41 protein-coding genes (2 of these 41 running past the window's edge) are annotated in these 57,671 nt (G+C 73.6%); 22 read left to right on the top strand and 19 right to left on the bottom strand.

Features of this window, described 5'->3' with window-relative positions:
* The 5 genes in view from ACFPM7_RS23880 to ACFPM7_RS23860 are tightly spaced (at most 32 nt apart) and all read left to right on the top strand, a layout consistent with a single transcriptional unit that may run on beyond the window.
* Positions 1-201, top strand: partial view of an SDR family NAD(P)-dependent oxidoreductase gene (locus ACFPM7_RS23880; RefSeq protein ID WP_378249976.1) — the 3' portion only. It extends 555 nt beyond the left edge of the window; only the last 201 of its 756 coding nucleotides appear in the window; the start codon falls outside the window, past its left edge; it ends in the stop codon at positions 199-201.
* Positions 198-1,418, top strand: coding sequence for a pyridoxal phosphate-dependent aminotransferase (locus ACFPM7_RS23875; protein WP_378249975.1), 1,221 nt, complete (start codon positions 198-200; stop codon positions 1,416-1,418). The genes ACFPM7_RS23880 and ACFPM7_RS23875 overlap by 4 nt, the downstream gene beginning before the upstream one ends.
* The gene (locus tag ACFPM7_RS23870; RefSeq protein WP_378249974.1) at positions 1,415-2,122 is read left to right on the top strand and encodes a tryptophan 2,3-dioxygenase family protein; all 708 of its coding nucleotides are present in this window, start codon (positions 1,415-1,417) and stop codon (positions 2,120-2,122) included. The genes ACFPM7_RS23875 and ACFPM7_RS23870 overlap by 4 nt, the downstream gene beginning before the upstream one ends.
* Before the next feature lie 7 nt (positions 2,123-2,129).
* Positions 2,130-3,035: an SDR family NAD(P)-dependent oxidoreductase gene (locus ACFPM7_RS23865; RefSeq protein ID WP_378249973.1), complete on the top strand. Its 906-nt coding sequence runs from the start codon at positions 2,130-2,132 to the stop codon at positions 3,033-3,035.
* A 32-nt stretch (positions 3,036-3,067) separates the two neighbouring features.
* Positions 3,068-4,159: a flavin-containing monooxygenase gene (locus ACFPM7_RS23860; protein ID WP_378249972.1), complete on the top strand. Its 1,092-nt coding sequence runs from the start codon at positions 3,068-3,070 to the stop codon at positions 4,157-4,159.
* Here the strand turns inward: ACFPM7_RS23860 and ACFPM7_RS23855 are convergent.
* The 11 genes from ACFPM7_RS23855 to ACFPM7_RS23805 all read right to left on the bottom strand — a co-directional run bounded on the left by ACFPM7_RS23855 (position 4,137) and on the right by ACFPM7_RS23805 (position 29,224).
* Positions 4,137-5,222 (bottom strand): NAD/NADP-dependent octopine/nopaline dehydrogenase family protein, encoded by a 1,086-nt coding sequence (locus tag ACFPM7_RS23855; RefSeq protein WP_378249971.1) that lies wholly within the window; start codon positions 5,220-5,222, stop codon positions 4,137-4,139. The two genes, ACFPM7_RS23860 and ACFPM7_RS23855, sit on opposite strands and share 23 nt — an antisense overlap.
* Positions 5,219-5,863, bottom strand: a complete 645-nt coding sequence (locus tag ACFPM7_RS23850; protein ID WP_378249970.1) for a class I SAM-dependent methyltransferase — start codon at positions 5,861-5,863, stop codon at positions 5,219-5,221. The genes ACFPM7_RS23855 and ACFPM7_RS23850 overlap by 4 nt, the downstream gene beginning before the upstream one ends.
* Complete coding sequence (locus tag ACFPM7_RS23845) at positions 5,860-7,038, bottom strand: acyl-CoA dehydrogenase family protein (RefSeq protein ID WP_378249969.1); 1,179 nt, start codon at positions 7,036-7,038, stop codon at positions 5,860-5,862. The genes ACFPM7_RS23850 and ACFPM7_RS23845 overlap by 4 nt, the downstream gene beginning before the upstream one ends.
* Entirely contained in the window at positions 7,035-8,252 is a 1,218-nt protein-coding gene (locus ACFPM7_RS23840; protein WP_378249968.1) for a cytochrome P450, read from the bottom strand. Before ACFPM7_RS23840 ends, ACFPM7_RS23845 begins: the two co-directional genes overlap by 4 nt.
* 4 nt (positions 8,253-8,256) lie before the next feature.
* Entirely contained in the window at positions 8,257-9,441 is a 1,185-nt protein-coding gene (locus tag ACFPM7_RS23835) for an FAD-dependent oxidoreductase (RefSeq protein WP_378249967.1), read from the bottom strand.
* A complete protein-coding gene (locus tag ACFPM7_RS23830) occupies positions 9,411-13,796 on the bottom strand; it encodes an amino acid adenylation domain-containing protein (RefSeq protein ID WP_378249966.1) in 4,386 nt (1,461 codons plus the stop codon). The genes ACFPM7_RS23835 and ACFPM7_RS23830 overlap by 31 nt, the downstream gene beginning before the upstream one ends.
* The gene (locus ACFPM7_RS23825) at positions 13,793-14,539 is read right to left on the bottom strand and encodes a thioesterase II family protein (protein ID WP_378249965.1); all 747 of its coding nucleotides are present in this window, start codon (positions 14,537-14,539) and stop codon (positions 13,793-13,795) included. The genes ACFPM7_RS23830 and ACFPM7_RS23825 overlap by 4 nt, the downstream gene beginning before the upstream one ends.
* Entirely contained in the window at positions 14,536-21,867 is a 7,332-nt protein-coding gene (locus tag ACFPM7_RS23820) for a hybrid non-ribosomal peptide synthetase/type I polyketide synthase (RefSeq protein WP_378249964.1), read from the bottom strand. The genes ACFPM7_RS23825 and ACFPM7_RS23820 overlap by 4 nt, the downstream gene beginning before the upstream one ends.
* Positions 21,864-27,743: an amino acid adenylation domain-containing protein gene (locus tag ACFPM7_RS23815; RefSeq protein WP_378249963.1), complete on the bottom strand. Its 5,880-nt coding sequence runs from the start codon at positions 27,741-27,743 to the stop codon at positions 21,864-21,866. Before ACFPM7_RS23815 ends, ACFPM7_RS23820 begins: the two co-directional genes overlap by 4 nt.
* 186 nt (positions 27,744-27,929) lie before the next feature.
* Positions 27,930-28,625, bottom strand: a complete 696-nt coding sequence (locus tag ACFPM7_RS23810; protein WP_378249962.1) for a response regulator transcription factor — start codon at positions 28,623-28,625, stop codon at positions 27,930-27,932.
* Positions 28,626-28,810: 185 nt separating this feature from the next.
* Complete coding sequence (locus ACFPM7_RS23805) at positions 28,811-29,224, bottom strand: hypothetical protein (RefSeq protein WP_378249961.1); 414 nt, start codon at positions 29,222-29,224, stop codon at positions 28,811-28,813.
* Positions 29,225-29,282: 58 nt separating this feature from the next.
* On the opposite strand from ACFPM7_RS23805, the gene ACFPM7_RS23800 reads away from it, so the two are divergent.
* The 14 genes from ACFPM7_RS23800 (at position 29,283) to ACFPM7_RS23735 (ending at position 44,772) form a co-directional block, all read left to right on the top strand.
* Positions 29,283-29,819: a TetR/AcrR family transcriptional regulator gene (locus tag ACFPM7_RS23800; protein WP_378249960.1), complete on the top strand. Its 537-nt coding sequence runs from the start codon at positions 29,283-29,285 to the stop codon at positions 29,817-29,819.
* Between the two features lie 170 nt (positions 29,820-29,989).
* Positions 29,990-30,178, top strand: a complete 189-nt coding sequence (locus ACFPM7_RS23795) for a thiomuracin/GE37468 family thiazolyl RiPP peptide (protein ID WP_378249959.1) — start codon at positions 29,990-29,992, stop codon at positions 30,176-30,178.
* A 58-nt stretch (positions 30,179-30,236) separates the two neighbouring features.
* Positions 30,237-32,675 carry a hypothetical protein gene (locus ACFPM7_RS23790; protein WP_378249958.1) on the top strand — a complete coding sequence of 813 codons (2,439 nt, stop codon included), beginning with the start codon at positions 30,237-30,239 and terminating at the stop codon, positions 32,673-32,675.
* The gene (locus tag ACFPM7_RS23785) at positions 32,672-33,508 is read left to right on the top strand and encodes a lantibiotic dehydratase C-terminal domain-containing protein (protein WP_378249957.1); all 837 of its coding nucleotides are present in this window, start codon (positions 32,672-32,674) and stop codon (positions 33,506-33,508) included. Before ACFPM7_RS23790 ends, ACFPM7_RS23785 begins: the two co-directional genes overlap by 4 nt.
* Positions 33,468-34,490 (top strand): lantibiotic dehydratase C-terminal domain-containing protein, encoded by a 1,023-nt coding sequence (locus ACFPM7_RS23780; RefSeq protein WP_378249956.1) that lies wholly within the window; start codon positions 33,468-33,470, stop codon positions 34,488-34,490. Before ACFPM7_RS23785 ends, ACFPM7_RS23780 begins: the two co-directional genes overlap by 41 nt.
* Positions 34,487-35,800 carry a SagB family peptide dehydrogenase gene (locus tag ACFPM7_RS23775; RefSeq protein ID WP_378249955.1) on the top strand — a complete coding sequence of 438 codons (1,314 nt, stop codon included), beginning with the start codon at positions 34,487-34,489 and terminating at the stop codon, positions 35,798-35,800. The genes ACFPM7_RS23780 and ACFPM7_RS23775 overlap by 4 nt, the downstream gene beginning before the upstream one ends.
* Positions 35,788-37,194 carry a hypothetical protein gene (locus ACFPM7_RS23770; RefSeq protein ID WP_378249954.1) on the top strand — a complete coding sequence of 469 codons (1,407 nt, stop codon included), beginning with the start codon at positions 35,788-35,790 and terminating at the stop codon, positions 37,192-37,194. Before ACFPM7_RS23775 ends, ACFPM7_RS23770 begins: the two co-directional genes overlap by 13 nt.
* Positions 37,187-39,040, top strand: coding sequence for a TOMM precursor leader peptide-binding protein (locus ACFPM7_RS23765; protein WP_378249953.1), 1,854 nt, complete (start codon positions 37,187-37,189; stop codon positions 39,038-39,040). Before ACFPM7_RS23770 ends, ACFPM7_RS23765 begins: the two co-directional genes overlap by 8 nt.
* A 102-nt stretch (positions 39,041-39,142) precedes the next feature.
* Positions 39,143-40,201 carry a PucR family transcriptional regulator gene (locus tag ACFPM7_RS23760; protein ID WP_378249952.1) on the top strand — a complete coding sequence of 353 codons (1,059 nt, stop codon included), beginning with the start codon at positions 39,143-39,145 and terminating at the stop codon, positions 40,199-40,201.
* Positions 40,198-41,316, top strand: a complete 1,119-nt coding sequence (locus ACFPM7_RS23755) for a helix-turn-helix domain-containing protein (protein ID WP_378249951.1) — start codon at positions 40,198-40,200, stop codon at positions 41,314-41,316. The genes ACFPM7_RS23760 and ACFPM7_RS23755 overlap by 4 nt, the downstream gene beginning before the upstream one ends.
* Entirely contained in the window at positions 41,310-42,356 is a 1,047-nt protein-coding gene (locus ACFPM7_RS23750; protein WP_378249950.1) for a LacI family DNA-binding transcriptional regulator, read from the top strand. Before ACFPM7_RS23755 ends, ACFPM7_RS23750 begins: the two co-directional genes overlap by 7 nt.
* Before the next feature lie 180 nt (positions 42,357-42,536).
* Positions 42,537-43,208, top strand: coding sequence for a hypothetical protein (locus tag ACFPM7_RS23745; protein ID WP_378249949.1), 672 nt, complete (start codon positions 42,537-42,539; stop codon positions 43,206-43,208).
* Positions 43,205-44,053, top strand: a complete 849-nt coding sequence (locus ACFPM7_RS23740; protein ID WP_378249948.1) for a helix-turn-helix transcriptional regulator — start codon at positions 43,205-43,207, stop codon at positions 44,051-44,053. Before ACFPM7_RS23745 ends, ACFPM7_RS23740 begins: the two co-directional genes overlap by 4 nt.
* A complete protein-coding gene (locus tag ACFPM7_RS23735; RefSeq protein ID WP_378249947.1) occupies positions 44,050-44,772 on the top strand; it encodes a helix-turn-helix transcriptional regulator in 723 nt (240 codons plus the stop codon). The genes ACFPM7_RS23740 and ACFPM7_RS23735 overlap by 4 nt, the downstream gene beginning before the upstream one ends.
* Before the next feature lie 11 nt (positions 44,773-44,783).
* Here the strand turns inward: ACFPM7_RS23735 and ACFPM7_RS23730 are convergent, their stop codons facing one another.
* Complete coding sequence (locus ACFPM7_RS23730) at positions 44,784-45,683, bottom strand: JmjC domain-containing protein (protein ID WP_378249946.1); 900 nt, start codon at positions 45,681-45,683, stop codon at positions 44,784-44,786.
* A 306-nt stretch (positions 45,684-45,989) separates the two neighbouring features.
* Here ACFPM7_RS23730 and ACFPM7_RS23725 point away from each other — a divergent pair, with 306 nt between their 5' ends.
* Positions 45,990-49,043, top strand: coding sequence for a helix-turn-helix transcriptional regulator (locus ACFPM7_RS23725; RefSeq protein WP_378249945.1), 3,054 nt, complete (start codon positions 45,990-45,992; stop codon positions 49,041-49,043).
* On the opposite strand, the gene ACFPM7_RS23720 is transcribed toward ACFPM7_RS23725, so the two are convergent.
* Positions 49,030-50,274 (bottom strand): beta-ketoacyl-[acyl-carrier-protein] synthase family protein, encoded by a 1,245-nt coding sequence (locus ACFPM7_RS23720; RefSeq protein WP_378249944.1) that lies wholly within the window; start codon positions 50,272-50,274, stop codon positions 49,030-49,032. The two genes, ACFPM7_RS23725 and ACFPM7_RS23720, sit on opposite strands and share 14 nt — an antisense overlap.
* Before the next feature lie 306 nt (positions 50,275-50,580).
* On the opposite strand from ACFPM7_RS23720, the gene ACFPM7_RS23715 reads away from it, so the two are divergent.
* The gene (locus ACFPM7_RS23715) at positions 50,581-51,657 is read left to right on the top strand and encodes a branched-chain amino acid aminotransferase (protein WP_378249943.1); all 1,077 of its coding nucleotides are present in this window, start codon (positions 50,581-50,583) and stop codon (positions 51,655-51,657) included.
* A gap of 8 nt (positions 51,658-51,665) precedes the next feature.
* Positions 51,666-52,868, top strand: a complete 1,203-nt coding sequence (locus ACFPM7_RS23710; protein ID WP_378249942.1) for a cytochrome P450 — start codon at positions 51,666-51,668, stop codon at positions 52,866-52,868.
* 6 nt (positions 52,869-52,874) lie between these two features.
* Here ACFPM7_RS23710 and ACFPM7_RS23705 read toward each other — a convergent pair whose 3' ends face one another.
* From ACFPM7_RS23705 to ACFPM7_RS23680, 6 genes are all read right to left on the bottom strand, one after another.
* The gene (locus ACFPM7_RS23705; RefSeq protein WP_378249941.1) at positions 52,875-54,275 is read right to left on the bottom strand and encodes a glutamate-cysteine ligase family protein; all 1,401 of its coding nucleotides are present in this window, start codon (positions 54,273-54,275) and stop codon (positions 52,875-52,877) included.
* Positions 54,272-55,993 carry an AMP-binding protein gene (locus ACFPM7_RS23700; protein ID WP_378249940.1) on the bottom strand — a complete coding sequence of 574 codons (1,722 nt, stop codon included), beginning with the start codon at positions 55,991-55,993 and terminating at the stop codon, positions 54,272-54,274. The genes ACFPM7_RS23705 and ACFPM7_RS23700 overlap by 4 nt, the downstream gene beginning before the upstream one ends.
* Positions 55,980-56,231 (bottom strand): hypothetical protein, encoded by a 252-nt coding sequence (locus tag ACFPM7_RS23695; protein ID WP_378249939.1) that lies wholly within the window; start codon positions 56,229-56,231, stop codon positions 55,980-55,982. The genes ACFPM7_RS23700 and ACFPM7_RS23695 overlap by 14 nt, the downstream gene beginning before the upstream one ends.
* Positions 56,228-56,440, bottom strand: a complete 213-nt coding sequence (locus tag ACFPM7_RS23690) for an MbtH family protein (protein WP_378249938.1) — start codon at positions 56,438-56,440, stop codon at positions 56,228-56,230. The genes ACFPM7_RS23695 and ACFPM7_RS23690 overlap by 4 nt, the downstream gene beginning before the upstream one ends.
* Positions 56,437-57,162: a thioesterase II family protein gene (locus ACFPM7_RS23685; RefSeq protein WP_378249937.1), complete on the bottom strand. Its 726-nt coding sequence runs from the start codon at positions 57,160-57,162 to the stop codon at positions 56,437-56,439. The genes ACFPM7_RS23690 and ACFPM7_RS23685 overlap by 4 nt, the downstream gene beginning before the upstream one ends.
* Before the next feature lie 65 nt (positions 57,163-57,227).
* Positions 57,228-57,671, bottom strand: partial view of an amino acid adenylation domain-containing protein gene (locus ACFPM7_RS23680; RefSeq protein ID WP_378249936.1) — the final stretch only. It continues 7,464 nt past the right edge of the window; the window shows 444 of its 7,908 coding nt (coding positions 7,465-7,908); its start codon lies beyond the right edge, outside the window — the gene reads right to left on this strand; it ends in the stop codon at positions 57,228-57,230.

Below are 57,671 nucleotides of genomic sequence, written 5' to 3'. Positions count from 1 at the left end.
GTGGACACCCCCATCTACGACCAGCTGCCGCTGTCCGCGGACGGTCTGGCCGACTTCCGCGCGGCGTTGGTGGCCGCGACACCCGCGGGCCGCTTCGGCACACCCGAGGAGGTGGCGCCGTGGATCTGCGCGCTGCTGGACACCTCCGCCGCGTGGATGACCGGCGTCCTGCTGCCGGTGGACGGCGGGCGGTGCGCATGACCTCGACAGCGACCCCGGGTCCCGCGCGCGCGGGCGCCATCCCGCCGTCGGCGGTCCACGCGATCTACCGCTCCGTCAACGCCTGGCAGGACCGCACAGGCCGGCGGGTGGCCCGCTTGGACGTCGGAGAGCCGTTCTTCTCCCCGCCGGTCGAGGCGGTGGAGGCGATCGTCGAGGCGGTCCGGTCCGGGCGGACGGGCTACACCAGCGCCGAGGGCATGCTCACCCTGCGCGAGGCGCTGGCGGACAAGCTCACGAGCCGAGGTCAGGACACCGACGCCAACCGCGTCCTGGTGTGCACGGGCGCGGCTCAGGGGCTCACCGCGCTGATGACCTCGCTCGCCGACCCCGGCGAGGAGATCCTGCTGCCGGCGCTGCACTGGCCGATCTCCCTGCAGCAGAGCTTGCTGGCCGGGCTCACCCCGGTCTGCTACGGCCTGGGCAGCGACGGCGCGCCGGACCCCGAGGCCGTGCTCGCCGCGGCGAGCCCGCGCACCCGGATCCTGCTGCTGAACTCCCCCGCCAACCCGACGGGCGCGGTGCACGATCCGGCGCTCACCGCGACGCTGCTGGCCCTGGCCAGGGAGCGGGGCTGGCAAGTGGTCAGCGACGAGGCGTACGAGGACTTCGTCTACGCGGGCGCGCACGTCAGCGCCGCGTCCCTGGAAGCCGACGTCCCGCCCGCGGAGCGCGTGGTGTCGGCGGTGTACAGCTTCTCCAAGTCGTACGCCATGACCGGCTACCGGCTGGGTTACGTCGCGCTGCCCGACGCTGATCGCGCCGCGACGTTCCGCGTGGTGCAGGAGGCATCCATCCTCAGCTCACCGACGCCCGTGCAGCACGCGGGGTTGGCGGCGCTGGGTTCGGGGGCAGTCGCCGCCGCCCGGGGGCTGGTGGCCACCAACCGGGCGTCCCTCGCGCCACTGGTGGGCGCGGGCCTGCTCGACCGGCTCCCGGCGGGCGGCTGGTTCGCCGTGCTGGACCTCGCCGCGATCGGCGGTGGCGACGCCGACCGCTTCGCCGCCGACCTGTTGGAAGCCGAGGCGATCGCGCTGGCGCCCGCGAGCGGCTTCGCCCTGCGTCCGGGCCCGGGCGGTGCGCTGAGCCCCGACCCGTCCGCGACCAGCAAGTTGCGGCTGGCCTTCTGCGGTGACCCAGCGGTGGTCGCGCGGGCGGCGGAGCGGGTGGCCGACTTCGCCGGGCGGTGGCGCCCATGAGCGGTGTCACCTACTCGGGCTACTTGCGGCTGCCGGAGCTCTTGGGCGCGATCCGCCCGTTGACCCCGTCGCACGACCGGCGCACCCACTCGGCGGAGCACTTCTTCATCGTCGCCCACCAGACGTCCGAGCTCTGGCTGCGGCAGGTGTTGGTCGACCTCGACGTCGCCGTGCACGCCATCGGTGTCGACCGGCCCGCCGTCGCCGCGGACGCGGTGACTCGCGCGGCGAACGCGGTGCGGCTGCTCGCCGACCAGGTGATGCTGCTGCGCGCGCTCGCACCGAGGGACTTCGCCGCCTTCCGGGACAGGCTCGGCAACGCCAGCGGCGCGCACTCGGCGCAGTTCCGCTCGTTGAGGAGCGTCCTCGGCGTCAACCGCCCGGAGGATGAGGGCGCGCTCTGGACCGGGCTCGCGGCCGCGGCGGGCCGCCGGGCCACGACGGTGGCCGACATCTACGCAGAGGGCGGCGAGGACAACCCTTTGCTGCGCGTCGCCGAGGCCATGGCCGATCTGAGCCAGGCCTACTGGGCGTGGCAGGTCGGGCACGTCGAGGTCGTCCGCCGCGCCATCGGCGACGCGCGCGGCACCGGCCGCACCAGCGGCGCGCAGTACCTGGCGGGCCGCCTGGGCGCGCCGTTCCCCCAGCTGTGGGAAGCCCGCACCCGGCTGCACGACGGCTCCTCGATCCCCCTCCCCAGATAGGATCCCCATGCCCCGTCTCACCGGCCCCGTGCTGATCACGGGCTGCTCCTCCGGCATCGGCCGCGCCACAGCGGAACACCTGCTCGCCCGTGGTTACGCCGTCTGCGCGACCGCGCGCGACATCGGCACGCTGTCGGCGCTGGCCGACGCGGGCGCGGAGATCGCTCGTCTCGACGTCACCGACGCCGACTCCTGCGCGGCGGTCGTCGCGGGCCTGGAGGACCGGCATGGCAGCGTCGCGGCTCTGGTCAACAACGCAGGCTACGGCGAATACGGTCCGGTGGAGACCGTGCCGCTGGACCGGGCGCGCCTGCAGTTCGAGACCAACGTGCTGGGCATGGCGCGGATGTGCCAGCTGGTGTTGCCGGGGATGCGCAGGGCCGGTGGCGGCCGCATCGTCACCATGTCCTCGGTCGGCGGCCGCATGACGTTCCCCGGCGGGGGCTTCTACAACGCGTCCAAGTACGCGGTGGAGGCCGTTTCCGACGCCCTGCGGTTCGAGGTGGCCCCGTTCGGGGTGGCGGTCAGCGTCGTCGAGCCGAACCTCATCCGGGGCACGCGTTTCGAGGAGCACGTCGGGTCGTCCCTGGCGGGCAACACCGACCGGCGGGGGCCGTACGCCGGTCTCGGGGCGGCGATCCGCGACCAGATGGACCGCTGCTTCGAGAACCCCAGGATGAGCACCCCGACCGTCGCGGTCGCCCGAAAGGTGGAACGCGCGCTGAGCGCGCGTTCCCCGCGGGCGCGCTATGTCGTTTCCGTGAGCGGGAAGCTGATCCTGCTTTCCGGAGTGGTGTTTCCCGCCAAGTCGATGGACTCCATCCTGCGCAGGCAGTTCGGCTTGTCCAAGGACGGCGCGTACAACGGGAAGTACTCCGGGCTGCGGGCCCGGGAGGAGGCGGATAGCATCTAGTTATTGACCAATAACCCACGGAAACGGCGGTCATGACGCAGCGAACTGATGTCCTGGTCATCGGCGCGGGGCAAGCGGGCCTGTCCGTCGGGCAGTTCCTGGCGCGGACGGAGCTGAGCCTGCGCATCGTCGACGCAGGACCCCGGATCGGGTGGGTGTGGCGGCGGCGTTGGGACTCGTTGCGGCTGTTCACGGCCGCCAAGCACAACGACCTCCCCGGTATGGCTTTCCCGGGCGATCGGGACGCTTTGCCCGGCAAAGACCACGTCGCCGACTACTTGCTGTCCTACGCGCAGCGATTCGATCTGCCGGTCGAGTGCGGCGCCCCGGTCGAGCGCCTCACCGCCGAGCGCGGCGGACCGGCCCGCTACCGGGCGGTGACCGGTGACCGCGACCTGTGGGCGGAGCAGGTGGTGGTGGCCACCGGTCCAACCGGCACCCCGCGAATCCCCGACCTGGCAGGCAGCATCGATCCGGCGGTCGCGCAGGTGCACGCGGCCGAGTACCGCAACCCCAACCAGTTGCCCGACGGTCCGGTTCTGGTCGTCGGCGCGGGGAACTCCGGCGCCGAGATCGCCGTCGAGCTGGCCCGGACCCGCGAGGTGTGGCTGGCCGGGCGCGAGGTGGGAACCCTGCCGGTCAAGCTGGCCGGACTCCCCTACCGCCTGCTGAACCGCTACGTCACCTCCGACACCCGGTGGGGCCGGTCGTTGGCGCGCGGCAACTCCGGGAAGGGGACGCCGCTGGTCCGGCTCACCGAGGACGACCTCACCCGCGCGGGTGTCCGCAGACTGCCGAGGGTCGACACCGTCGACAAGGGGATGCCGGTCGCGGGCGGCAGGCTGGTCCAGCCCGCCGCCATCGTCTGGTCCACCGGGTACGTCCGCGACTTCTCCTGGATCGAGCTGCCCGTGCTGAACGACTCCGGCGACCCCGACCACCACCGCGGGGTGGTCCGCGGAGAGCCTGGCCTGTACGTCCTCGGACTCCCGTTCCTGCACTCCTTCGCCTCGTCACTGCTCATGGGGATGGAGCGCGACGCCCGCCACATCGCCGAGACGGTGCTGCGCAGGCACCGCTCGGCGGGGTGGCGGACGCCGCTCACCGCTGGAGGCGGTCCATGATCTCGGCCGCGGTGAGGTTCGCCCAGCCCAGCCGGTCGAGCGTGCGACCCTCGCGGCGGTAGTCCTTTCCCGCCAGCACGGATGCGAAGGTCACCACCGCCTCGACCATCGGCACGGGCACGCCCGCGCGCTCAGCTAGCCCGATCAGCGGCACCAGCGTGCACGAGACATCCTCGTGCAGGAAGCGGTGGTCCAGCGAAGCGGGAGAGCGGATGTCCTGGTAGGGAACGACTCCGCTCATCGCCCGCAGCACGTCCGTGGAGTCCTCGCAGCCGTAGTAGAGCTCGAGCAGCCGCGCGGGGGCAGGCACCCGCGCCCCGTAGGCGGAGGCGACGTCGGCGAACTCCCGCCCCACCTGTTCCAGCAGCACCACCGTCCGCTCGCTCAACCCTTCCCGGTAGAAGAGGACCCGCTCACCGCGGTCGATGCCTGCCAGGTTCGCCAGCGCGATCGGCGCGTGGGCCACTGCTCCGAAGTCGACCAGGCCGCGTTCCACCATGTGGCGAGCCGGTTCGACGCCGGGGAAGAGCCGCCGCATGAGCTCGGCGTGGCGGGCGGTGGCGCTCTGGCTGAGCCCGGAGAACAACGTCCACCGCTTGCGCCCCAGAACCCGCACTCCGTGGTCGCCGTCCGGGCGGGCGGCGAACAGCGCGTCGGTCTCGACGACGTCCGGCAAGCCAGTGCCCGCCGCGGCGGCCAGCGCCGCGGTGAAGGCGGCGCTGCCGCACAGCTTGGAGGAGAAGAGCACCACGATGTGCTCGGGTGTGAGCGTGGGGGCCAACCGGGCCGCCACCTCGGCGTAGGCCGTGGTCACCGTGGCGATGAACACCAGCCGTGCGCCTGTCACGGTCTCGTGGGCGTCCGCAGTGACCGCGGACAGCGCGAACTCGCCGTCGATCGCTCCGCGGGCCCGGATGCGCCGGGTGTCCCGGATGGCGGCGATGCGGTCGGGGTGGCGGGTGCACAGCGACACCGGGTGCCCGGCCGCGGACAGGTGCGCGGCCAGCGCGAGCCCTTCACCCCCGGCGCCGACCACCACCGCGGGTTCACCGTTGCCGCTCACGCGCCCTGCTTGCGCCGGAGCAGGTAGCGCCAGGGGTCGAACCACCCCTTCTCGAAGGCCGTGCGGAGCAGCTTCGACCCTGTTCCGTAGCGCAGCATCTCGCGCCCGGCCAGGCTTTGCGCCGACACCACCTCCCAGCCTTGGAACCGGGCGCGGATCTCGTCCTCGCGCACGCCCTTGAGCACCGGGTGCTGGGCGAGCGCCAGCATCAGCAGCAGCGCTCCGGGCTTGGCACGCGAGGTGACCCCGGGGACGTAGCGGTCACGCATGCGGGCGGGCAGGCCGTGGAAGCAGCCCGCGTCGATGATCAGGTCTTGTCCGCCGGGGACGGCCAGGTCGTCCAGCTCGGTCACGTCGCCCTGCACCAGTCGTGCCGTGGCGCCCGCGGCGGCGACCCGGTCCCTCGCGGTGTCGACCGCGTCGCGGACCAGGTCGACGCCGGTGACGTCCCACCCGTGGCGGGCGAGGTAGAGCGCGTGCCTGCCGTGGCCGCACCCGAGGTCGAGCGCCCGGCCCGGGCCCAGGGCCCGCGGGCCCTCGACGAGGTCGCGCACCGCGTCGTCCGGCCCGTCGCTGGACTTGGGGTTGAACGGCGACTTGTACAGCAGGTTCACGATCGCTCGGGTCGCCAGTGAAGTCATGTCCCGACCAGTCCTTCCTCGTCTCGGCCGCCCGCCTCCGGGACGGCCAGCAGTGTCGCCGCGACGGTGCGCAGCTGGATGTTCGTGGTGCCCTCGTAGATCGAGCCGACCTTGGCGTCGCGGTGCAGCCGGGCCACGGCGGAGTCAGCGGTGCAGCCGAGCCCGCCGTGCACGTCGACGGCCAGCGTGGCCGTGCGCTCGGCCACTTCGGCGGCGAACAGCTTCGCGCCCGCGCAGGAGCGCATGCGGGTGGCGGCGTCCGCGCCTGACTCGACGGCCGCGGTGGCGGCGCTCAGCAACGCGCGGGCGGCATCGATCTCGACCGCGGCCCGCGCCAGCGCGAAGCGCACCCCCTGGAAGGCGCCGACCGGCCTGCCGAACTGCTTGCGGTCCTGGGCGTGCCGCACGGCCAGGTCGAGGGCCCCGCGGGCCAAGCCCACTTGCTGGGCGGCGATGCCGAGCTTGCCGATGTCGAGGACGGACACGACGACCTCCGCCCCCCGTCCCAGGCCGCCCAGCACGTCGTGCTCGGGGACCCGCACCGCCTCCAGCACCACCGGGCAGGTCGAACTGGCACGCACACCGGTGGTGTCGACCCGCTCCCCCACGCGCAGCCCGGGGGCGTCGGCCGGGACCAGGAAGAGGGTGAGGCCGCTCTCCGCACGGGCGCACACCAGGAACAACGACGCTTCCGCGGCGTTGGTGATCCAGGCCTTGGCGCCATCGATGCGGTGACCACCGGGCGTGGGCGAGGCCGTCGTGGTCATGGCGAAGGCGTCGCTGCCCGCACCGTCTTCGGACAGCGCGAAGGCCGCCACGGCGCCCCCGGCCAAGCGGGGCAGCCAGCGCCGCTGCTGATCACCCGAGCCGTGCCGCAGCAGCGCGGCGGCGACCAAGGCGTTCTGGACGTCGACCAGCACCGCCACGGCTGGGTCGACCACGGCCAGTTCCTCGATCGCGGCGAGCACGTGGCGCAGCCCTCCGCCAAGGCCGCCGTAGCGCTCGGGCACCTCGATGCCGAGCAACCCGGCCTCGCGCAGCTCGTCCAGCAACGCCGGGTCATAGGCCGCGGCCCGGTCCATCGCGGTGGAGCGTGGCGCGACTCTGGTGCGGGCGAACGCGGACACCGCCGTGGCGAACTCATCGGGAGCGCTGTCTCCGAGCGGTGTCGTCACGCCGCCACCCCCGCGGGCCGCAGCGCGACGGGGAGGCTGCGCAGGCCGCGCAGGACCGGCGACGGGACCCGGTGGACGGGCCCGGTCACCTCGACCCGGTCGACCCGGCGGACCAGGTCGCCGAACAGGGCGCGCAGTTCCATCCTGGCCAGGTTCGCACCGAGGCAGAAGTGGGGACCGTGACCGAGGGCGATGTGGCGGTTGGGGGTCCGATCGACCAGGAAGCGCTCGGGCTCGGGAAAGGCCCTCGGGTCGCGGTTGGCCGCGGCGTTCCAGACCACGACCCGGTCCCCCGCCGCGACCGGCGTGCCCGCGATCGCGGTGTTCGCGGTAGCGGTGCGCAGCACATGCATGCCCGGGGTGGTCCACCGCAGGACTTCCTCCACTGCCGGGGGGAGCAGGTCGGGTCGTTCGCGCAGTGCGCGCCACTGGTCGGGATTGGCGGAGAGGGCGAGCACGCCGCCGGACGCGGCGTGCCGAGTGGTCTCGTTGCCGCCGATGATGAGGTTCGTGCAGTTGAGCAGGACCTCCTCCACGTCCAGAGGTGAACCGTGCACCTCGCCGTGCACCAAGACGCTGACGAGGTCGTCGCCTGGGCGTGAGCGCCGTTCGCGGGCCAACCGGGCGTAGTAGTCGAAGATCTCGCCGTAGGCGTCGGCGCGGTCGGCGGCGCTCACCGCGCCCGCGTCGAGCCCGGGGTCGCCGCCGCCGAACGCGGTGCTGGTGAGGTGGTACATCCAGTCGTGGTCGGCGGCGGGCAGGCCGAGCAGCTCGCACACGACGGCCACGGGGAGCCGGGCCGCGACCGCGTCGACGAACTCCACCTCGCCCTCGGCCACGGCCCGGACGAGCAGGTCGCCGACGAGCTCCCGGACCCGGCCCTCCAGCTCGCGCAGGACCCGTGGGGTGAAGGCGCCTGCGAGCACGGCGCGCAGCGCGGTGTGGCGCGGCGGGTCGGTGACCACCAGCATCCGGCCCGCCGCCGGATCGGCGGAGACCCCGAGCACCATGCCGCGCTCGGAGGTGAAGAGGGCGGTGTCCCGGTAGACGGCGAGAGCGTCGGCGTACCGGGTCACCGACCAGAAGGACGACCCGTCGGCCCGTGTGGTGCGGTGCACCGGGTCGCTCTCGCGGAGTTCGGCCCACACGGCGTCGGGGTCGCCGTGGGCGTAGAGGTCGGGATCGGCCAGGTCCACCGCGGCGCCGGTCGACACCGCGTCACCCGGCCGGGGTGAGGTCGAAGGTCATCATGGCCCGCCACGCCTGGACGGACTTGTCCTGCGGGGCCTTGCGGGTGAAGGTGTCGCGGACCTTGCACAGCAGTCGGTTCTCCACCTTCTGCAGGCGGTCCATGGTGAACACCCGTTTGCGCAGCCAGGCGACCCGGCCCTCGCGGCGCCGCTCGTAGGCCCGCAGCGCGGAGACGGGGTCGGCGGCCGCGGCGAGCTCCTCGCCGAGGACGACCGCGTCCTCCAGCGCCTGGCAGGCGCCCTGGGCGAAGACCGTGGGCATGGCGTGCGCGGCGTCACCGAGCAGGGTGACCGGGCCCGCGCCCCGGCGACCGGCCTCCGGGTGCACCAGCACGGGGCTGGTGACGATGGCGTCGTCCGGGGTCGAGCGCACCAAGGCGGCGAACTGCTCGGGGAAGTCTTCCAGGAACTCCAGGACCGCCTGCTTGATCGGGGTTCCGCCCGCGAGCCGGTCGCGCAGAGCGGTGGTCGTGCCCACCGTCCAGGACACGGCCTGGTCATCGAGGGGCCAGCAGCCCGCACCGCCGCCGCGCGGCCCCCACGCCATGCGCACGGTGTTGGGCTCCACTCCCGCCACCGCGCGCCCGATGCCGCGGATGGGGTGGCTGCTCTCGACCGGGTCACCGTCGTCGAGCAGGGCGCGGCGCACCGCCGATCGGGCGCCGTCCGCTCCGACGAGCACATCACCGCGCTCGACCGAGCGGTCGGACAGCCCGACCACGACGCCGCCGCCCGGAGGCTCTTCGTGGTGCGTGAGGGCCGCGCCGAGACGCACGGGAATCCCGGCTTCCTGGCACGCCGCCACCAGCAACCGGATGAGGTCCGAGCGCCGGATGTTGACCGACGCGGTGCCCAGGGTCGCGCCGATGTCGCCGATCGGCGTCTCACCGATCGGCCTGCCGCGGTGGTCGGTCAGCCGCATGCGATCGATCCGGTCTCCCGCGGCGAGGACCTGCTCGCGCAGCCCCAGCCGCTCCAGCGCGGTGACGGCGTTGCCCCACAGGTTGAAGGCGGTGCCCGCCGAGCGGGTCGGGTCGGTGGCGCGTTCGAAGACGGCGACCTGGGCGCCTGCCCGGTGCGCGGCCAGCGCGGCGGCCAGACCGCCGACGCCGCCTCCCGCGATCAGGACCCGGCCACGGGGGTGGTTGGCCATGCCTGTGCTCCTTCCTCGGTCGCGGTCTGCCGCGGCTCCACGAGGAAGCCGATGCGGCGCAGGTGGTCGAGGTAGCGGGCGAGGACTTCGGCGTCGACGAGGGGGCAGCGCACGTCGTCGCCGAGGAACTCCCTGGTCCGGCCGGACTCGAAGCGCGGGTCGCGCATGCGGTGGCTCGCGTGCTGGGTCCACTCGCTCATCAGCGCCGTCGCCACGGACCAGTCGGTGCGGCGGTCGTCGGCGGCCATCTCCAGCAGCCGGGCGTACCAGCGGGTCATCGGCAGTGTCTCGGTGGACCTGCCCGCGAGCGCGAAGCCCGCGATCAGGTCGTCCAAGACGAGCGGGCTCGGGTTCACCAGGTGGAAGACCCGGCCGTGGGCGTCGGGCCTGCGCGCGATCGCCGCCATGGCCGTGCCGACGTAGTCCACCGGGACCATGTCGAGCACGCCGTCGAAGGCAGGGAGGGCTTCCAGCGCGACGGAGGCGCGCAGCAGCTCGGCGAGCGCGTCGTGGCCTGCCTTCCACGCACCCGTGCGGCTGTCGCCGCTGACCCTGCCGAGCCGGTGCACCACGACGGGCAGGCCCCGATCCCGGGCCTGGGCGGCCAGCCGCTCGGCGACCCACTTGGTCTCGGTGTAGCCGTTGGGCAGCATCGGCGCCGCCGGGTCGAGGTCGACCTCCACTCCCCGGTAGAGGCCCTCGGCGGCGGCACGGGCCGGGAAGACGCCCACCCCGGAGACGTGGTGCAGCACCGAGGCGCGGCCCGTCATGGCGAGCCTGATGACCTCTGCGGTGCCTGCCACGTTGCTGGCGCGCAGCCTCCGATAGGGGTGCAGGAAGTTGACCTGCGCGCCGAAGTGGTAGATCTCGTCCACCTCGGAGATCGCGGCGAAGCGTTCCTCGCCGAGTCCCAGGGCAGGCCGGGCGAGGTCGCCCGCGAGGCCGTGCACCCTGCCTGCGAAGCCGTCCTCCCACCAACCGAGGCCGCGAAGGTGCTCTTCCAGCCTTCGCAGAGCCTGGTCGTCGTCCTGGGCTCGCACCAGGCAGTGCACGTGGGCGTCGGTTCGGCGGAGCGTCTCGGCCACCAGCCGCGCGCCGGGGAAGCCGGTGGCACCGGTGACGAGGACCGAGGCCGGGTCCTCGGGCCAGCGGCGTCCGCGAGCGGCGATCAGCGTGGGCGCCAGTCGGGCTTCTCGGGCCAGGTCGGGCGCTCCGGGGCGGTCGGGCCCCGTCGCGGGGACCCCGCCGCCGTCGACGAGGGCGGCGAGGGAGGCGACGGTCGGCGATTCGAAGAGGGTGCGCAGCGGCAGCGACACGCGCCACCGCGACCGCACCGCGCTGACCACCCGGGTGGCGATCAACGAGTGCAGGCCGAGATCCTGCAGGTCGTCCTCGACGCCGATCTCGGGGACCGCGAGCAGCTCGCTGAGGAGTGCCGCCAAGTGCGCCTCGGTCGGGGTGCGCGGCGCCATCGCGGACCCGGCCGGACCGCCGGGTGCGGGCAGGGCAGCCCGGTCGACCTTTCCGTTGCCCCGCAGGGGCAGGCGGTCCAGGGTGATCACGGTGCCCGGCACCAGGTAGTCCGGCAGTGCCGCCGCGCAGTGCGCCCGCACCGCGGCGGGAAGCGCGCCGCGGTCGGCGCCCGCCTCGGGCACCACGTAGGCCGCCAGCACCCCGCCGGTCCCCGGATCGCGGACCGCCGCGACGGCGGCGCGCACCCCGGGGACCGCGGCCAGGTGGTGCTCCACCTCGCCCAGCTCGACGCGGTGGCCGCGCACCTTCACCTGGTCGTCGGCGCGGCCGAGGAACTCCAGTTCCCCGTCCTGGGTCCACCGGGCCAGGTCGCCGCTGCGGTAAGCGCGCAGGTGGGCCAGTTCGGGCAGCGGCGCGGTCCCGAAGCGCCGCTCGGGGTCGCCCTCGGTGTAGCCGAGTGCCACGCCAGGCCCGCACAGCCACATCTCGCCGGGCGCGCCCAGCGGGGCGGGCAGGCCCGACAGGTCGGTGAGCACGACCGCTGTGTCCGGCAGGGGGACACCGATGCGCGACCGCGGCCGTGCCGCGACCGTCTCGGCCAGGTCGAGCCGGTGGCTGCACACCCACACGGTGGCCTCGGTGGGTCCGTAGGCGTTGACGACGGCGACATCGACCTCGGCGGTGAGCCACGGGGCCAGCGCGGCGGGTTCCACCTTCTCGCCGCCGAGGACCACGGTGCGCAGGGCGAGGCGCGGGCCCTCGACGGGCAGCTGGGCGAGCGCGGAGGGCGACAGGGTGCAGACGGAGACCTGTTCCCGGGCCAGCAGCGCGCGCAGTTCCTCGGGGTCACGAGCGGTGTCGGCGGGCACGACGACGAGGCGCGATCCCGTGATCAGCGCACCCCAGGTCTCCCACGCGGCACCGTCGAAGGCGGGTGAGAAGAACTGCGACCACACGTCGGCACCCGAGAGGTCCAACCGCTCTTCGGCACAGGCGACGAGTCTCAGCACGTTGCGGTGCGTCACGGCCACGCCCTTGGGCGCACCGGTGGAGCCGGAGGTGTGCAGGACGTACGCGACCGCCTCGGGGTCATCGGGAGCCGGGGGCGCGGGGTCGGGCAGGACGGCGGTGAGGTCGACCGCGGGGAGGCCGACGTCGCCGCCGATGCCGTCCTCAGCGACCACGGCGACCGCTCCGGCGGCCTCGGCCACAGCTCGGTGGCGGGCGGCCGGGTGGTCGGGGTCGAGGGGCACGTAGGCCGCGCCCGCCCAGAGCACGCCCAGCGCGGCCGCGGGCAGGCGCACCCCGCGCCGAGCCGCGACCAGGACGCGGTCCCCGGGTCGCACGTCGACCGCGCGCAGCGCCGCCCCGACCCTGCCCGCGAGGTCGACGAGCGCCCCGTAGGTCAGCTCTCCGCCGGGCCCGGCCACGGCGACGCGGTCCGGGTCCGCCTCCGCGATGGCCCGGACCGCCGCGGTGATCGAGGACGACCCGGCGGCGACCTCGCGGACCGGGCCCGCCAGTTCGAGCACCCGGGCGCGCTCGTCCACGCCGATGACGTCGATCTCGCCCAGTGGTGCGTCCGGGTTGTCCACGAGGGCCCGCAGCGCGGTGACGAGCCGATCGAGCATCCGCCGCGCGCCGGGCTCGCCGAACCGCGTCCGGTCGAAGATCACGCGCAGCGGCAGGTCGCGACCGGGCAGCGCGATCAGGCTCATCGGGTACTGCGGTCTGCCGTCCACCTGGTAGCCCGCCAGCTCAAGCCCTTCTTCGGCGAAGGAGATGTCGGGGATCGGCACGTTCTCGTAGGAGACGATGGTCTCGAAGAGCACGTCGGGTGAGCGCACCCCGCTCCAGCCGCGGATGTCGGGCAGCGTCGCGCCCGCGTGCTCGCGGGCCGCCAGGATGCGGCCCTGCAGGTCCGCCAGCCACACCGCGGCGGGCATCGCGGGGTCGAGCCGGGCGCGCACCGGCAGGGTGACGATGAGCGGTCCGACGACGGACTCGCAGCCGTCGACCTCCGCGGGCCGGTGGGACATGGTCGCTCCGACGACGATGTCGTCCGCGCGGTACGACCGTGCCAGGACGAGTGTCCAAGCGCCTTGCACCAGGGTGTTCAGGGTGAGGCCGCGCGCGCGGCCCACCTCCTCGACGCGCGGCGCGAGCGGACCGAGGATCGACTCCACGTAGCCGTGGCGCACCGTGTCCCCGCCCGCGTCGGGGTCCTCGCCGGTGTCCAGTGGAGGCGGGGACTCGTACCCGGCGAGGTGGTCTGTCCAGAACCCGCGCAGTCGCTCCGGGTCCTGCTCGCGCCACCAGCGCACGTAACCCCGGGGGGACCGGGCGGGGCCGAGCACGGGCTCGTGCCCGTGGTGCAGCGCCTTGTACAGCTCGACGAAGTCACCCATGATCAGCCCGAAGGACCAGCCGTCCATCACCAGGTGGGAGAACCGCCACGCCAACCGGTACTCGCGGTCACGGGTGCGGAACACGGTGAGCCTCAGCAGCGGCGCGGATTCCAGGTCGAACCCGCGCCTGCGCTCGTCGAGCAGGTGGGCGGCGAGGGCGTCTTCCTGGGCGCACGGGTCGAGGTGGCGCAAGTCGATCTCGTCCAGCGGCAGCGCCGCGGACCTGTGCACGACCTGCACGGGCCGGTTGATGTCCTCCCAGGAGAACGACGTGCGCAGGCCCGGGTGCCGGGCCACGATCACCTCCCACGCCCGGCGCACGACCCCGGCGTCGAGGGCGCCGCGCAGCGTGAAGGTCATCTGCTCGAGGTAGAACCCGGCGTTCGGGGCGCGCAGGCAGTGCACCAGGAGGCCGTGCTGGACCGGGGTGAGCTCCAGGACGTCCTCGACGTCCGGGGTGCGCGGGGTGGTCATGGGCGCGCGGTCCTTTCAACCGGGTCCCTGCGGGACGTGGTCGCGTGGGCGGAGACGAGCGCGGCGGCGACCCGGCTCAGGAGGGTCTCGCGGTCGGTGTCGGGGAAGAAGTGCCCGCCGGGCAGCACGTGCGCGGCGAAGCCCGCGGGCGCGTAGCGCGCCCACGCGGTCGCGTCCTCGACGGGCGCCTCCAGGTCGTCGGCTCCGGCGAAGACGGTGATCGGGCAGGACAGCGGCGTTCCCGTGCGGGGTTCGTAGGACTCCGCGACGCGCAGATCGGCCCGCAGCACCGGGAGCAGCAGCCGCATCATCTCGTCGCTGGCGAGCACTTCCGGCGGCGTGCCGCCGAGGCGGGCCAGGTGCGCGCGCAGGGTGGCATCGTCCATCGATCCGGTCCGGCTGCGCGCGGGCAGGTGGGGTGCCCCCGCACCCGCGGGCAGCAGGCACAGCGGCGGGATTCCCTCGTCCTGCATGTCCACGGCGAGTTCGTAGCCGACCAACGCGCCGAGGCTGTGCCCGAACACCGCGTACGGCCCGTCAGCGGCCGCGGCGCGGAAGGCGGGGCGCACCGCGTCCAGCAGCTCGTGCAGGACCGCGCGCGGCGGCTCGGCGAAGCGCGAGCCGCGGCCGGGCAACTCGACCGGGACGATCTCGACCCAGTCGGGCAGGTCCCACCTCAGGAAAGCCCGCGCCGCGGCGCCCGCGGGCGGCAGGCACAGCAGGCGCGTCAGCGGGGGCTTCACGCGGCACCGTCGGACAGGTTGGCCATGACCTCCGCGAGTTCGCCGTCGCTCAGGCCGGCTAACGGGAAGTCCGCGGCGTCGGCGGTGGCCCACCCCGCGGTGGCGCAGTGCTCGGCGATGGACCGCAGTGCCACGAGTGTCGCCTCGGTCAGTCGCGCGGCGTCGCGCCCGTCGTGCGGGCCGTTCCACGCGATGCTGAGCGCCCCGTCCACCACCGCCGTGGTCAGGGTGGGGCCGGTGCGCTCGATCGGCAAGGGGGCCACGCCCGCGAAGTGGAAGCCCAGTGAGACCTCATTGGGCCCGTCCGCCTCATTGACGAGGGACCGCAAAGCGGACTTGGCGTGGTGCAACGCCTCTGGCCCCGCCACGCTGTGGGCGGGAACGGTGAGCGAACCCGCGAGCGTGAACGGTCCGATGTGGTCTACCGCCTCGACGCCCGGCAGCGCGGACCGCGCCTCGACGCGGATCTGGCACGCGGCGGGGTGTTCGAGGACCACGCTGAGCGCCGCGAGGCAGATCTCCGCCATCCCGGCCCGATGGGCTGAGGCGGCCAGCGCGGCCAGTCGGGAGGTCTCCTCGACGCCGAGCGCGGCGACGACGGGTTCCCCGGGCGGCGCGGGCGGGGCGGGCGGGGCCGGGGCGCGATCGGCGGCCGCGCGCAGCCAGTCCACCGCCGCGGTGGACGGCAGCGGCGGCGGGCCGCCCGCGAGCAGCGCGGCGGTGCGCTGGGCCAGAAGTGGCAATGACGCGGCGTCGGCGGCGAACTCGTGCGCCAGCCAGTACACGGCTTGTGCGTCGCCCAGTTCGAAGAGGACGGCTTGGGCGACGGCCGCCCCGGGGTCGAGCTCGTCAGCCATCTCGGCCAACATCGCCGCGAGCGCGCGGTCACGCGCGGCGACCGGCAGCGCGGACAGGTCGATGACGGGGACGTAGGCAGGGGTGGGCTCGGCGATCACCTGATCCTCGCCGCGGCGGCGCAATCGCAGGGCCGGTGTGCCCGCGAGCAGCGCCGTGGCCGCGGCGGTGACGGCGTCGGCGGTGACGGCGCCCTCCAGCGGCACGCACACCCACCGCGCCCGGTCGGCACCGCGCTGGTGCGCGGTCAGCGGGAAGCCCGCCGCGGACTCCTCCGCGCTCTCGGCGCGGCGTCCCGCGACCCCCGCCGCGGCGCGCAGGCTCGGCTGCTCGAACAGGTCCTGCAGGCTGAGCGCGAGCCCCTCGGCGGTGGCGCGGGCGGCGACCTGCACGGCGCGGATCGAGTCGCCGCCGACGGTCAGGAAGCCCAGGTCGAGGTCGACGGCGTCAACACCGAGGACCTCCCCGACGATGCGGGCGAGCGCCTCGGCCACGGCGGGGTCGGCAGTCGCGCCGCCTGCCCCGGCGGGGGACGCCGCCGGGTCGGGCAGCGCCGCGCGGTCCACCTTGCCGTTGGCCGTGAGCGGAAGGGCGTCGATGACGACCAGTGCCTGCGGGAGCAGGTAGGCGGGCAGGTGCTCGCGCAGTTGGTCGGCCACGGATCCGATCAGGTCCTCGTCGCCGCCCCAGCCGGGTTCGGCGACCACGTAGCCGAGGAGCCTGCGGTGGTGGCGGTCGCCGGGCGCCGCGGCGACCGCGGCCGCCACGCCGGGATGCCGGACCATCGCGGCCTCGACCTCGCCGAGCTCGATCCGGTATCCGCCGACCTTGACCTGACCGTCCTCACGGCCCAGGAACTCGATGAACCCCTCCGGCCGCCACCGCCCCAGGTCACCGGTCCGGTACAGCCTCGTCCCCCACCGCGGGTGCACCACGAACCGCTCCGCTGTCCGCCCGGTGTCACCCAGGTAGCCCTCGGCCACCCCGACACCGCCGATGTACAGCTCACCCGTCACGTGCACGGCGCATTCGTCCATGGCGTCGTCCAGGACGTGCAGGGTCTGGTTGCGCATCGCGGTTCCGTAAGGGATCGAATCCCAGCCCGGGTCGACGTCGCCCACCTCGTGCGCGACCGACCAGATGGCGGCCTCGGTCGCGCCGCCCATCGACACCACCCGCACCCCCGGCGCCGCGGCGCGCCACCGCTCGGGCAGTTCGACGGGGATCCAGTCGCCGGACATCATCGCCACCCGGATCGGCACGGGACCGGCGTCGGGCGCGCCCAGCACGTGCTCGGTGAACATGGCGGCCAGGGCGGGCACCGTGTTCCACACTGTGACCCGGTGCTCGCGCACCAGTTCCAGCCAGCGCTGCGGCGCGCGGTTGTCCCCAGGCCCGGGGAGGACCAGCGCGGCCCCCGCTCCCAGCGCACCGAAGACGTCCCACACCGACAGGTCGAAGCTCAGCGACGACAGTCCGAGGACGGCGTCATCGGGCCCCACGCCGTAGCGCTCGCAGACGTCGACGCAGGTGTTCAGCGCCGCCGTGTGCGAGACGACGACCCCCTTGGGCTCGCCGGTCGACCCCGAGGTGAAGATCACGTACGCCGGGTCGTCCGCGCGCAGGAGGGAGTGCGGGGGTTCTTGGCGCGGTGGGGTGTTCGCCAAGTCGACTTCGACCACACGCACGCCGTCGGGCCAGCGTGTCCCCGCCGCGGCGGTGGTGATCGCGACCCGGCAGTCGGCGCGGTCGAGCAGGTGGGCCAGCCGCTCGGGCGGTAGGTCCGGGTCGAGCGGCAGGTAGGCGCCGCCGCCTGCGTGCGCGCCGAGCACGGCCGCGATCTGCGCCGCGCCCTTGGGGCACGCCACGGCGACGTACTGCCCCGGCCCGACGCCCAGCTCGCGCAGCCGGTGGCCCAGGTCGGCGGCGTGCGCCCCGAGGTCTGCGAAGCTCAGGCCGCTCGGCGCGTCCTCGGCGACCACGGCGACCCGGTCCGGGTGCTCGCGGATCTGGCGCCACACCCGGTCACCCAACAGGCCGTCCGGCACCGGTCCCGAGGTGTCGTTGGCCGCGTCGACCAGAGCCCGGTCGGCCTGCGGCAGGGGCAGGACCGGCGGCTCGTCCCACCCGTCCCCGTCGGCGAGCCGGTGCACCAGGCCCACGAAGCGGCGCAGCATCGCGTCGAGGAGACCCTCCGGGAACAGCTCGTCGATGCCCAACCAGCTGAGGTACACCCCGCCTGCGACCTGGATGACCGCCCCGTCGAGCCACACCTGCGGTGTCTGCGCGGCCTCGTGGACGATGTCGCCCAGCCAACCCAGCAGCGCTTCACCCGGTCCTTCGGCCTGCTGGACGAGGGTGGAGGTGAACACCACGGGCATCCCGCCCTGCACGCCGCCGCGGGCCAGCTCGCGCAGCACCTCCACCCCGTCGACGTGGCGGTGCTCCAAGTCGGCCCAGCTCTGGTCGCGCAGTGCGCGGGCCAGTTCGGTGAAGCTCCCGCAGCCGAGGTCGACGGGCAGCAGGTCGAAGGAGGCGAACTCGCCGACCAAGTCCTCCACGTCGGGGTGCACGGGGTGGCGGTTGGTGACGGTCACGTTGACGGTGAACCGGCGTTCCCGGGTCCAGCGGCCCAGGGCGGTGCCGTAGGCGGCGAGCAGAACCGACGACGGGGTGAGGCCGCGCCGGGTCCCCTGCTCGACCAGACGCGCCCACACGTCCTGGGGCAGCAGCTCGCTGTGGGTGCCGAAGCGCGGCGCGCGGATGTCGGCGGGCCGCGCGGCCAGCGGCAGGCCGGGCGGGCCGGGGAGCTGGCCCACCCGCTCCCGCCAGTAGGCGAGTGAGGTGTCGTGCTGAGGGGAGTGGCGCTGCGCGTCGACGGCGAGCACGTAGTCGCGGTAGCTGATCCCGAGCGGTCGCAGCACCTCCGGGCCCCCGGTGTAGGCGCGCCCCCAGTCGCGCAAGAGCAGCCGGATCGATCCGATGTCGGCGATGAGCAGGTCGAAAGACAGGAAGACCCGGGCTTCGTCGTCGGGAAGCAGCGCGACGACGATCTCGTACAGCGGCCACGTGTGGATGTCGCGCATCTCGTGGGAGAGCCGGCCACGCTGGGAAGCCAGCTCCGCCTCGCGATCGGCTTCCGGGTGGGCGCGCAGGTCGACCACGGTGATCTCGTAGGGCCCCGCGTCCTGCGTGATGCGCTGCTCGCCGTCGCGGGTGATCACCGCGTCCAGCATGGGGTGCCTGCGCTCGACGGCGCGCCACGCGGTGCGCAGGCGGTCAAGGTCCACATCCCGAGCACCGACCTCGAAGTAGACATGCGCGGCGACGTTGCCCAGCGCGAAGTCGCCCTGCCTGCCGATCCACTGGGCCTGCTGGATGCCCGTGAGCGGAAAGGGGTCGTGGGCCCGCAGCACCTCGCCGGGCGCCGCCACCGCGGGATCGGACACCGCGGTGGCGGGCTGGACCGGCGCGGCGCCCGTTTCGCCCGCGACCCGAGCGCCGAGTTCGGCGGCGAGGGCGGCGACCTCGGCGACGGTGCCCGCGTGCACGAGTTCGCGCAGCGGGATGGCCGCGCCGAGGTCGGCCTCGATCCGCTGGACCACCTTGATCGCCAGCAGCGAGTGCCCTCCCAGTTCGAGGAAGGGGTCGTCGGCTCCGATGACCCCGATTCCCAGCAGGTCCGACCAGATGGACGCGACAGCGCGCTCCAAGCCGCCGGACGGCTCGCGGTAGGCGACCTCCAGTTCAGGCCGGTCGCCGTCCGGGGTCGGCGTGGCCGGGGCGTGCTCGGCGGGCACGTCGTGCGCGGGGACCGCGGCGGTCGCCGGGTCGGCGTCGATCCAGTGGCGGTCCCGACGCAGGCGGTGGCCGGGGACGGGGACTCTGCGGCGGGCGGCGTGGCCGTCCACAGCGGACCAGTCGAGATCGATTCCGGCGAGCCAGATCCTCCCCGCCGCGGTGGCCGCGGCGCGGGTGGCATCGATCGGGTCGTCCGCGGGACCCAGCACCGGCACGAGCGCCGCGCCGCGCGCTGCCGGGTGCGTGCGGACCAGTGCGGTGAGCGCGGTGCCGGGCCCGGCCTCGATCCAGGCCGCGCCGGGGAACCGCTCGACGACCCGGGCCACGGCGTCGGCGAAGCGAACCGGCGCCAGCACCTGGCGGGCCCAGTACCGCGGGTCGGCGGCCTCGTCGTCGGTGAGCCACGTCCCGGTGAGGTTCGACAGGACCGGTGTGTGCGGCGCGCTGAGGCGAACACCGGCGAAGGCGTCCGCGAGCCGCTCCGCCGCCGGGGCCATCATCGGCGAGTGGAACGCGTGCGAGGTGCGCAGCGGGCGGGTGGAGACGCCGTCGGCCCGCAGCTCGGCGGCCAGTGCGTCGACCGCGTCCACCGGGCCGCTGACCACACTCAGCTCGGGGCCGTTGACCGCGGCGACGGCGAGGTCCGGCGTGAGGCGATCGGTGAGCGCGTCGGCGGGGAGCCCGACCGCCGCCATCGCCCCGGGCGCACAGGCGTGCATGAGCCTGCCGCGCACAGCGGCGATCCGAGCGGCGTCGGCCAGCGGGATGACGCCCGCCAGGTGGGCGGCGGCCAACTCGCCCACGCTGTGGCCGAGCAGAGCGGCTGGAGCCACCCCCCAAGAGCGCAGCAGCGCGGCGAGCGCGACCTCGACGGTGAAGAGGGCGGGCTGGGCGTGCCGGGTCTCGGTCAAGACGCCGGCATCGGCGTGCTCGGCGATGAGCGCGCGCAGGTCGGTCTCGCCGAGTTCGCCGCGCACCGCGTCGGCGCAGACGTCGACCACGTCGCGGAACACCGGTTCGGTGCGGTACAGGCCCGCTCCCATCCCCGGGTGCTGGGAACCTTGGCCGGGCAGCAGCCAGCACGCAGGCGGCGCGGCGTCGGGGGCGCGGCGGGACAGCAGGCGAGCCGGGTCGCCCCCGGTGAGCACGTGCGCGGCGTCGGCGGCGTCGCCGACGACGGCGATCCTGCGGTGCGGGAAGGATGTGCGTCCGGTTTGCAGAGTGCGTGCGGTGTCGTCGAGCCCGGGCGCGGTCGGGACGGCGACGGCGGTGGCGAGCTCCTCGGTGGCGGCGTCGAGGGCGGTGGCGTCCCGCGCGGAGAGGACGAGCACGCGCACGTCCCGGTCGGGACCGGTCGGCGCGGGAGCGGGTCCCTGCTGGAGGACGACGTGGGCGTTGGTGCCGCCGAAGCCGAAGGAGCTGACCCCGGCTCGCCGCGGACCACCCGCGGGCCACGCGACGGCCTCGGTGGGGACGGTGAAGACGTCGCCGAAGTCGATCTCGGGGTTGGGTTCGGTGAAGTTCAGGCTCGGGGCGATCTCGCCCGCGCGCAGTTCGAGCACGGCTTTGGCGAACGAGGTGATGCCCGCCGCGGAGTCGAGGTGGCCGAAGTTCGACTTCACCGACCCGACCAGGCACGGTGCGGAGCGCCCGGCGCCGGAGCCGAAGACGCGGCGCAGCGCGGCGATCTCGATGGGGTCGCCGAGCGGGGTGCCGGTGCCGTGCGCCTCGACGAGGTGGATGTCGTCCGGGGTCACGTCGGCGACCGCGAGAGCGGCGGCGATCGTGCGCGCCTGGCCGAGCACGCCGGGTGCGGTGTACCCCGCTTTGGCGGAGCCGTCGTTGGCCAGTGCGCTGCCGAGGACCACCGCGTCGACGCGGTCGCCGTCGGCCAGGGCGTCGGCCAACCGCTTGAGCACCACCACGCCCGCGCCGCTGCCGATCGTGGTGCCGGTGGCGCGGGCGTCGAAGGGCCTGCAGTGGCCGTCGGAGGAGAAGATCGAACCCTCTTGGTAGAGGTAGCCGCCGCCGTGCGGCACGCGCACCGTCACCCCTCCAGCCAGCGCGACGTCGCATTCGTGGCCGATCAGCGCTTGGACGGCGAGGTGCACGGCTGCCAGCGACGACGAGCACGCCGTCTGCACGGAGATCGCGGGTCCGTCCAACCCGAGGGTGTAGGCGACGCGGGTGGCGAGGTAGTCCTTGTCGTTGGCGAGCAGGTACCGGAAGCTGTCCGGCGAGGCGTCGTACACCCGCCCGCGCAGCAGGTTGCCGATCAGGTAGCCGGACAGGGACGCGGAGGCGTAGACGCCGATGGACGCGTCGCCGTCTCCGGGCACGCAGGCGGCGTCCTCCAGCGCCCGCCAGCAGCACTCCAGGAACAGCCGGTGCTGCGGGTCGAGGATGGCGGCGTCGCCAGGGCTCATGCCGAAGAACCCGGCGTCGAAGCGGTCCACGTCGGCCAGTTCGACGACCGTGCGCACGAAGCGGGGATCGCTCAACCAGGACGGGTCGGCGCCGCGGGCCAGCAGCGCCTCGTCGTCCAGCGCGGTCACCGACTCCACCCCCGAGCGCAGGTTGTCCCAGAACGCCGCGGTGTCGGCGGCGCCGGGGACGCGGGTCGCCAAGCCGACGACGGCGACGGCCTGCTCCGGGTGCTGGATGTCCGTCATGGTCGGATCACTCCTTCCGGGGTGGCGGCTGGTGCGCGAACTCCCCCGCGAGCCGCTCGCCGGGCGGCGGCTCTGCGGTTCTCCCGAGCCAGTTCGGCGTCCGGCGCCGCGGACAGGGCCGTGGTCAGGCGTGCGGAGAGGTAGTGGGCCAGGTCGCGCACGGTGCCGTGCTCGAAGACCGCCACGAGGGGGAACTCGACGCCGATGCCCGCCTTGGCGGCGCGGTAGAACCGCACGAGCACGGCGGAGTCCGCGCCGAGGTCGAGGAATCGGGCCGTGGCGGGCGCGGGCCTGCCGAGCTCGGCGGCCAGCGCGGCGGCGAGCACCTCTTCGACCGGGCCCTCGGCGGGCTCGTGGTGGGGGGCGGGAACGGCGGCGGCGGAGCGGGAGGCGACCGCGGCGCGGTCCACCTTCCCGGTCGGGGTCAGCGGCAGCGCGGGGACGACCTCCACGGTGGACGGGACCATGTAGGCGGGGAGCGCGCGGGACAGTGCGGCCCTGACCTGCGCGGTGAAGCGCTCGTCGGTTTCCGGCGCTCGGCTCGACACCCCGTCCGGCAGCAGTGCGCCGCCGACCACGGCGTGCACGATCTCGTGGTCGTCACCGAGTCCCAAGGCCGCGCGCAGCGCTCCCCGGGGGTCGTGGACGCCGGACTGGCACAGGCCGATGCCGTGGCGTGGTGCGGCGTCTTCGAGGAGCTGGGTCATCAGGCCGGCCTCGATGAGGCAGAAGTCGCGGGCACGGGAACCGTAGAGCGGGCGGATCGCGGCGTGGTCGGCGACCAGGAACGCGGTGAACGCCGCGGCGGACGCGGTCACCGCCGGGACGCCGAGACCCGCACCGGGGCGCAGGTCGTCCGCCTCGGCAACCGGGAGCAGGGTGTGGGTGTCCGGGTCGTGGTAATACACGCCCCCCGCCAGACCGGCTATGGCACCGGCTCGCACGTGCAGGTAGGTCTGGACGGCATAGGCGCTGCCCGCCGACCCGTAGGCGAACTTGGGCAGTCCGGGGCCTTCGTGGGCGCGCAGCACCTCCAGCGCGGCGGCGAGGTCGGCGACCGGCACCGGACGGTCGGCGAACTCGCGCCTGCTGGAGCGCGACGGGGTGCCGGAGCTGGTGGCCAGCGCCGTGCCCGCACCACCGAGGTCGGTGCGGCGGCCGTGCCTGGCGAGGAGGAACCCGGCCTTGTCCACTCCGGACAGGAGCTCGGCATCGCCCGGTAGTCCGGGTGGGGTGGAGGCGGTGCGCACCACGGCGGCGACGAGGCGCCTGGCGTGGCGGTCCCCGGTGGCGGCGGCAACGGCCGACTCCACCCCGGGACAGGCCGCCAGGGCGCTCTCGACCTCGCCCAGCTCGATCCGGTACCCGCCGACCTTGACCTGACCGTCCTCACGGCCCAGGAACTCGATGAACCCCTCCGGCCGCCACCGCCCCAGGTCACCGGTCCGGTACAGCCTCGTCCCCCACCGCGGGTGCACCACGAACCGCTCCGCTGTCCGCCCGGTGTCACCCAGGTATCCGTGCGCCACCCCGGCGCCGCCGATGTACAGCTCACCGGTCACGTGCACCGGGCACTCCCGCATCCGGTCATCGAGGACGTGGACAGTCTGGTTGCGCATCGCGGTCCCGTACGGGACCGAGTCCCACCCGGGGTCCACTTCGGCGACCTCGTGGGCGATCGACCAGATCGCCGCCTCGGTCGCGCCGCCCATCGACACCACCCGCACCTCGGTGGCGACCCGGGCGAGCTTGCCCGGCAGGTCGAGGGGGATCCAGTCCCCGGAGAGCAGCGCCAGCCGCAGGCGGGGTCCGATCGGTCCCCCCGGGTAGTCGGCGAACATCTCGGCCAGCGCGGGCACCGAGTTCCACACCGTCACCCGGTGCTCGCGCACCAGCTCCCACCAGCGCGCCGGGTCGCGCCGGTCGTCCTCGCGGGGGAGCACGAGGGCCGCCCCCGCGCCGAGGACGCCGAAGACGTCCCACACCGACAGGTCGAAGCTCAGCGACGACAGGCCGAGGACCGCGTCGCCCGGCCCGACCCCGAATCGCTCGCACACGTCGACGCAGGTGTTGACCGCCGCGGCGTGGGAGACCACCACCCCCTTGGGCTCTCCCGTCGACCCGGAGGTGAAGATCACGTAGGCCGGGTCGTCGGGGTGTGCCGGGCACGGTGGGATGTCCGCCGCGCACGCGTCGAGGTCCACCGGGACGGCCCGCACCGGTGCGGGCAAGTCGTCGTCGGGTCCCACGGCCAGCGCGCAGCGGGCGCGGCGCAGAAGCAGATCACGCCGCGCGACGGGCAGGCCGGGGTCGAGGGGCAGGTAGGCGGCGCCGGTCATGGTGATCGCGATGGCGGCCACGACCTGGGCCGCGCTCTTGGGCAACCGGACCGCGACGACCGACCCCGGTCCGGCGCCCGCGGCGGCCAAGCGGGCAGCCAGCGCCCGGCAGCGGTCACGCAGGGTGCCGTAGTCGAGGACCGCGTCGTCGGCCACGATCGCGCGGGCCGTCGGGTCGCGGTCGGCTTGGGCGAGGAAGCGGTCGGCCAGCAGGCCGCCCGGCCGCTGCGCCGCCGTCGCGTTGGCCCGCTCGACCATCCGCACCTGCTCGACTGGCCGCGGGTCCGGCAGCGCGGCCGACCACGCGGCGCCATCCGGCTCCGCGAGCGCGCGCAGCAGTGCCGTGTGCGCGGCGAACATGGCGTCGAGGACGCCAGGGCGGAACGCCTCCTCCACGCAGTCCCAGTTGTACTCGAGCCCGTCGGCGTCCTCGAACACCTGGTGGTCCAGAAGGACCTGGGGGGTCTGGGACACCCCGTGCGCCTGCTCGCCGAGCCAGCGCAGCGGCGTCCGCGCACCGCGGGCGGCGTGCCCGGAAGCGCTGGCGAACACGACCGGGGCGAACACCTCACCGCCGTCGCCGCGGAGCCGGGCGAGGTCCCGGAGCACGGCGACGCCGCCGTAGGCGGTGTGGTCGAGATCGGCCATGAGCCTGCGCTGCACGCGTCCGGCCAGCGCCACCAGGCTGTCCTCCGCGTCGACCTCCACTTCGAGCAGGGTCACCGACGTGAAGTCGCCGACCACGCGGTCGACGTCGGGGTGCACGGGCTTGCGGCCGAACGTCGGCAGGCTGAGGGTGAACCGCCGTCGCGCGCCCCACGCGGCGAGCACGGCGGCGTGGCAGGCGATGAGCACCGCGGCGGGGGTCAGGCCCTCGGCCCGGGCGCGGTCGACCACCCTGGCCCACTCCGGCGCGCGCACCCGGGCGCTGCGCCGGGTGAACCGCGGCGGCCCGGTCAGCGCCGACGGGGCGGTGGCCAGCGGCAGCGTCGGTCCTGGGGGCAGGTCGGCGAGCCGGTCGTGCCAGTAGCGGCGCGCGCGCTCGACCTCGTCGGGGTCCGGGTCGGCGGCGAGGACGTACTCGCGGAAGGAGAACCGGGGCTGTGGGGGCAGCGGGGCGCCGCGGTAGGCCGACTCCCACTCGGCGGAGATGATGTGCAGGCTCCACAGGTCCATGACGAGCAGGTCGAGGGCGACGCAGACCCGTTGGGTCCCGTCGGGCAGGAGCAGGACGCGGATGTCGAAGGGCGGCCACTCGTCGTCGGCGAAGGTTCGCCGCGACATCTCCTCGCGAATGGCCGACTCGGCCCCGGGTGGCTTGTCGCGCAGGTCGACCACCGGTAGTTCGACGGGACCTGGATCGTGCAGGACCTGCTGCGTGCCGTCGGAGCGGATCACCGAGCGCAGCGCTCCGTGGCGCGCGACCACGGTCCGCCAGGCGTTCGCCAGGCGCTCGGGGTCGAGGTCCGGGGCATCGAACTCGCCGTAGAACTGCGTCCCCACACCGCTCAGCGCGTAACCGCCGGAACGACCGACGAAGTAGGCGTGCTGCAATTCGGTGAGCGGGAACGGCTCGTGCCGGGCGACGTCGTCGTTGCCGGGTGCGGACTCGGGCGCCGCGGGCTGCGCCGCGGCGGGCGAGGCGGTGAGGCTCCCCCGCAGGGCGTTCACCGTGGTACCCGCCAGCTCGGGCATCGGCACGCGCAGTCCGAGCACCCGCGCCAACGCCGAGCGAAGCGAGATCAGCCGCATCGAGTCCAAGCCCAGCCGCACCAGCGGTGTGTCCTCGGCGTCGGAGGGCAGCTGCTCGCCGAGAACGTCGGCGACGAGCAGCGCGACCGGGTCGGGTGCTCCGCCGCCGACCTCGGGCTCGGCGTCGGTCCCGTCGAGGTGCCCGGCCAGGAACGCGGCACGGCAGGCGGCGCGGCGGACCTTTCCGTTGTGCGTGAGCGGGATCGCCTCGTCGGGGACGGCCAGCACGGTGTCGGGGTCGATGTCGTGCTCGGCGACGACCGCGCGGCGTGCGGTGGCGGCCACGGCGGCGGCGTCGTCGTGCGGTCCGGCACCAGCGAGGACGACGAGCAGGTCGCGGTCTTGCCGCACCACTGTGAAGGCGGCCGCGCGGTGGGAAGGGCGGACGGCGCGCACGGAGCGCTCGACGTCGTGCGGCGACAGGTTCCGGCCCCGCACAACCAGCAGCTCGCTCAGGCGCCCGCAGACGACCAGCTCGCCGTCGAGGTCGAACCCGAGGTCGCCGGTGCGCAGGTAGGGCCCCGAGCCGTCGGCCAGCCGCGCACCGAACACCCGCTCGGTGTCGGCGGGCCTGCGCCAGTAGCCGGGCGCGACGCTGGCGCCGGACAGCCAGATCTCGCCGACCGCGCCACGGGCCACGGGCTCGGCGGTCTCGGGGTCGACCAGCAGCAGCCGGGTCCCCTTGCCGGGGGTTCCGCAGGCGAGCAGGTCGATGGCTCGCCCCGCACCGCCGTCCGGGACCGTCTGGACCTCGCGCTTCTCCAGCTTCGCCGTGTCCACGCGCACCGCGCGCGGGCCGTCGGGGCGCAGCCCGCCGGTGCCCATCATCACGTCCGTTGTCCCGTAGGCGGGGAAGAACGCCGAGCGGCGGAAGCCGGACCCGGCGAAGCCGTCCGCGAACTCATCGATGAGCGCCGGGTCGATGCGCTCCGAGCCGATGATCGCCACCGACCAGCCGGAGAGGTCGATCCCGGAGGTGTCCATCCCAGGAAGTGCTTCCACGCAGCGGCGGTATCCGATCGGCGGCGCGCCGGAGAGGACGGGCGCTGGTGCCGAGGCGACCGCGGCGAGCCACTCCCGGGGTTCGGCCAGCACGTCTTCGGGCACCAGCAGCGTCAGCTGACCGCGGCGGTGCGCGGCCAAGAGGACGAAGTTGAGGCCGAGCACGTGGTGCACCGGCGCCCACGACACGACGGACCCGCCTTCGGGCAGACCGGCACGGTCGGCGAGCACGTCCACCCAGGTGCGGAGCAACCGGTGAGGCACGACGGTCCCTTTGGGTGTTCCCGTCGTCCCCGAGGAGTACAGCAGCAGCGCCGGGCTCTCCGGGTCGACCTGGCGCGGGTGGGCGACCGGTTCGTCGGCTTCGGTCTCCTCGATCACCACCCACTCGACCCCCGGCGCGCCGCGCGCCTCCCACAGTGCGCGGGCGCGGAGCGTCGTCGCCGCGTCCGCCACGACCGCGTCGACGTCGGCGTCGAGCGCGATGTCCACGAACGAGTCGCGGTGCGCGGTGGGGGGTTGCACGGGTATGGCGCAGGCCCCGGCGTAGAGCGAGCCCGCGAGCGCGGTGCAGAAGCGCACATCGTTGCCCGGCAGGAGGAGGACGCGGCTCGCCGACCGCAGCCGCGCGGCGACGCGGCGGGCGGCGAGGTCCCACGACGCGCCGGTGAGCGTCGCGACCGCGGTGCCCCCCGGCCCCGCTTCGACAACCAGGGTGCGGTCCGCCGCCGCCGCGCAGTGCGCGCGCAGCATGTCCACCACGCTCGTCGTGCTCTCGTTCATCGCCAGCGCTCCTGTCCGGTCCGGCGGCGGTCGTCCACGACGTTTCCACCGCTCAGCAGCGATTCGAGAGCGCGGACGGGCTGATCCGCCGACCCCCTCCGTGGAAGTGCCCGTCCGGGTACCGCGCCCGGACGCGACGACGCCGCCCGCGGGGCTCCGGGCGGCGTCGGGATGGGATCCGTTCGATCAGATCAGGTTGAGTCGTACCGCTTCCGCGGCGGCGAGCGTCCTGTTCGGGCAGTTGAGCTTGGCCAGCACGTTGCCCACGTGGCGCTTGACACCGTTGATGCCGATGCCGAGGCGTGTGGCGATCTGCTTGTTGCTGCGCCCTTCCGACAGCAACCGCAGCGTCTGGATCTCCCTCGGGGTCAGCAGGTTCCCCACCATGGCTCCGGTCTTCGTCGGTCTGCGCACCTCAGCGAGCAGCCCTGTGGTCATGGCGGCCGGGACGTGGACGCGGCCCGCGGAGACATCGCGCATCGCGCTGCGCAGCTCGACGGCGTCGAGCGCGCGCTCGATGACGAAGCCGTCGGGTTCGAACTCGACCGCCGCCGCGACGGTCCGGTGCTCGCAGTCCGCGAGGCAGATCAACACTTTCACCCCGCACGAGCGCAACTGCTGGGCGCGCTGCCTGTCGCCGTCGAGCAGCTCGGCGGCGATCAGCACCAGCTCGCCGCCGCTTCCGCGCGGCCGGTCGCGCAATGCTCCCCAGGACGGGAAAGAGCTGGCCCGCGCAACCTCGGGAAACGCACCCACCAGCGCTTGCAGGCCGACTCGGATCAGTTCGCCGGGGTGGGCGATGCTCACGGTGATGCCGAACGCGGGAGGGGGACCATCGGGAACGGGTGGGCGGGGGAGAACGGCGGTCGCAAGCGCGGGCATCGGACCTCCATGCAGGTGCTCGGCGGAACAGGACTTCCTCGGACGAGCGATTTCGCGGGCGACGGCCATGAAGACTGAATGACCCACCAACTCTGAATAGCAAACTGTCGAGCGGTGCGCGACGTCAGCCGGGTCGCAATGCACAGCGAACGAGATCGCCGGGCGCGACGATTGTCGAACGCGGGTCAGCGCGGACGGCGCGGGCGCAGGCGGGCGACGACGGCTCGCCTGCGGCGTGCGGCGTGCCACAGGACGGCGGCGACCAGCAGATACCCCGGGACAGCGTGGAAGACGACCTCCCTGGGGAGCCCGATCCACCGCAGAACCCCGGTCAGCAACGTCGCCGCTGTCGCCGCGAGCAGCACGGCGACAGCGATCCGCCGGCGTGCGGAGCCTCGCGGGAAGACGGCGCGCCGCGTGAGCAGGTGGATCGCGACAGCGGCGATCAAGGCCAGACCGGTGGCGATGTGGGCCGCCGCGACGGGAATCGTCATCCAGCAGACGATCAAGAGCAGCGCCACCGGCAGGTCGAACCACAACGCCGGCCTGCGCACCCGGAGCAGTGGTTCCGAACGCGGCACCCTTCGATTGGTGCGCATTGCGCGGACGATAGCTATAGACTGATAACCTGTCAACATGCCCGCCCGCAGGAATAGCATGCCCGCCGCCGACCGATATCAACAGATCGTAGTGGCCGCCATGCGGGAATTCGCTCGAACAGGCTATTCGGGCACGACCACCGCACACATAGCGAGCACGATCGGTGTGTCGCAGCCGTACGTGATGCGCTTGGTGAGAACCAAGCGCGACCTCTTCCTCGCCGCCTTCGACCACGCGTGCCAGACGATGGAGGACCTGCTGCGCGACGCCGTGGGCGACCTCGGCGCCGCCGCTTCCGCGGAGGCACGGCTGGACGCGTTGCGCGCGGCCGGGTACCACGGCGTGCTGGCCGACCGCGACCTGATGGGCATGATGCTGCACGCGTTCGCCGCCGCGGGCGCGGACGAGCAGGTTCGCGACGTGGTGCGCGTGCGCTATGAGCGCCTGTTCGCCACAGTTGCCGAGGTGACCGGCGGCTCCCCGGCGCAGGTGCGGGATCTGATGGCCGTCGGGTTGCTGTGGCAGGTGATCGCGGTCCTCGGCGCGGCCGGACCATCCGCCGAACGTGAATGGGCTACACCGATCCCCTGGTAGCAGGGCAAACCCGAGGGCGCTGACGATGCGCGCGGGTTGTCGCGCCCGCGGCGCGAGAAGGCGACAGATGACGTCGTCAGCGGCCGGCTGCGCGCTTCTAGCATCGGATTCGGTACCCGGTGACGTGCGGGCACCGCCGATCCCCGCACCAGTGAACCCCAGGAGGACCCATGGATGTGTCCGCGGCGGGCTTCGACGCCCTCCCCTTGGACGTGTTCGAACTCGTGGAGAACGGCTCGACGGTGGAGTCGCTGACGGCGGGGCACGGGATGGACGAGTTCGGCGCGTCCAACCAGACCTCGTGCTCGGGCTGCTGCAGCGTGATGTGCACCTGCTCCGCGGGGACGCACGAGAGCTGATCCGATCGACCGTGCGGGCGGGTGGCCGCCCGCCCGCACGCCCACGTCCGGGGGTTCCATGACAGTCACCGGTGGCGGCCCGATCGCACACCTGTCCACTGTGGAGTTTGAGCCGGTGGCACCCGCCGCCGTACGCGTCTGCGGTGTTCCCAGCACCGCCCTGCTCGATCTGCGCGGCGAGGCGACCGCCGCCGCGCTCCTCGCGGTCCTGCGGCACGACGCTCAGGTCGCCTCCGACGGCAAGCGCCTCGCCGTGGCGATCGGACGGGTCATCGGGACCACCCAGGACAACGAACTCGTGCCCCTGCTCGTGGGACTGCGGCGGGCTCTGCACTCGGCCCGCCGGCCGGGCAAGGCGGCGTGGAACGACCGGACCGCGGCGGCGATGGGGCCGGATCTGGCGGAGCGGGTCCGTGCGTGGGTGAGCGCCGCCGAGCACCGGCGCACGGCGGTCGACGTCGTCGGCGAGGCGGTCCGCCGGGACGAACCTGCGATCACGGCCGCGCTGCGGCGCCGGGTCGCGGAGCCGGATTTCCGGCACACTGTGGCGTTGGCCAGTCCGTCCACCGCGGCTGATCTCGACCGTTGGTTGGACACCCCGGGTTCTTCGCCCCCCAGGCGGTTGTTGGTCACGCTGGCCGCCTACTTGGGCAGGGCTGCGGCGAAAACGAGCCCGTTCGGCGGTTTCCTCACTGTCGGCATGGTGGGCGCGGCCGCGGGCACCAGGGACGCGCGTGTCGTCTTCGAGATCAAAGCCCTTCTGCTGCACCGTGTCAGGGAGCGCGTAGCCGAGGCCGCGGGTGCGCCGCTGCGGGTGACCCCCTCACTGCGGTGCGACGGTCTGAAAGCGGAGTTCCTGGGCAGACCGCCTGCGGAGACGATCAACCGCGTCGATCTCACCCCGGCCGTCAGGGCTGTCCTGGCCGCCGCCCCGGCCGACCGCGCGCGGCTGATCGCCGCGGCCTCCCCGCACACGAGCGATCCCGGCGCGCTGGTCCGAGCCGCTGAGGCGGCGGGCTTGCTGGAGCCGGACTTCCCGGTGCCCGACCTCGCACCGGGGCAGTTCTCGGCCTTGGCAAGCTGGTTGGAGAACCGGTCGGGCCAGCGCGCCGCCGCGTCGTCCCTGCGCGTGGTGGAGCACGCCATGACCACGGCGGCGGCACCGAGCTCGGGCGGGCGCCCGGACCTCACCGGGCAGCGGATCACCTCGGCGCTCGCCGAGGCGGCCCGGGCACTGGGCCTCGACGTCCCCCGCGGGAACCCGGTCCACCAGACCTTCGCAGCCCCGAGCGGTGTCACGGCGGACGTGCCCGCCGACCTCACCGCGCAGCTCGCGGCCGCGGTCCGGTGGCTGCTCCCCTTCGAACTGACCCTGCCACTGCGGGCGGTGGCCGCGTGGCTGTTCCGCCAGGAGTTCGGAGCCGGTGCCCGGGTGCCCGTGCTGCGCCTACACCGCCTCCTGCAAAGCGCGCTGGCGGGAGCGGGCAGCCCCACGGGCGCGGAACCGCTGGCCGCGCTGGTCGGCCGCTACGGGAGGGAGGCGCCACAGGCGCGGGAACTGGCCGCCGCGCAGCGGGCGGCGCTGGAGGATGTGGTGCTGTCGGGCACCACAGCCTCAGTCCCCGGTAGGACAGCAGCCGCCACGCCGTCGTGGGTGAGCAGGGCGCTCGGCCCCGTCCTGGCGTATGTGCAGCAGTCAGGTGAGGCGGTCGTCCTCAACGGCCTCTCGCCGGCGGATGGCCGGGGCATCCACCGCGTCCGGATGCTGGCCGCGCGGGCCGCGGGCACGGTTCCTCCGCCTGCGGTGGCCCGCCCCGGGCTGCTGCACGTCACCGGGCTCTTCGGGTCGGCCTTGAACCACCACGCTCCTACCTCCGGTCTGCACCTGCGCTACCCGGGCACGACGCCGGACGCGCCCGACACGGACATCGTCGACCTGGGTGAGCTGTTCGTCCGGATCGGCGAGGACGAGGACCTGCGGTTGGTGGCGGCGGGCCACGGCGACCTCGTGCCCTCCCACGCGGGGATGATGTCCGCGCTGCTGCTCCCGCCCGCCGCGCGGATGCTGGTCCAGCTCTTCGGCCCGCTCGGCCACTTCCCCCCTATCTGGACGGTGTTGGGCGAGCAGGGCGGACGTGTCACCTGCGGCCGGGTGGTGCTGCGGCGCGAACGCGTCTGTGTGGACGCGGGCGACCTGCGCCCGACCGGCGGCAGGCCGGGGGACGCGGCACATCTGGTGCGGCTCGCGCGCCTGCGTGCCCGCCTCGGCGTCGGGGAGCGCTGCTTCGCCAAGGCCGCGGGGTGGGCGGGCGACTCACCGGAGTGGTCCTCCGCGAAGGCCCACAAGCCCTTGCCGGTGGACTTCGCCTCGCCGCTGTCGGTGGCCGGGCTCGACCGGCTGGCGGCCAAGTGCGGCCGGGTGGTGCTGGAGGAGGCCCTGCCCGACCCGCTGGACACGCCCCGGGTGCACGAGCTGGTCGTCGAGGTGCCCGGATGAGCCCGCGAACCTGGATCGCGCTGCACGCCTATCACACGGGGGCCGTCGACGGACTGGTGCTCGCCGCCGCACGGGCCGCCGCGGAACTGGGTCCGTGGTTCTTCCTGCGCTACTGGGACGGCGGACCGCACGTGCGCGTCCGAGTCCTCACCGATGACCCCGGACGGGCCTCCGCGGCGCTGCGCACCGCGCTGATCGAGCACCTGCGGCGCAACCCGAGCACCGACTGGCCTTCGGAGAAGCGGTACGGCCTCGAAGCAGCCGCGCTGGCGGCCGCCGAGGGTATCGTCGAGCACGCGCGGTCCCCCCGCGCGGCCGACACGGTGCATGACGAGGTCTATCGGCCCGAGCGGCGCTTCGGCGGCCCCGCAGCGCGGGTCGCGGTGGAGCGGCACTTCGTGGAGTCGACCGCGCTGGCCGTGGACGTCCTGCGCGCCGCGTCCAGCCCGGCCGTCCGGTCGACCACCGCCGCGCTGGCGCTGCTCACCACCTGGAGCCGGTGCCCAACCGGAGCACGCTGGGTGCCCACCGGGCCGGGGTCGACGCCGATCCCCCGCGCCGTGGTGACCGCCGCACAGCACCCCTCCCCCGCGGGCTTCGCCGGGAGGTGGGCCGCGTCGCTGGACCGGTTGGACGCGGTGTTGATCGCCCAGCACGGCGTCGAGCACGCTCGCTGGGTAGCCGATTACGCGGGACACCTGCTGTGCAATCGCCTGGGAATAGGGCCTGCGGAGGAAGCCTCCCTGCGCCGGGGGGCGCACCGCGCGATGGAGGACGGGGAAGGAGCGGGCGGTGGCGTGGACGAGCTTGCACCTGCACCACCACGGCGGTGAGACCGAGGCGATGATCCGGGACGTCGCGGCCCCGCTGTGCGACGCGTCCGCGAGGATGGGGACACCGGTCTACATGTTCCCGCACTGGCGCCAGGGCGACCACGTGCGAGTGAACGTGGACGCCGGTCCCCGGGTGTTGCGCTCCGTGCTGCACCCGCTGGCGGACCGGCTGATGGCCGAGTACAGCCACCAGTTCCCTTCGGCGAAGCAACGCCCGACCCGGGCCCGGATGGCGGCGGACCGGCGGCGGGCCGCGCTCGAAGACGACCGGGGCCCGCTGCTGCCGTGGGCGCCGGACAACCGGGTGGTGCGGCGGCCGCACGAGGACCGCTCGTCCGCGGTCGGCACCGTGCCCGCCGCACTGGTGCGGGCCAACCTCGTCGCGACCAACGACCTCGCCCTGCGCACCCGGCTGGGGCACGTGGGGGCGACGGCGCGCCGCGCCCTCGCTTTCGACCTGCTCGTCGTCACCGCCCTGCGCTTCGGCACCATCGGGTTGCGCCACGCCTACCTGTGCTTCCGCTCGCACGCCGAGGGCTTCCTCACCACCTTTCCCGAGGCGCGGTCGTTGCGCGCGCAGTGGCGACGGGTGTCGAAGACCACCACCCAGGCACTCGCCGAACGGGTTGAAGCGCTGGCGGGCGGAGCCGTCGCGGAAGCTGCTGAGCTCTGGGCGACCGCCACCGGCCCCAGCCACGCCGAGGCCGCGGAGCTGGCCGAGTCCGGGGCTCTGCGACTGGAGCGCACGACCGAGCGACTGGCGGTCAGCCCCTTCCACACCGCGATGGGCGCGACTCCCGCTTTCCGGGAGCACGTCGAAGGCCAGTCCTGGTACAGCGCCTATCGGGTCGCCCTGAACCTCGCCTACCTGCACCTCACCCGGGTCGGGCTCGCCCCTGCCGACCGGTTCCTGATCTGCCACCTGGTCGCCGACGCGGTGGAGCGCGCATTCGACCTGCCAGGGACGGAGCCCGCGGAGTGAGCGGGTGGACGCGGGAGTTCGCGCTCATCCACGGCGTGTTCCTCGTCGCCTCCGAAACCGGACCACGCAGCCTGGCCCGTGCGGGAGGTGCCATCGAGCTACCCGCCTTCGGCGGACGGGAAGACGCCGTGGTCCGGGCACTGGGCGGTGGATTCGTGTCGGAGGCGCACCTGTGCGCCCTGGTCGCCGCTGACGAGCGGACCGCGCTGCGGCACCTGGTGACCAAGCTCCACCGGGAGGGCTGGTCGAGGGTGCGCGTCAGTCGCGGCGGGGCACCCGCTTACTCGGTGGAGCCGTACCCCGCGGCTGCGGACGACAACCGGGGAGCCCCCGTTCCGCGGTCAGCCCAGCTTTCCCGGCACGCCCACCTGCGGCGCGACGGCGACGACCTGGTGGTCGAATCGCCGCGCGCGCGAGCGCGGTTGCGGCTGCACGACCCGGCGCTCGTCGCGGCCATCACGCGGCCAGTCGACCCGCCGGGACGCGACGCGCCGCCATGGATGACCGCCGACCTGGTGAGCGCCGGGTTGGCCGACCACGCCGACGGGGCCGACGGGGCCGACGGGGCCGAGCTGAGCCCGCACGAGGAGTGGTTCCACGCCCGCAGCCACCTCGGCGCGCCGACCACCACCACCCCGCCCCCGCTGCGCCGCGCCCCGATGGGGCGGCCGGTCCCGCTGCCCGTCCCCGCCCCGGTACCCGAATGGGGCCTCAGCACCGCCCTGAACCAGCGGAGATCCGTGCGCGAGCACGACGACGACCACCCGATCACGGCGGCCGCGCTGATCGCGTTGCTGTCCCACGCGGTGGGCGTCCGCGAGGAGTTCGCCGTCGACGGAGTCGACCTGGCCCGCAGGCCGTACCCGTCCGGGGGCGCGCTGCACGAGTTGGAGTTCTTCCCCGTCGTCGGCCGCGCGGCGGACCTGGCCCCCGGCGCCTACCGCTTCGACCCGTTCGGCCCGGGCCTGGAGGCGGTCGCACCCGAGGGAGCTGCCCAGCGACGTGTGCTCCGGGCAGCGGCGACCGCCATGGGCGCGCCGCGCCCCCAAGTGCTGCTCGTGTGCACGGCGCGGGTCGACCGGATCGCCTGGCGCTATCCGGACCTGGCCTACTCGCTGGTCCTGCGCCACGTGGGCGCCGCCCAGCAGACGCTCTACCTGGTGGCCACCGCCATGGGCCTGGCTCCCTGCGCGCTCGGCGGAGGTGACCGGCGCGCGTTCGCCGAGTTGACCGGCACCGACCCGCTGCGGGAGCCCGCGGTGGGCGAGTTCGCCATCGGATCGAGGAAGGGTGCGACATGGGGCTGCTGATCGATCCCACGGCGCGATTCGTGCGCACCGACCGCGGCGCCCTGGTCGTCACGGCGCGCGGGGCGCGCGAGGTCTCGGGTGCCCACGCGTTCGCGTGGCTCTCGGCGCTGATGCCCCTGCTGGACGGCGCGCTGGACCGCGAAGCCGTGCTCGCGCGGACGGCAGGGCCCCGCCGTGCGGCGTTGGCGGCGCTGCTGGACGTGGTCGCCGAGGCGGGCTTGGTGACCGATTCCGGATCAGCACGGGCACCGGGCCGGGCGGTGGCGGTGTCCGGCGGGCTGGCGGAGCGGGTGGCCACCGCGGCACGACGGGCAGGGGTGCCCGCGACCCCATCGCCCGGTGGGGGAACCTGGTCGGCGCGGCTGGTGGGCGATGGCTGGCGTGGGGAGCTGCGCTCGTGCCGCGACGCCGTCTGGCTGTTGCTGCCGGGGGGAGGCTCCCCGGCTCCTCGGTGGACCGCCGTCCGCGCCAGGGCCGCCGCGTGGGGCGATCAGCTGAGACCCGGGAGGGCTCCCGCGGACGCGGTGGCTGTGGCGGCGGCGCGGCTGGTGGCCGAGCACCGGGCCTGGCTCGCGGGTCGGGGCCGGTCCGCGCCTGTGGCACTGCGGATCCACGGAGACACCCTGGCGGCCGCGGCGCACCGGTGCCCTCGGGCGCGGGGACGATCCAGCTCCGCGGAACCGCTGGACCTCGCGGAGTTCGACCGGCGCACGGACCGGCTCTGCGACGACCGCCTCGGCGTCATCGGCAGACCGTCCGAGGGCGGGCTCCGCCAACTCCCCCTGCACATCAGCGCGGTCGCCGCCCCGGCCAGACCTCTCTCCACCGCCGTGGGCGCGGACTTGCCGTCGGCGCGGCGGCGCGCGGCGGTCACCGCCCTGTTGGGCGCGGTAGCACCCGCTGTCCCGCTCGGCGCGGCCGTCGGGCTCAGCGCCGACGATGCCAAGCTGTGCGGCCTGCTGAGCTGGACGGCGCACCTGGCCGTGGGCGAGGACGGCGTCCCCACGACCCCGACCGACCCGTACGCCGCGCACCTGCTGCGGCAGCTGGGCCACCTGGTCGGCCGTCCGCCGGGGTGGCGGGACCTCGGCGAACCTCTGGGGGCTCCGACTCTGCGCGCGGACGGGATCACGGTCAGCGGCGCGAGCAGGCACCACGCGGAGCGGGAGCTGGCCGAACGCCTTGTCGCACGCGCTCAGCACCCCGGCGCTGAGCACGCGGCACCCCTGTCTCCCGGCCTTGTCGGAGAGCGCGTGGACCCGCGGGTTCCAGCCCGCATCGAGCACGCCCTCCGCGCGGCCGGGTGGGTCGTCCGCGTCCGCGGCCTCTCCGATGACGCCGCCGTGCGCGCCGCCGTGCCGCACCTGCTGGCAGTGGAGGTGCACCGTGGTTGACGTGCGGGGCAGCGGTCGGCTGGCCGAGGCGTTGCGCGCCGAGCTGGACGGGGAGGCGGAAGTGGTGGTCGCGGCTTTCGACAGCGGCCCCGGCGCTCGGCTGAGCGGGATACGGGCGGTCACCGACGGCCGGCCGCTGCTGGTGGTGCGCGCGGAGTGGTCCAGAGTGGCGTTCGGTCCCTTCGAGCGGGAAGGCAGGCCCGGCTGCACCGAATGCGCGGCGCGGAGGGCGCGCAGGTCCGACCCCGGCGGCGCGGCCCTCGCCGGCATGGCCTCGCGGGAACCGACCCCCGGCTTGGCGGGTCCGGTCGCCCACCTCATTGGCGAGCTGGTGGCCTCCGACGTGACCAGGCTGGCCGACGGCGCAGCGCGCGCGGACGGCGCGGTGGTGACCGTCGGGGTGGCCGATCTGGACGTCGTGGTGCACCCCCTCGTGGCGGACCCGCTCTGCCCGGTGTGCGCAGACCTCCCCGAGGACACGGCGGAACGGGCCGCCGTACACCTCTCACCGACACCGAAGCGGTCCGCGGCGCGCTACCGGGGCCGTGACTTCGCCCCGGGCGAGCTGGAGCGCGTCTACGTCGATGCGCGTTTCGGCGTGGTTCGCCGGGTCGACCGGTCGAGCAGCGCGGCGCTGGCGCTGGCCACCGCACCGCTGGGGCTGCCCGACGAGAAGCGCGTGGAGAACGGATTCGGCCGGTCGCTGGACTACGACTCGGCGGCGACCACCGCGGTGCTGGAGGCGCTGGAGCGCTCCGGGGGCATGCGCCCCGCAGGCAAGCGCACCGCGGTCACGGCCGCGTACACGGAAGTCGCCGACCACGCCGTGGACGTCCGCACGCTCGGCGAGCACGACCCGGTGGAACGGGTGAGCCCTGGATTCCCCTATCCCACCTTCGACCCCGATCGACCCCTGCGCTGGGTGTGGGGCCACTCCTTCGGCACAGGTTCCCCGGTGCTCGTGCCGGAGGCGCTCGCCTACTACGGGGTCGGGCACGGACCGCTCTACGAGATCTCCAACGGCTGCGCGCTCGGCGGCTCGCTCGCCGAGGCCATCGTGCACGGGGTGCTGGAGGTGGTCGAACGGGATTGCTTCCTCATGGCCTTCCACGCGGGGCTGGCCCTGCCCGAGGTCGACCCGGCAGGCGAGCGCGACGTCGCGATGCTCGCCGAGCGGTTGGCGCACACCAGCGGGTTCCGCGTTCGGCTCTTCGACGCCACCACCGAGAACCGGGTCCCCGCCGTGTGGGCGGTGGCGGAGAACCCCCGGGCCGACGGGCGGGCGGCGACGGTGAGCGCCGCGGGGGCGCACCTGCGGCCCGCCTCGGCGGCGGTGGCCGCGCTGTGCGAACTGGGGCCGATCCTCGACGCCACGAACCGCAGGCTGCCCCGGGAGGCCGATCACGCGGCGCGGTTGGTGGCCGACGACGCGAATGTGCGGATCATGTCCGACCACGCCCTGCTGCACGCCCACCCGGCGGCACGGCCGCGGCTGGACTTCCTGTTGGCCCCCCGGGGCGGGCCGGTGGGGTTCACCGAGGCGTTCTGCCTGCCGGAGGAGGTGATTGGTGGCCTGGACCTGGCCGAGGACCTGCTGTCGCTGGTTCGTCGTCTCGCCGAGCACGGCGTCGACGTCGTCGTGGTGGACCAGACGACCCCGGAGCACGCTCTGGCGGGGTTGCGGTGCGTGAAGGTGCTCGCCCCGGGCATGCTGCCGATGACCTTCGGACACCGCTTCCGCCGTCTGACCGGGCTGCCCAGGCTGCGGGCGGTACCCGCGGCGCTCGGGTACCGCGGGGCGGGCGCGGCGGAAGTGTTCACGACATCCCCCCACCCCTTCCCGTAATCGCCTGGCGCTTAGTTGGCGAATCACTGCCGCCGGCACGGAGTGAGACCACGTGCCGTCACAGGTGCTTAACCTGGAGCGACCACGTGCAGGGGAGGTCAGATGTCCGCCAGCCCCGCTTCCGGTGCGACACGCGGAGTCCTGTCGACACTGCTCGACCACCCGCTCCCCCGCGGTCCGCGACGTCTGGTGGGCGCGGGCCTGCTCGACCTGATCGAGGTGGTCAAGGGGGAGGCGCTCGGGGCGCCGAGGTGCGACTCGACCATCCGGCTCATCGCCTCGCGCACTGCCGAGGCCCGGGTCAGCCCGCTGGACCTGGTCGAAGCGGCCGACCGGTGGTGCGCCTCCGCGATCGCGGCGACCTGGGACTGCGCGGTCCCGGACACCTTCGCCAGTGTCTCGACGGCGGTGGACGCGCTGGCGGCCAAGCACCTCGACGTGAACGAGGCGTACGCCGCGGCGTGGTTCGCCGCGCCCTCCGGTTCGCCGCTGACCGTCGTCGCCAAGGCCGTTTTGAACGCTCACAACGTCGAGCTCGTCACCTCGGCGGCGGGCGTCCGCCTGCCCAAGGGCGATGTCGCGGTGGCCGCGGTGCGCTTGGAGGCGCCGGTCGCACCGGGCATGGACGACACACGCGCTCTCTGGTGCATGGACGCGGGTGAACTCGTGATCATCGTCTCGGCGGCGGGGCACGCGGACGCGACCGCGGAGCAGGCGCGGGATCTGCTCGCCCGGCTGCGCGTCCGTCCCAGGGGAGCCGTCGTCACGGTCACAGGACCACTCGGCGAGGCCCGATCGGCGGTGACCCGCTCGCGCAGGCTGCGCGGGCTGGCGCACGGCCTGCCTCCGGCGGTGTACGACGAGCACCAACTGCTCGTCGATGCCGCTGTGTCCACCGATCCGGCCGCTTCCGAAGGGCTGGCAGCGCTGCTGGACCCGTTGCTCGAACAGCCGGAGCTGCTGCGGACGCTGCGGGCGGTGTACGCCGCCGACCTCCACCGCGGCGCGGCCGCCGAAGCCCTCGGTGTGCACCGGCAGACCGTCGCGCACCGCATCGGCCGCATCGCGCAGATCACCGGCGTCGACCCGCTCTCGACCCGGGGCGTCCTGCTGCTGTCCACCGGGCTCGCGGTGACCGCCGACACGGCGGTCGAGCGGTGAGGGGCGCGCTCTTGGCCGGGTTGGTGAGCGACCGCGACCTCATCACCGAGCGGGTGCTGGACCGCGCGGCCCCGGACACGGGGCACTCGACGGCGTGGGCACGGCTGCGGGCTCCGGCCGCGGAGATCCTCGCGGCTGCTCTGCGTGCGGAATCGGGCTCGATAGAACCGATGGTGCGCTCGGCCTCCGCGCGGATAGCGCGTTCCAGCGTGCGCTCGGGCCTGCCCGCCGACGTCGTGGTCGCGGCGTCGCGCCGCGCCGCCACCGTCCTGATGACCGAGATCTGGGGACGCGCGGCCGGAGCGGGGTGGACGCAGGCGCGGAGGTTGGCCGCCAGGGTCGCCGCGGACGCCGACGTCGTCGCCGAGCTGCTCGCCGACGACCACGCGAGCGAGATCTGGACGCGCGCGGTGAACGCGAGCAGGAGGCAAGCCGCGGTCCGGGCGCTGCTCGCCGGAGAGCTGCCCGAGGGGGTCGCGGACGCACCGTGCGGCTACCTCTTGGCTTATCTGCGTGCCATCGAGCCAGGCCTCGGTCCGCGCGCGACCGCGCGGCTGGACCAGCGGGCGCGCGGCCTCGACACCATCCTGCGGGTGCACGACGACGGGGCGCTCGTCCTGCTGTACCCCATGAGGCGTCGAGGACCCGTGGAGCGCGCCACCGCCGAGCGGGCTCTCATGGAGCTGGTCGACTTCGCGTCGCGGCAGGGTCTGTGCGAGCCCGTCGCGGGCTGCGCGCACGCGGTGTCGGCCGCGCGCATCCCCGAGGCGCTGAGCGTGGCGGCCACGCGTGCGCGCGTGCGCCTCGGTCTGACCCCGCCCCTGATCGGCGCTTCGGACTCGCTCGTCGACGAGGCGCTGCGCGGCTCGCCGGGCACGGTGGCACGGCTGAGGGACCACGTCGCCCCGGTGTTGGCCGACGAGTCGCTGGTCGCGACGCTGCGCGTGTTCTACGGCTGCGACCTCGACCGCACGAGGACCGCGGCCCGGCTGCACGTGCACCGGGCCACCCTCGCGACCCGGCTGCGGAAGGTCCGCGACCTCACCGGTGTGGCGCCGACGTCGGTGCTGGGCATCAAGCTGTTCTCCGCGGTTCTCATGGTGGAGGGATGGTGAAGCGCACGGGCCGCGTCACCATCGAGGAGGTCGCCACCGCCTGCGGGGTGTCCCGGCAGACCGTGTCGAACGCGGTGAACTTCCCCGAGCGCTTGGCGGAGAGCACGTTGGCCAAGGTCCGCGCGGCGATCACCGGACTCGGCTATCAGCCCGACCGCAGCGCGCGGACGATGGTGCGAGGCCAAGCGGGGCAGATCGGTTTCTGCGTGCGGAACGGACGGTCGGAGTTCATGACCTCGTTCCTCACCGCGCTCTGCGTGGCTCTGGCGGACCGCGGATCGCACGTGCTGCTGTTCACCGCGAGCAGGGAGGACGAACTGTCGGTTTGCGCTGACCTGCTCGCCCAACGGGCAGTCGACGGCTTCGTGCTGGCGGACGTGGTCGACGACGACGAGCGGCAGCGGTGGCTGCACGGGCGCGGGGTGCCCTTCGCCTCCTTCGGCCGGACGTGGTCGGGCAGCGCGCAATCGGGGCCGTGGGTCGACCTCGACGGCGCTGGCGCGATCGCGGAGGTGGTGCTCGGTCTGCACGGCCTGGGACACGAGCGCATCGCGTTCCTCGACTGGACGGGTTCCTCGGGCGCGGCGAAGGACCGCGGGCGCGGCTGCGCCACCGCCTGCCGCGACCTCGGCCTGGCACCGCCCCTCGTGGTCGAAGCGGCGGCCGACGACCCGGCCGCCGCCGAGGTCTCCCTCCGCCGAGCGCTGGTGGGCGACTCCGCCCCCACCGCCGTGGTGGGGGCCACCGACACGCTGGCAGTCGGGGCGGCGCGGGCCGCGTCGGCAGCGGGTCTGCGGGTGGGACCGGATCTGGCCGTCACCGGGTTCGACGATTCCGCGCTGGCCGCGGCGCAGCAACCTGCCCTGACGAGTGTTCGTCAGCCCCTCGACGCCATCGTGGCGGGACTGGCCGAGCGGCTGCGCGATCCGACTCTCGACGGCCTGCTGGTCGCCGGCGAGGTGGTACCTCGCGAAAGCGCTCCCATCGCGACGGCCGCCGAGCGGTCGCGCGAGTCGTCCGGGGCCGCAGCAGGAAGGTGAACCGGGTCCGCGGCAATGCACGGGGATCGAGGATCTATGCGACTTCGGGTTCCTCCCGGCGCGGGCAGGCGACATCTGAGCAGGTGATCGCGCTGGTCTCGGCCCGCGCGGGCGCTGAACCCGATCTGTCCGGTGTGACCGTTGTTGCGGAGGCCACATCCGCTCGGCGACAGTGGTGGAATGATCGCAGCGAGTGACCGCGCTCCCGGGCCCGGGGAGCTGATGCGGGCTGCGGCGGTGGTGGCGGAGGCCTACCGGACAAGTCTTGGCGAGGCCCAGGGCACGACGGACCCGCGCAGGGCCCGCGTCGAGGCGATTCGCCTGGTCCGCGAGCGGGGATTGCCCGTGCGCGCGGTCGACGACGCAGGTTCACCGGGGTGGGGGCAGCGGGCGGACGACCTGAGCGCGTTCGCGGCGGCGGGTGGTTCGGTGGACGTGGTGCTGCGTGGGGGCCTCGACGCCGCGGACGACCCCGGGTACGCCGCGCTCGTGCGCGCGGGCGCGGCCGCGCGGCTCACCGCGCAGCCCGGTGTGCGGCTGGTCCTGGCGGGCGAGGAAGCGGCGTGGGTCGGCATCGGCTCCGCGGACGAGTGGCGGGTGATCAGGGTGGTCACCCCGGTCGTGCTCACCGCCCTCGCCGCGCTGCACGAGCACCTACGCATGACCGGCGTGGTGACATCGGACCCGGTGCTGGTGGCACTCGCGTTCGGCGTGGGCGATGAGCGGGCGGCCGCCGCGACGGGGGTGTCCTACCGCACCTACACGCGGCGGGTCCGCACGCTCATGGACCAGGCGGGGGTGGGCACCCGCTTCGAGTTGGCCTGCTGGGCCCGCGAACAAGGACGACTGTGAGCGGATCAGACTCGGTGGAAGGGGCGTTGACCCTGCTGGGCGTGCCCGGCGAGGCCGCGGCGCTCTACTCGCGACTGCTGCTGCTACGCGGCGCCCCGGCCGGGGTCTTGGACAGTGCGGCGGTGGCCGACCTGGTCGGGTTGGGTCTGGCGGTCAACGCCGACAACTGGGTGACACCCTCCGACCCCCGTGCCGCGGTGCACCGGCTCGTCCAACAGGGACAGAGGCGGACCGTGCGCCCGCCGGACCCGGGTTCCGCGCCCAGCAGGCCGGTGTTGGATCCGCACGAAGCCGAGCGGGCCCTGGGGCGAGCCCTGGCGGCGGCCCGCCGCGTGGACGTGATCGACACCGAGCCCTACCTGGGCGTGGAACGGGATCTCGACGGGCACACGCGGTGGGCGATGCGGATCGTGCTCTCCCCCGGTTCAGCGCCCTCACGTCTCGACGACTTGGCCGGCCTGGTGCGCTCGGGGATTCCGGTGCGCACCAGCGCGACGGCGGCGGCGAAGGTGTGGATCGTGGACGGGGCGCTCGTGCTGGTCGGCGACGGGTGGGGGTTCACCGCCCTCGGAGACGGCCCGGCGAACCGCGCCGTGCGCGCGTTGTTCGAGGCGCTCTGGAGCGGGTCGGAGCCCGTCTCCGGCACGCCGACAACGCTCCCTGCCTCGGAGCTGGCTCTGTTGGCCTTGGTCGACCAAGGCTTGACCGACGCGGAGATCTGCGCCCGGCTCGCGTTCAGCAGGAGGACACTCTACCGCCGTCTGGAGCACCTGATGGTGCGCGCCGGGGTGGGCACCCGCTACCAACTGGCCGCGGAAGCCGTCAGGCGCGGATGGCTGCGGTGAACCGACCGAACTGGCGGCGAAGAGCCGAGACAGCAGCCCAGACCGTCATCGACGCCTACCTCGGCGCCGTCCCCGAATCACCGCACCGGCTGGAGGAGTTGACCCCCCGGCGGATGCTCGCGCTCCTCTCGGCGACACCGGGGCGGAGTTCACCGTACGTGCGCATCCTGGACCGGCCCCCCTACGACGAGGAGTACGACCGGCTGCGCGTGGCGGGGATGTTGGCCCAGTTGCGGGCCGGGACGGCGATCGATGTGGTGTACGCCCGCGAAGGGCTGAACGAGCGGCGATGGCGCGATGAGGTCGAACCGCTGCTGGCCGCGGGCCTGCGGGCCCGGATAGCCGATGTCGTTCCCATGAAAGCGATCCTGTCGGATGTCGCCGTGTTCGTCCTGCCCGACGACGGCGCGGTGTTCCACCACCCCGATGTGCCGTCCATCGCCGCGGTGCGGTCGGGTCCGCTGCACGCGGCCCTCAGCGAGGTGTTCACCGCGTTGTGGCGGTCGGCGCGCACCGCGGGTCCGGCGGAGGCGGTGCAGCAGGAGCTGCTGGGGCTGGTGGCCGCTGGACTTCCCGACGGCGTGATCGCCGCCAAGCTGGGCATCTCGCCACGCACCTTCTACCGCAAGCTCAGCGCCCTCATGGTGGAGTTCGACTGTGCGGACCGCTTCCAGCTCGGCCTGCGCTATCACGCGATGAACACGACTCGACGCCGGTGAGGACGACCAGATCACGTGTCCGCGTTCGGCTCTGAGGTCCACGGAAGCACTGCTGTGGACCGGTCCCACCCCTGGCCCGCCAGGTACCGGCGAAACCGCCCGAGGAGATCCGGCGTGTCGACAACGGCGGCGATAGCCGCTTTCGCGACGGCGACGGCGTCGGCGTCGACGCCGACCGGCAAGTCGGCGCGGGCCGACGGGTGGTGGACGGCCTCGGTGGCGAGCCACGCGATCAGGTCGACGGCCGTCGGCCTCGACAGCGACCACGTCAGGTGCAGAGAGGAGCCCGCGGTCGCGCTGGCCCGGTGCCACCAACCGCGCGGGAGGTAGAGAACGTCGCCAGGGACCAGTTCGGTGCTGCGCAGAGCGTCGGGCGCGGGCTCGTCGTGGGCGCCGGGGGCACCGGGCAGCGGGTGCGGGACCGATGGTGGCGCGTAGGTCCACTGCTTGGTGCCCCGGACCTGGGTGACCAGGACGTCGTGGTCGTCCCAGTGCAGCTCGAAGCCCGGAAGGCCGGAGAATGACGCGTAGGCGTTGACCCGCACACGGCAGTCGACGGCCGCCTCCAGGTCGCGGGCGGCACCCGCGCACGGTTGGTGCACTTCGTCGACGCCGTTGATGACGACGGTCGCCCCGCCGGCCAGGATGGTTGACAGCAGGTCTGGCCTCGGCGCCGGGTAGCTGTACCCGCCATGTGTCCGCGTCGCGCTGTAGGAGTTCACCGGTATCGAGGCTCCCGCCCGGAGCACGCGCACACGGGCCGCTTCGAGCAGGTGGTGGCGGACGAGGTCGGCCACGTCGTCCTCGCGCAGGAAGGATGCCGGGTCGCCGAGCAGGGCGCGGTAGATCCCGGGTTGGGAAGCCGAGAAGTCGGCTCGGAAACTCGAGCGGTCGAGTTCGGCGACGAGCACGGCACCCCCTCGTGGTCGGCAGCGCTCCTCCATGCTGCGCTCGCGGTCAGCGCGCGCGAAGACCCGAGGTGTGGCGACAACCCGACGCGGAGGCGACGCATGTCTGTTCCCCTCGACCCTCTTTCCCAGTAGGGAAAGCGGGTGTACAACCATCAGCTATGCGGAGCCCGCGGGTGAACGATGCGCGTGGAGAGCTTCGCTTGACAGTGCGATCGACCACTGGGTAGCAAGGTCACGTCGCCGCGCACCGCACTGCGGGCGCGAACGCGGCAGCAGTGCTCCACCCGATGCGCTCCCCTGAGGTTGGTGCCGCAGAAGATGCTGATGCCGAACGCGTTCGGCCATTCCACGGGATACCCGTTCGTCGGGCGGGCGGAGGAGCTGGTGGCGCTCAGCGCGATGGCGCAGGATCTGCGGCGCGCTGATTCAGCGTGTGTGATGCTCGTCGGAGAGCGCGGGATCGGCAAGTCGCGCTTGGTCGCCGAACTGCGCGACCGTGCGACCGCTGGTCCTGATGACGACGTCGTGTGGCTCCAGGGACGGTGCCGGTCGGTCAACGACGGGGCACCGTCCCTGGCAGCCGTGCGCGATCTCGTCAGCCAGCTGTGCCACGAGTACGCCGAGCAGACCCGCACGGTCGCTCCCGAGGCGTGGTCTCCCCTGCGGACGGCGCTCGTGGGTTCGCCCGCCGCGGCCGCGGACAACAGCGGGTGGGCCCGCTCGGGGAGCGGAATCCACGCCGCGCCGGACTCCGTCGAGCAGGAGGGCTGGTTCTGCGACGCGCTCGTGCTGGTGATGCTCAAGCTCGCGGCGGCCGGACCGCTGGTGGTGGTGATCGAGGACGTGCACTTGGCCGACACGTCGACCCGCGACTTCATCGGCTACCTGCAGAACCGCGCGGGACCGGGAATGATGCTGGTGCTGACCTGCAGGACCGGTGAACTGTCCGGCCACGACGCGGCCCGCTTCGAATCCTGGCTCGCGGAGCTGCGCCCCGGCTGCCGCTGGTGGCACGAGCTGCCCGCGCTGACCCCCGACGAATCCGAGGCTGTCGTCGCCGCCGCCCGGCCGGGCGCGGCGTCCGCAGACCAGGTGATGCGGCTGCACCGCGCGGCGAGGGGCAATCCGCTGCTGCTGGGCCTGCTGGTCGAGGCCGGCGTCGAGTCCTCCCCCGGTTTAGCCCAGCTGGCGAGTGCACTGGTCAGCGGGCTCACGCCGGACGCCCGGCTGCTCGTGGAGACGCTGGCCGCGCTGAAGCGCGCGTGCGCGGTGGACGTGCTGGCGGAACTGACCGGGCGGCAGCTGGTCGACCTGCTGCCCCCACTGCGCGAGGCCATCGACCGGGGCGTGCTCGTGGAGCGCGGCGACCAGTACGAGTTTCGCCACCCAGCAGTAGGAGACGCCCTCTACGACGGCATGCTCGGAGCCGAGCGGGTGTACCTGCACCGCTCGATCGCATCCGTACTCGCAGGGCGGTCTGACGCGGCTGTGGCCGAGCAGGCACTGCACTGTCAACTGGGGGGTGACCCCAGCAGTGCGGTGCCGCTGTGGCTCGCCGCCGCGGCGGAGGCACGCGACCTCGGCGCGGTGGATGAGATGTCGCTGTACGCGGAGCGGGTGCTCGACCTCCTCGGTTCCGCGTCCGCGACCAGGGGACGAGCATCGCTCCAGGAACCCGATGGGGCGCTGGAGCACCGGTTGGCCGCGCACCGGCTGGCGGCCGACTCCGCCGCGGCCCGCAGCCAGTACGCGCGGGCCCTGGGGCACCTGCAGGTGGTGGCCGGACTCCTCGATCCATCGGACGCACCTGGCCGGGCCGCCGTGCACGAGCGGTGCGCCGCGCTCGCGCTCGCCTGCCGGGACCGGCGGACCGCTCGAACCGAGCACGAACGGGTGCGGGCGCTGGTCGGCACGCGGTCGCCGGTGTGGGCGCAGGTCTTGGCGGGCCAAGCCCACGCGGCGCTGGTCTTGGACGGCGACTTGGACGCCGCGGTGTCGACGGCGGGCCGGGCGGCCGAGTTGGCCCGGCACAACGGCGATGACCGCGCGCTCGCCAAAGCGCAGCTCACCATCGGCCTCGCCCAGGCCATCTTCGGCGTGCCCCGATCCGGTGGCGAGCTCATCCGCGACGCGGTGCGGCGCTTGTCGCAGGTCGGGGACCTGGTCGACCAGGCCGAAGCGCGCACGGCGTTCGCCATCGCGCTGGTGCACGAGGGTGACTACGCCGCCGCGGTCGACCTGTGGGAGCAGTCGGGCAGGCACGACGAACCCGGGCGGTGGCTGTCCCGCGTCGGCCTCAACGACGTGGCGCTCCGAGTGCTCGCACTGACCTTCAGCGGTCGGCTGGACGACGCGGCTCGGCTGGTCGAGCAAGCCCCGGCGGAAACGCGGGCGACGCCGCGACAACAGGCGATGGTCCGGCTCGCCGGCGCACTGCTGCAGTTGCGCCGCGGCGACCTCGACGGCGCTGGGCGCCGGCTGCGCGACGCCGAGTCGGCGATCGCCGCGAGCGGGTCGTTCCACCTGGGGCCGCAGGCCTTGCTCGTCCGCACCGACCTGGCGATCCAGACGGGGCTCGACGGTCCTGGAGCAGCGGAGGCGATCAGCGCGCTGCGTGGTCTGCTCAGCAAGGTGGACCTGCCGCCCGCTTTCGCGCTCGGCGCCTTGGTCCTGCTGGCCAGAGCCGCTGCCGACGGTGCCGCCGCGGCGAACTCCGCCGAGCGCGAAGTGCGGATGCGTGAGGCGAAGGTCGTCAAGGAGTTGCTGGCCCCATGGCGGTCGACCGCTGTCGACAGTCCCTGGACCGAGCTGCTGGCCACCGCCGACGCGGAACTGGGGCGGTTGGACGCCGCGGACCCGGACGGATGGGCCGCGCTCGGCGACCGGTGGAACTCGCTGCGGCGGCCTTACGAAGCGGCGTACGCTTGGTGGCGCGAAGCGGAGGCATGCCTGCTGCAACGACCCCGGCGGCGCAGCAGGGCGCGGGAGGCGCTGGTGCGCGCCCACACGCTCGCCGAGCGCATAGGAGCCCTCCACCTCGCCGAGGCGATCGCCGCCCGCGCGCGCCGGGCCCGGCTTCCCGGAGTCCCCGCCGTGCATCCCGCTCCGCCATCCCCGGCCGCGGTGGTGGACGGGCAGGCGGACGAGGCAGGCCGGGGGTTGGAGCGCTTCCGGCTGACCGGGCGCGAACACGAGGTGCTGGGGCTGGTCTCGTCCGGCCACAGCAACCCGGAGATCGCCGAACAGCTGGGCATAACGCCGCGCACGGCAGGTGTGCACGTCTCGCGCATCCTCGCCAAGCTGGGCGTCTCCACCCGGGCGCAGGCCGCGGCGCTGGTGCACCGGCTCAAGCGGCGGTGAAGACGAGGGCGACGTTGTGCCCGCCGAAACCGAAGGAGTCGGTCATGGCCGCATCCAGCCTGATCTTGCGCGGTTCCCCGGTCGCGACGTCCAGCTCCACCCTCGGGTCCTGGTTGTCCAGGTTGCGGGTGGCCGGGACCACCCCGTGGTAGACCGACAACAGGGTGATGATGCCTTCCACCGAGCCCGCGCCGCCGACCAGGTGCCCCAGCGAACCCTTGGGCGCGGTCAGCACGGGGTGGTCCCCCACCGCCGCACGGATGGAAGCCGCCTCGCTGATGTCACCGACCACTGTGGACGTCGCGTGCGCGTTCACATGACCGATGTCGGACGGGACGAGGCCCGCTGAGCGGATGGCCGTGCGCATCGCGTTGACCTGGCCGGCGCCATCCGGCCGCAGACCGGTGATGTGGTAGCCGTCGGAGGTGATCCCGGCGCCGGCGAGCCTGCCGTACACCGCGGCGCCGCGTGCCCTGGCGTGCTCGGCGCTTTCCAGGACGAGAACCCCCGCGCCCTCACCGATCACGAACCCGTCCCGGTCGACGTCGAACGGGCGGGACGCCCGGTCGGGATCGTCGTTGCGCTGCGACAGCGTGCGCATCTGCGCGAACCCGGCGACGGTCAGGGGGGCGATGCACGCCTCGGCCCCGCCCGCGACGACGACGTCGGCGACACCGGAGCGGATCATCCGCCACGCGTGGGCCAGGCTCTCGGCCCCCGAAGCGCAAGCCGACGCGGGCGAGTGCACGCCCGCCCGCGCCCGCAGCTCGATGCCCACGTACGCGGCCGGACCGTTGGGCATGAGCATCGGGACGGCCAGGGGCGACACCTTGCGCGCCCCTCCCTGCCGGAGCAGGTCGTACTGGGCCAGCAGGGACACGGGTCCGCCCATCCCGGAGCCTATGACGACACCGAGCCGGTCCGGGTCCACGGGGTGGTGCTCGTCGGACGGCCGGGGGAACCCGGCGTCCGCCCACGCTTGGCGCGCCGCGATCAGCGCGACCTGCTCGCAGCGGTCCATCTTGCGCAGCAGGACCCTGGGCAGGACTTCCGACGGTTCCACGGCGAGCGGCGCGACCAGGCGGGAAGGCAGGTCGTGCTGCACCGCCCAGTCCGCGTTGGCGGTGATCCCGCTGCGTCCGGCGATCATGCCGTCCCACGTGGACGGCACGTCGCCGCCCAGCGGTGTGGTCGCCCCGATTCCGGTGACGACGACCTCGGTCGTGCTCATGGCCTGCTCCGGGTCTGTGGTGGGTGGGCTCCTGGGCGGGCGCCGCCTGGTGCCCGTGTTCGAGGTGGCGTGCCAGGCGGGCCCGGCGACAGCGAATCGACACCGAGATCCAGCAGGAACGACAAGCCGGGGACGATGTCACCGGCTGCGACTCCGATCACCTCTGCCATGATGCGAACCCAGTGAAGGACAACAGAAGCAGGAATGGAGGTCAAGGCGCTTCACATGAGGCGAATGCACGTACTTTCTCCGACCCCGCGGTGTTAGCGTCCGGATGATCGGTACCCGACGCGCGGAGGCGGAGTCATGTCCAGTGAACCGGCGCGGCGATCGCGCGGTGCGGTCCTGCAGGACGTCCTGCCCGAATCGCTGGGGTTCGGCACGATCTTCGCCCCGCTGGTCGTCACCGCCTGGTACCGGCGCGGCCGCTGGGAAGACCCGGTCCTGTGCGAACTCGGGCCGGTGGCGTCCTCGATAGGCGCGAAAGCCCTGCAGTACGGGCAGAGTGTGTTCGAGGGGATGAAGGCCTATCGCGATCTCGGCGAACGCTCCCCGGAAAGCGGCTCGTTCCTGTTCCGGCCGCACGACCACGCGCGCCGCTTCGCCCGCAGTGCTCGACGCCTGGGCATGCCGGAGCTGCCTCCGGAGGTGTTCGTCAGCACCGTGGTGGACCTGGTCGCCGCGCTCGACGAGTACGTTCCCGGCCGCCGAGGCCAGTCGCTCTACCTGCGACCGACGATGGTCGGCACGACCGAGGACCTGACCGTGCGGCCCGCGACCGAGTTCTGCTACACGGTGCTGGCCACGCCATCCGACGCGCTGTTCACCGAACCGATCAACGTCTGGGTCGAACGCGGCTACTCCCGCGCGGGAGCCGGAGGGACTGGGAACGTGAAGGCCGCGGGCAACTACGCCGCGAGCTTCGCAGTCTCCGAGCGCTTGCTGGAACGCGGATTCCACCAGCCGCTGTGGCTGGACGCGGCGACCCGGGGCACCGTGGAGGAGTTCACGGCGATGAACGTGTTCGTCCGGCGGGGCGAGCAGCTTCTCACGCCACCGCTGTCGGACACCATCCTGGCGGGCGTCACCCGGGACAGCGTGATGCGCCTGGTCGAGGACGCGGGCGATCTCCAGGTGCGCGAGGAGGCGATCCCGATCGACGGCTTGCTGGCGGCCATCGAGCGCGGCGAGGACATCGAGGTGTTCGGCACCGGCACCGCGGCCGTGGTGGCCCCGGTCGCGCTGGTGGGCGACGAGTCGGGACTGCGGCTGCACCTGCGCGGGCACGAGACGGCGGCACGGCTGCGCGAGCAGCTCTTGGACGTGCAGCACGGAGTGGCGACCACTCACGACGAGTGGCTGCTGTCGGTGGGCCGCTCATGAGGATGGCGGTGTCAGGCGAGCAGCGCCACGACGAGGACCCGGCTTCGCTGTCGCTCTACACCAGGGGTCACCCCCACACGGTCTGGCGCTGGCTGCGCAACCACGACCCGGTGACGGGCCACCACACGGCGGACGGCACTCCCTACTGGTCGGTCGTGCGCTACGCGGACGCGGTGAAGGTCCTCACCGACGAGACGACCTTCACCCCCGAACACGGCAACATGCTGCAGTCGATCCACGGCGACATCGGTCGCGGCAGCGCCATCAACCTGTGCGGCGGCGAACGGCACTCGGTGTTGCGCCGCATCGCCTCGCCGCTCATGAGCGCGGGCGTGGCGGCCTCACGGGCCGCGCTGGTGCGTCCTCGGGTGGCGGCCGTGCTCGACTCCACCCTCGATGGCACGGTCGACTTCGCGGTGGCGACGCGGACGCTGCCGATGGTCGTCGTCGGCGATCTGATCGGGGTTCCGGAGAAGCTGTGGGCCGAGGTCTCCCACTGGATCATGGTGAGCATCGCCCCAGCGGATCGGTTCCTTTCCGATGACAGCAGCGAGAACAACACGGCCAGGGCGCACTTGGAACTGCTGTCGCTGTTCGGTTCGCTGGCGCGGTTCCGGCGCAAGAAGCCGGGCGAGGACCTGGTAAGCGCGCTCGTCGGCGCCGAACACGGGGGGAACCGCTTGACCGACGACGAGGTGATGCTGAACGCCTACACCTTCGCGATGGGCGCGGGGATAACCACACCGCACGTCGTCAACCACCTCGTGTGGCTGCTCAGCGAACGACCGGAACTGCTCGACCTGCTGTCCGGGGCAGAGGACGTCGCCCCCTTCGTCGCGGAGTCCCTGCGTTGGGCGTCGCCGACCAACCACGTGCTGCGGCGCGCGGCGAAGCCGGTCGAGTTGGGGGGCAGGCAGGTGCGCGCGGGTGATTTCGTCTGCGTCTGGACGGGATCGGCGAACCGCGACGAGGAGGTCTACGAGGACCCTTTCGTGTTCGCGCCACGCTCCTCAGCGCGCCCGTCCCTGTCGTTCGGATTCGGTCCGCACTACTGCATGGGCGCCCACTTGGCACGAGTCGGGCTGCGGATCTTCATCGAGGAGTTCAGGGCGAAGGTGCGGGGCGTGACGCCCGGCGGGCCGGTGCGGCACCTGGCGTCCAACTTCATCAACGGCGTGACGAGCCTGCCGGTGCACGTCCAGCGCCGGTAGGGAAGCTCACAGCGCCAGGTTCTGCAAGATCCAGCGACGCCGCTCGGCGCTCGGCAGTGCGACGATCCGGTCCGCCGGGCTCTGCCGGGCGGACAGGCGGTCATACAGCGCCGCGAGATAGACCTCCTCGCCGTGGCCGCGCTCCTCCAGCCCCTCGGCGGCGAGGTCGAGGAGGACGCGCACCTCGCTGGCGACGGTGGCCGAGGCTCCGAACCCCTCGACACAAGCCTTCGCGCGCAGCGCGCGCCACGACGGGAAGAGGCGCCGCCCCAGCAGCGCGTAGGCCCTCGGCGACCGCGCCGCCTCCGCGAGACCCAGCACCAGCGCGGCATTGACCAGTTGGTCCTCTGGTGGTTGCTGACAAGCGACCCGGTCCTCGACGGTTCCGGTGAACGGGTTCAGCCGGGTCGCGAACCAGCTGGTGCCGTACTGCTCGCAGACGTCCTCCGGACGCAGCTCAACGTGGTGGAGCCCGCCATCGGCGTCTCGGGCGGCCACCGCGGCGCCCCGGTCCAGCAGCACCCCGACGCCGTTGCCCGTGGGTTCCAGCAGGGCGAAGCGACCATCCCGCTGGACGCCGAACCCCGTGGTCCCGACGATGTGGCGCGCGTAGGCGTCGAGGTCCGGGAACGGGCCGACCACGCCGACACGCTCCGGCCGGTCCGGGAACGACTCGTCCCAGAAGAGCTCGCGGCGGGCCCGGCCAGAACCGCGGAGGCCCTCCGCGTGCGGGGAGTTCGCCATGAGTGCGATGCGCAGACCCGCCGTGGCGTTGAGCAGCGTCAGCAACCGCGCCGCGTCCTCACCGGTCACGTCGACGTGCACCTGAGAGGACGCGGACATCGAGATGCGCCGGGCCGCCCGGCCGCCGTCGGCGTCGACGGCCGAAGCGCGCAGCACCAGGGCATAACGCTCCTTGGGCGTCGTCGGCACCGTCGCGATCGGCTCGACCGGCTGCACCCCGTATCCGAGCATGCGAAGCCCCCGGGCCGCCAAGAGGGGCCGCAGTTGCCGGTGCAGTTCCCCGACCGCGGCGGCCGCACGATGCACAGTCGGCTCGGGGGCGAGCTGGATCTCCAGCGTGGCGGCGCCCATGTCGGTGGTGATCCCGTGCCAGCGGGGCTGGCCATCGACGGTCTCCGCCGCGCGACGAGCGCCGATGACGCGGCCGAGCTCATCGGTCGACGACGTCCACCCGTCGGATGCGAGCTCGCCGAACACAGCTGTCAGCGCGTCCGGGGGGCACGCCCGTCCCTCCTCGTCCACCACCGGGTACTCCAACTCGACACCGACCCAGCGGCAGGTCCGCCCGGTGTGGCCCGCCGTGCTGGCGGTGAACCGGTCGATGAACCACCGCGCTGCCTCCTTGGACGGGGACAGCGCCGCCGAGGCGGGTCGCGCGTTCACGCCCACCCCTTCAACTCGTCGTGCGCCCACAGCCGGGCGCACTCCTTGCGCCGCACCTTCCCGCTGCGGGTGAGCGGCAGCTGTCCGAGCCGGACCAGTGCCACCGCGGTGGTGCGCACCCCGAACTCACCGGAGACCCGGTTGCGGACCACCGCGACCACCTCGTCCCGCCCCACCTCCGTGGACGGCCGCGCCTGCGCGTCGCGCACGCACTCGGCCACGATGACGACACCCGCGCCCCCGGGGTCCGGCAGCGCGGCGACCCTGGCCATCCGGACCCCGGGAATCGGCGCCGCGACAACCCGCTCGACGTCCTCGGGGAACAGGTTGCGCCCGTCCAGCACGATCACGTCATCGCGGCGGCCCAGGACGTAGACCTCGCCGCCGATGACGGTCCCGTAGTCGGAGGTCACGAACGAGTGCAGCCCACCGGACTCGGAGAACCCGTCAGCGGCCGGATCGGCGGCGCCCCAGTAGCCGCGGCTCACACCTGGCCCGCTCACGACGATCTCACCGACCACGCCGTCGGCGCCGCTCGCACCCCGATCGTCGCGGATGGTGACGGTGACGCCGCTGACCGGCGCACCGCTGGAGACCACCTCGACTCCGTTCTCGCCAGGACGTGCCTCGCGGGCTCGGTGACCGACGACCAGGCTGTCCCGGGCGAAGACCCTCACCGCGGCTCCGTCGTCGCCGTGCCTGCCGGAGACCAGCAGAGTCGCCTCGGCCAAGCCGTAGGACGGGACGAAAGCCCGCCGGTCGAACCCGCGGGGTCCGAAGGTCGCGCAGAACTCGTCGATGGTCGATCGCCGGGGCATCTCGGCGCCGGTGACCGCGAAGGTCAGCGAACTCAGGTCCAGGTCATCGATGCTCTGCCTGCGTGCCCGGTCCACGCACAGCTGATAGGCGAAGTTCGGCGCCGCGGTGCCGGTCGCGCGGTGCTCGCTGATCGCCCGAAGCCACCGCAGCGGGTTCATGACGAACGTGCTGGGGTTCATGAGGATGCCGGGCGACTGGCTCCACAGGCAGGAGACGACGCCGACCAGTCCCATGTCGTGGGACAGGGGCAACCACCCGACCAGGGCGGACGGCCCGGAGCCCGGGCCCGCGCGATGGCGCATCTCGGTGGCGATGCTGTCCACGTTCGCCCTGATGTTGCGGTGGGAGATCATCACCCCGCGCGGGGCGGACGTCGAGCCCGACGTGTACTGCAACACCGCGAGGTCCTCGGGATCGGGCAGCTCCACGGCCACCGGCGCACCGGCCAGCAGGTCCGTGCACACGACATCGACCTCTGCGCCGCCTGCGGCGAGGAACGCGGTCAGCTCCGCGACGGCGTGCCCGTCGGGCACCACCACGACGCGGGCGCCGGAGTCGAGCACCACGCGCAGCGCGGTGTCGTTCCAGGCGGACGCGCCCGCGCCGGTCGGAACCGGCAGCACCACGGCGGTCGCGGCGCGCATCCAGACGCCGAAGAGCACCGCGGTGCCTGCGGGACTCGTCGGCAGCGCGACGGCGACCCGGTCGCCGCGTCCCACCAGCGCGGACAGGCCGCCCGCTACCGCGGACGCCTGTTCGTGCAGTTGGCGGTAGGTCAGCGATGTGCCATCCTCCGCGGAGCGGTACGCCGAACCGAAGGGGACGTTCCTGGCCAACCGCTCCAGCTGCTCGACGACTGTCGCGGCTGTGGCAGGGGGGCGCGTGTCAGTCAGCAGCACCGGCGTCCTCCGCGAAGTCCGGGACCACGAAGGTGAGCTCTTCGCGGCAGAAGGCGGCCCAACCGGGCGTGTCAGCGGAGACCAGGACCGCGCCGTCCTGCCCGACCGCGTCGCGCCGCAGCGTCAAGTCGGCGGACAGGTAGACGAAGTCGGCGGCATCCAGTTCGGCCAGCACGGCGGCCGCGGCCGCGAACCGGGCGACCTGGTCCACCGGGTAGGCCCGGCAGTAGCTGATCATCGCGAGCTCCCCCCGTCCATCGCGCGGCGCAGGCTCGCCGGTCGCATGTCGGTCCACACGGTCTCGATGTGGTCCAGGCAGCTCTCCTTCGAGCCGCGCACTCCCGCGTCGTGCCAGCCTGCGGGGTTGGTTCGCTCCGCGGGCCAGATCGAGTACTGCTCCTCGTCGTTGACGACGACCTTGACCTCGATGTCATCGAACACCGTCATGCTTCCTTTCCGTCGTTTCCGAGGACTTCGCCGCACGCCTGCGAGACGAGGCCGAGCACCGGATCCACCCGGTCGAAGATGGTGAAGTGACCGCCGGGAACCATGTGGTGGCGGTGTGGGCCGCGGGAGTACGCCCCCCACGAGCGGACGTCCTCGGGACTGATGTCGGGGTCGTCGGTCCCGCCGACCGACAGGACCGCGTCGGCGACGGGCGAAGCCGGCGGCGTCGCCGATGCCTCCATCAGCGCGAGGTCGGTCCGGAGCGGGGGCAGGAAAGCGGACATGGCTTCCGGTCGGTCGCGGAACTCCGCCAGCGGTGCGACCCCGGTGCGCCTGCCCAGGGCGTCCAGGAACTCCTCATCGGACAGGCCGGAGATCGGGTCGCCGTACTTGACGCGCCGATGCACGGGGCGTGCGCAGGCCGCGACCAGCAGGGCGGGTGAGAGCCCGTGCCGCCCGTGCAGGTGGCGCGCCACCGCGGTCGCGAGGATCGCTCCGAAGCTGTGTCCGAAGAAGACGAACGGACCGCCGAGGAGCGGGAGGATGGTCTCGCCGAGGGAGCGGGCGAGATCGTCCAAGCGCCGCGGTTGTGGTTCGGCCGCCCGCCGCTCCCGCCCGGGCAGCGCCACCGGGCACAGAGCGAGGTCCGGCGGGTCGGCCCTCACGTAGCCGCGCCAGGACGAGGCGCCGCCGCCCGCGAACGCGAACAGGAAGGTGGGCACCCGGTGGTCGTCTTGGCGCGGAACCCGGTCCAACCAGAGCCTCAGTTGATCCGCACTGGTGTCGATCATCGCCGCACCCGCCTGCGTCGGGCGGGCTTCAGCTGGGGAACACGCTGGTCGGGCGGCGGGAGTGGTGGCGTCGAGTCGCCCGCGGCGAGCAGTTCGGCCAGTTCGCGGAGGGTCCCGTGCTCGAAGAGGTCGGCGAGTTCGAGCGTGCTGCCGAAGCGGAGGTTGAGCGTGGTGATCAACCGAACCGCGAGCAGGGAGTGGCCACCAGCCAGGAAGAAGTCGTCGTCCTCACCGAAGTTGGTGTGGCCCAACAACGCCGCCCAGATGTCGTGGACCTCCGAACGCACCAGTTCCGGCGTGCGCGCCGCGTCGGGCCGCTCGGCCACCCCGCGCAGGTCGGTCTTGCCGCTGACGTGCTCGGGAAGCCGGTCGACCAGTTCGCACCTGCTCGGCACGGCGTAGCTCGGCAGCAGCTCGACCAGCTTGCCGCGGATCGAGGG

It is taken from the genome of Actinokineospora guangxiensis, assembly GCF_042657845.1.
Classification (GTDB): domain Bacteria; phylum Actinomycetota; class Actinomycetes; order Mycobacteriales; family Pseudonocardiaceae; genus Actinokineospora; species Actinokineospora guangxiensis.
This window is presented reverse-complemented; position numbering and strand designations above follow the sequence as displayed.

Excerpts from the sequence above, each read along its gene's own strand:
- ACFPM7_RS23875 (WP_378249975.1), top strand. The coding sequence starts at position 198 with ATGACCTCGACAGCGACCCCGGGTCCCGCGCGCGCGGGCGCCATCCCG.
- ACFPM7_RS23870 (WP_378249974.1), top strand. The coding sequence starts at position 1,415 with ATGAGCGGTGTCACCTACTCGGGCTACTTGCGGCTGCCGGAGCTCTTG.
- ACFPM7_RS23865 (WP_378249973.1), top strand. The coding sequence starts at position 2,130 with ATGCCCCGTCTCACCGGCCCCGTGCTGATCACGGGCTGCTCCTCCGGC.
- ACFPM7_RS23860 (WP_378249972.1), top strand. The coding sequence starts at position 3,068 with ATGACGCAGCGAACTGATGTCCTGGTCATCGGCGCGGGGCAAGCGGGC.
- ACFPM7_RS23850 (WP_378249970.1), bottom strand. The coding sequence starts at position 5,863 with ATGACTTCACTGGCGACCCGAGCGATCGTGAACCTGCTGTACAAGTCG.
- ACFPM7_RS23835 (WP_378249967.1), bottom strand. The coding sequence starts at position 9,441 with ATGGCCAACCACCCCCGTGGCCGGGTCCTGATCGCGGGAGGCGGCGTC.
- ACFPM7_RS23830 (WP_378249966.1), bottom strand. The coding sequence starts at position 13,796 with ATGACCACCCCGCGCACCCCGGACGTCGAGGACGTCCTGGAGCTCACC.
- ACFPM7_RS23820 (WP_378249964.1), bottom strand. The coding sequence starts at position 21,867 with ATGACGGACATCCAGCACCCGGAGCAGGCCGTCGCCGTCGTCGGCTTG.
- ACFPM7_RS23815 (WP_378249963.1), bottom strand. The coding sequence starts at position 27,743 with ATGAACGAGAGCACGACGAGCGTGGTGGACATGCTGCGCGCGCACTGC.
- ACFPM7_RS23810 (WP_378249962.1), bottom strand. The coding sequence starts at position 28,625 with ATGCCCGCGCTTGCGACCGCCGTTCTCCCCCGCCCACCCGTTCCCGAT.
- ACFPM7_RS23805 (WP_378249961.1), bottom strand. The coding sequence starts at position 29,224 with ATGCGCACCAATCGAAGGGTGCCGCGTTCGGAACCACTGCTCCGGGTG.
- ACFPM7_RS23800 (WP_378249960.1), top strand. The coding sequence starts at position 29,283 with ATGCCCGCCGCCGACCGATATCAACAGATCGTAGTGGCCGCCATGCGG.
- ACFPM7_RS23795 (WP_378249959.1), top strand. The coding sequence starts at position 29,990 with ATGGATGTGTCCGCGGCGGGCTTCGACGCCCTCCCCTTGGACGTGTTC.
- ACFPM7_RS23790 (WP_378249958.1), top strand. The coding sequence starts at position 30,237 with ATGACAGTCACCGGTGGCGGCCCGATCGCACACCTGTCCACTGTGGAG.
- ACFPM7_RS23785 (WP_378249957.1), top strand. The coding sequence starts at position 32,672 with ATGAGCCCGCGAACCTGGATCGCGCTGCACGCCTATCACACGGGGGCC.
- ACFPM7_RS23770 (WP_378249954.1), top strand. The coding sequence starts at position 35,788 with ATGGGGCTGCTGATCGATCCCACGGCGCGATTCGTGCGCACCGACCGC.
- ACFPM7_RS23760 (WP_378249952.1), top strand. The coding sequence starts at position 39,143 with ATGTCCGCCAGCCCCGCTTCCGGTGCGACACGCGGAGTCCTGTCGACA.
- ACFPM7_RS23750 (WP_378249950.1), top strand. The coding sequence starts at position 41,310 with ATGGTGAAGCGCACGGGCCGCGTCACCATCGAGGAGGTCGCCACCGCC.
- ACFPM7_RS23745 (WP_378249949.1), top strand. The coding sequence starts at position 42,537 with ATGATCGCAGCGAGTGACCGCGCTCCCGGGCCCGGGGAGCTGATGCGG.
- ACFPM7_RS23720 (WP_378249944.1), bottom strand. The coding sequence starts at position 50,274 with ATGAGCACGACCGAGGTCGTCGTCACCGGAATCGGGGCGACCACACCG.
- ACFPM7_RS23715 (WP_378249943.1), top strand. The coding sequence starts at position 50,581 with ATGTCCAGTGAACCGGCGCGGCGATCGCGCGGTGCGGTCCTGCAGGAC.
- ACFPM7_RS23695 (WP_378249939.1), bottom strand. The coding sequence starts at position 56,231 with ATGATCAGCTACTGCCGGGCCTACCCGGTGGACCAGGTCGCCCGGTTC.
- ACFPM7_RS23690 (WP_378249938.1), bottom strand. The coding sequence starts at position 56,440 with ATGACGGTGTTCGATGACATCGAGGTCAAGGTCGTCGTCAACGACGAG.